Here is a 54,694-nt window from a genome sequence, read left to right on the forward strand (position 1 = left end):
CCTGCGCTTTGCGATCCGCGAAGGCGGCCGTACGGTCGGCGCCGGCGTGGTGGCCAAGATCATCAAGTGACGCCCTGACCCGGTTGGGCCATGGCCCAACCGGCTTTGTCAGGTCGTCATCCCCGCGTAGGCGGGGATCCACAAACAAGCCGCCAAGATGCTGGCAAAGCTCCAAAACTAAGTGTATGATTCGCGCCCGGCTTTCAGGTCGGGCGTGTTGTTGCAGTATCCGCCAGCGCCTCCTGGGAGGTCGCCGGTTACCGCGAAAAGAGGTGCAGGAAGCGCCTCGTGTTCGCCAGACAAGGAAATGTCGCGTGATAGCCAGAATTGGCACCCCCGCTATTGACGGGGCGGTTCACGCGTCTTATACTTTTCTGTCTGGGCGGGCCGGTTTACCGGGCCGCCTAGCTTTTCAGGATGAATCCCCACAGGCGGTCGCGGGTTCCAGCAGCGGCTAGCGGGGAAATAAACAGCAAGATCAATCAGGGGCAAGGCATCCCAGAGGCCGCGCCCGTCGCTCTTTTAACCAAGGAAACTCCGTCATGGCGGACCAAAAGATCCGGATCCGGCTCAAAGCGTACGATCATCGCCTGATCGACCGTTCGGCCAGCGAGATCGTAGAAACGGCCAAGCGGACCGGCGCGCAAGTGCGCGGCCCGATCCCGCTGCCGACCAAGATCGAGCGCTACACCATTCTGACCTCGCCGCACGTCGACAAAGACGCGCGTGACCAGTACGAGACCCGCACGCACAAGCGCGTGCTCGACATCGTCGACCCCAACGACAAGACCGTGGACGCGCTGATGAAGCTCGAACTGGCTGCCGGCGTCGACGTCCAGATCAAGCTGACCTGAGGCCACTGACATGACCGCGAAGAAATATTCGTTGGGTCTGGTCGGCCGCAAGGCTGGCATGACCCGGGTGTTCACCGAAGATGGCAAGTCCATCCCGGTCACCCTGATCGAAGCAACCCCGAACCGCATCACCCAGCTCAAGACCCCCGAAACCGACGGCTACAGCGCCGTGCAGGTGGTGGTGGGCACGCGCCGCGCCGCGCTGATCAACAAGCCGGCAGCCGGTCATCTGGCCAAGGCCAAGGTCGAAGGCGGTCGTGGCTTGTGGGAGCTGCGCGTGGAAGCCGACAAGCTGGGCGACTTCACCGTCGGCGGCGAAATCAAGGCCGACATCTTCGAAGTGGGCCAGAAGGTCGACGTCCAGGGCGTGACCAAGGGTAAGGGCTTCCAGGGCACCATCAAGCGCTGGAACTTCACCATGGGCGACGCTACCCACGGTAACTCGCTGTCGCACCGCCAGCCGGGTTCGCTCGGTCAGCGCCAGACGCCGGGTCGCGTGTTTCCGGGCAAGAAGATGTCCGGCCACATGGGTGCGGTGAACCAGAGCACGCAGAATCTGGAAGTCGTGAAAGTCGATGTCGAGCGCGGGCTGATCGCCATTCGTGGCGCGGTTCCGGGCGCCCCGGGCGGCGACGTGATCGTGCGTCCGTCGAGCAAGGGATAAGGGAGAACGATGATGGAACTTGCCATCACAGGCAGCGCCAACAAATTGTCGGTTTCCGACGAAGTGTTCGGCCGCGAATTCAGTGAAGACCTGGTCCACCAGGTCGTGGTCGCGTACCGCAATGCGGGGCGCGCCGGCACCAAGGCGCAGAAGACGCGCTCGGAAGTCAACGGCACCACCAAGAAGTCCAAGAAGCAGAAGGGTGGCGGTGCACGTCACGGCGCCCTGACCGCTCCGATCTTCGTGGGCGGCGGCGTGACCTTCGCGGCCAAGCCGCGCAGCTTCGAGCAGAAGGTCAACCGCAAGATGTACCGTGCGGCGATGAAGGCCATCCTGTCGGAACTCAACCGTCAGGGCCGTCTGATGGTCGTCGACTCGTTCGACGTCGATTCGGCCAAGACCGCCGGCCTGATCGCCAAGCTCAAGGGCCTGGAAGTCGGTCGCCGTCCGCTGATCGTCACCGAAGAGGCTTCGGAACATCTGTACCTGTCGGCCCGCAATCTTCCCTACGTGGAAGTGCGCGATGTGCAGGGCCTGGATCCGGCTTCGCTGGTCGGCGCCGATACCGTGGTGATCACCGCCGATGCGGTCAAGAAGATCGAGGAGTGGCTGGCATGAGCACCGCCGTCAAAATCAGCAACGAAAAAATCTTCAGCGTGCTGCGCGCTCCCCGGGTTTCCGAGAAGACCGCTCGCCTGCAGGAAGTCTCCAACCAATACGTCTTTGAAATCTCGAGCACCGCTACCAAGGCCGAAGTGAAGGCTGCGGTCGAGCAGTTGTTCGACGTCAAGGTCGAAGGCGTCAACGTGCTGAACGTCAAGGGCAAGAACAAGTCCTTCCGTAACCGCACCGGCAGCCGCGGCAGCTGGCGCAAGGCGTATGTGCGCCTGGCCGAAGGCCAGGCCATCGACGTAACCGCCAAGGCCTGAGGAACATCCCATGCCATTAATGAAATTCAAGCCCACTTCGCCCGGCCGCCGTTCCGCGGTCCGCGTCGTGACGCCCGACCTGCACAAGGGCGCGCCGCACGCACCGCTGCTCGAGCCGCAAAGCAAGAGCGGCGGCCGCAACCACCACGGCCGCATCACCACCCGTCACATCGGTGGTGGCCACAAGCAGCACTACCGTCTGATCGACTTCAAGCGCGACAAGGTCGGCATTCCCGCCCGTGTCGAGCGCATCGAATACGATCCGAACCGCACCGCCCACATCGCGCTGCTTTGCTATGTCGATGGCGAACGCCGTTACATCATCGCGCCGAAGGGCCTGAAGGCGGGCGACCAGGTCATCGCGGGCAGCGACGCCCCGATCCGCGCCGGCAACACGCTTCCGCTGCGCAACATTCCGGTCGGCACCACGATCCATGCCATCGAGATGAAGCCGGGCAAGGGCGCGCAGATCGCCCGTGCCGCCGGCGCCGGCGTGCAGCTGGTCGCACGCGAGCAGGGTTTCGCCACGCTGCGTCTTCGCTCCGGCGAAATGCGCAAGGTGCAGATCGAATGCTGCGCGACCATCGGCGAAGTCGGCAACACCGAGCACAGCCTCGAGAAGCTGGGTAAAGCCGGTGCCAAGCGTTGGCGCGGCATCAAGCCGACCGTTCGCGGCGCGGCCATGAACCCGGTCGATCACCCGCACGGCGGTGGCGAGGCCAAGGCCGGCCAGGGCAACCCGCATCCGGTCACCCCGTGGGGCGTACCGACCAAGGGTTACAAGACGCGCCATAACAAGCGCACCCAGCAATTCATCGTCCGCGATCGTAGGGGCTAATCGACCATGGCACGTTCACTCAAGAAGGGCCCATTCGTCGACCATCACCTCATCAAGAAGGTGGAGGCCGCCGGTGGCAGCAAGCGTCCGATCAAGACCTGGTCGCGTCGTTCGATGATTCTGCCGGAAATGGTGGGTTTCACCATCGCCGTGCACAACGGCAAGAACCATATCCCGGTGCTGGTCAACGAGAACATGGTCGGCCACAAACTCGGCGAATTCGCCGTCACCCGTACCTTCAAGGGTCACGGTGGCGACAAGAAAGCCGCGCCGGGCAAGCGTTAAGGAGATGACCATGGAAGCCAAAGCCATCCTGCGCACCGCGCGCATCTCCGCACAGAAAGCCCGCCTGGTCGCCGACCAGGTGCGCGGCCTGTCGGCCGAACGCGCCGTCAACCTGCTGAAGTTCTCGGACAAGAAAGCGGCGCACATGATCAAGAAAGTGGTTGAGTCGGCGATCGCCAATGCCGAGAACAACCAGGGCGCAGACGTCGACGAACTGAAGATCGTGACCATCATGGTCGACGAAGGTCCGTCGCTGAAGCGTTTCATGGCCCGGGCCAAGGGCCGCGGCACCCGTATCCTCAAGCGCACCAGCCACATCACTGTGGTTGTGGGCGCAGGCAAGTAAAGGCGGAAGGAAAAAACGATGGGTCATAAAGTTCATCCGATCGGGTTCCGCCTGGGCATCGCCAAGGACTGGAACTCCAAGTGGTTCGCCAAGAAGGGCCTGTATGCCGAGTACCTGGCTGCCGACCTCAAGGTGCGCGAAATGCTGCGCAAGAAGCTGGCGCAGGCAGGCATCTCCAAGATCCTGATCGAGCGTCCCAACAACACCGCACGCGTGACCATCCACACCGCCCGTCCGGGCGTGGTGATCGGCAAGCGCGGTGAGGACATCGAGAAGCTGCGCAAGGAAGTGAGCGACCTGATGGGCGTCCCGGCGCACATCAACGTCACCGAAGTGCGCAAGCCGGAACTGGACGCGCAGCTCGTTGCCGAGTCGATCGCCCAGCAGCTCGAGCGCCGCATCATGTTCCGCCGTGCGATGAAGCGCGCGGTCGGCAACGCGATCCGCCTTGGCGCCCTGGGCATCAAGGTCAACGTCGGTGGCCGCTTGAACGGCGCGGAAATCGCCCGTTCGGAGTGGTACCGCGAAGGTCGCGTGCCGCTGCACACGCTGCGCGCCGACATCGACTACGGTTTTGCCGAGGCGAAGACCACCTACGGCATCATCGGAATCAAGGTGTGGGTTTACAAGGGCGAAGTGTTCGACTTCTCCCAGATTGGCCAGGAAAAGCAGGACGAAGCGCGCCCCGAGCGCAGCGAACGTCCGTCGCGTCCGGCCCGTGACCGTGACGCGAGGTAATCGGCCATGTTGCAACCAAAACGTACCAAGTACCGCAAGCAGCACAAAGGCCGCAACGACGGCCTGAGCTGGAGCGGCAATCTCGTCAGTTTCGGCGAGTACGGCCTGAAGGCCACTGCGCACGGTCAGCTGACCGCGCGCCAGATCGAGGCCGCGCGCCGTTCCATCAGCCGTTACGTCAAGCGTGGCGGCAAGATGTGGATCCGCGTGTTCCCCGACAAGCCGATCACCAAGAAGCCCATCGAGGTCCGCATGGGCTCCGGTAAGGGCAACGTGGAATATTGGGTGGCTCAGATCCAGCCGGGCCGCATGATTTATGAAATCGAAGGCGTCACCGAGGAAATCGCACGCGAGGCTTTCCGCCTGGCGGCCGCCAAGTTGTCCGTGACCACCACTTTCGTTACCCGGACGGTGCGCTAATGGAACTCAAACAACTCCGCGAGAAGTCGGCCGACCAGCTGAACGAACACCTGACCGACCTGCGCAAGGAGCAGTTCTCCCTGCGCATGCAACAGGTCACCGGTCAGCTGCCCAAGACCCATGAAACCCGTCGGGTTCGCCGCGAGATCGCTCGCGTCAAGACCCTGCTCGGCAGCAAGAAGTAAGGACCGCCGTGATGAGCGACAACAAAGAGAAATCTCAGCGCACGGTCGAAGGCCGCGTCGTGAGCAACAAGATGGACAAGACCGTCACCGTGCTGGTGGAGCGTCAGGTCAAGCATGCGCTGTACGGCAAGTACATCCGCCGTTCGACCAAGCTGCATGCCCACGACGCCGACAACGCCTGCAACGAAGGCGACGTGGTCCGCGTGGTGGAGATCGCCCCGCTGTCCAAGACCAAGAACTGGCGCGTGGTGGAAATCGTCACCCGTGCGGCCGTCTAACAAGGAAACCTGAATCATGATCCAGATGCAGAGCTACCTTGACGCGGCCGACAACTCCGGCGCCAAGGAACTGATGTGTATCAAAGTGCTGGGCGGCTCCAAGCGCCGTTACGCGCACATTGGCGACATCATCAAAGTGACCGTGAAGGACGCCATCCCGCGCGGCAAGGTCAAGAAGGGCGAAGTCTACGACGCCGTCGTGGTGCGTACCCGCAAGGGCGTGCGCCGTGCGGACGGTTCGCTGATCCGTTTCGACGGCAACGCGGCCGTGCTGCTCAACAACAAGCAGGAACCGATCGGTACCCGCATCTTCGGGCCAGTAACCCGCGAGCTGCGTTCCGAGAAGTTCATGAAGATCGTTTCGCTCGCGCCTGAAGTGCTCTGAGCCGAGGACTTATATATGAACCGTATCAAGAAGGGCGACCAGGTGGTCGTCATCGCCGGCAAGGACAAGGGCAAGCGTGGTGACGTGGTGCGTGTGGACGGCGATCGCGTGATCGTCTCCAACGTCAACATCATCAAGCGCCACACCAAGCCGAATCCGCAGGCGGGCGTCGCCGGCGGCGTGGTCGAGCGTGAAGCTTCGATGCACATCTCCAATATCGCGCTGTTCAACCCGGCTTCCGGCAAGGGCGAGCGTATCGGTTTCAAGGTGCTGGAGGATGGACGCAAATTGCGTGTGTTCCGCTCCAGCGGTGAGGCGCTCGACGCCTAAGGAATGAAGTCATGACCACCCGTCTCGAAAAGTTCTACAAGGAACAGGTTGTTCCCAGCCTGACCGAGAAGTTCGGCTACGCCAATCCGATGGAAGTGCCGCGCATCACCAAGATCACCATCAACATGGGCGTGGGCGAAGCCGCGACCAACAAGAAGATCCTGGAGAACGCGGTCGCCGACCTGGCCAAGATCACCGGCCAGAAGCCGATCACCACCAAGTCGCGCGTTTCCGTGGCTTCGTTCAAGATCCGCGACGGCTGGCCGATCGGCTGCAAGGTGACCCTGCGCCGCGCGAAGATGTACGAATTCTTCGATCGCCTGGTCAACGTGTCGCTGCCGCGCGTGCGCGACTTCCGCGGCGTGTCGGGCCGTTCGTTCGACGGGCGCGGCAACTACAACATGGGCGTGAAGGAACAGATCATCTTCCCGGAAATCGACTTCGACCAGGTCGACGCTGTCCGCGGCATGGATATCGCCATCACCACCACCGCCAAGACCGACGCCGAAGCCAAGGCGTTGCTCGAAGCTTTCAAATTCCCGTTCCGCAACTGATTCGCCAAGGAAACCTGAGCATGGCAAAGACCTCAATGGTTAACCGCGACATCAAGCGGGCCAAACTGTCCAAGAAGTACGCCGCCAAGCGCGAAGCGCTGAAGAAGACCATCTCCAGCCCGACCGCTTCGTACGAAGAGAAAATGGAAGCCGTGACCAAGCTGCAGAAGCTGCCGCGCGATTCGTCGCCGAGCCGCGAGCGCAACCGTTGCGCGCTGTCCGGCCGTTCGCGCGGCGTCTACAGCAAGTTCGGCCTGGGCCGCAACATGCTGCGCAAGGCGACGATGAACGGCGACGTTCCCGGCTTGCGCAAGGCCAGCTGGTAAGAAAGCCGGGATTAGGGATTGGAGATTCGGGATTGGCGAAAGCGCTTTTCCCAATCCCGAATCTCCAATCCCTAATCCCAACCTAAGATTTTCGCGAAAGCGGATATCGGTGCTACTCAAAGGGTAATACGCAATGAGCATGACTGATCCCATCGCCGACATGCTGGTCCGCATCAAGAATGCGGCCGCTGTAGGCAAGCCGACGGTGAAGATGCCGTCTTCCAACATCAAGGTCGCCATCGCCGGCGTGCTGAAGGCCGAAGGCTATATCGCCGATTCGCGCGTCAACACCGTCGACAACAAGCCGCAGCTCGAGATCGTGCTGAAGTACTTCGAAGGCAAGCCGGTGATCGAGCGTCTGACGCGCGTGTCCCGTTCGGGCCTGCGCAAGTACAGCGGCAAGGCCGATCTGCCCAAGGTGCTGGACGGCCTGGGCGTCGCCATCATTTCCACCTCCAAGGGCATCATGACCGACTCGCAGGCGCGCCAGCAGGGCGTCGGCGGTGAAGTCCTGTGCTTCGTGGCTTAAGGGAGTAAACGTATGTCCCGTGTAGCCAAACAGCCGATCACCCTGCCGAAGGGCGTCGAGTTCAAGAACCAGGACGATACCCTGAGCGTCAAGGGCGCCAAGGGCAGCCTGTCTCTGGCCAAGCCGGCCGGCGTCGAGATCAAGCTCGAAGACGGCGTGCTGAACCTGTCCCCGGCCACCCCGGCCGACGACGCCATCACCGGCACCATCCGCGCGATCCTGGCCAACATGGTCAAGGGCGTGTCCGAAGGCTTCGAGCGCAAGCTCGAACTGGTGGGCGTGGGTTACCGCGCCGCCATGGCCGGCAAGGACCTGAACCTGTCGCTGGGCTTTTCGCACCCGGTGCTGTTCAAGACCCCGGAAGGCATCACCATTTCCACGCCCACCCAGACCGAAATCCTGGTGCAGGGTTCGGACAAGCAGCGCGTCGGTGAAGTGGCCGCCAAGATTCGCGGTTTCCGTCCGCCGGAGCCCTACAAGGGCAAGGGCGTGAAGTACTCCGACGAAGTCATCATTCGCAAGGAAGCCAAGAAGGCCTAAGGCCTATCCGCTTCCCAAGGATCAAGATCATGAGCATCAAGAACAACGCCCGTCTCCGCCGCGCCAAGAGCACCCGCGCCCACATCCGTGTGCTCGGCGTGCCGCGCCTGTCGGTGCTGCGCACCGGCCAGCACCTGTACGCGCAGCTGTTCAGCGCCGACGGTTCCAAGGTCATCGTCGCGGCCAACACGCTGCAGGCCGACGTCAAGGAAGGCCTGAAGAGCGGCAAGAACAGCGAAGCCGCCGCCCGCGTGGGCAAGGTCATCGCCGAACGTGCCGTTGCCGCCGGTATCCAGAAGATCGCCTTCGACCGTTCGGGCTACCGTTACCACGGCCGCATCAAGGCCCTGGCCGACGCCGCCCGCGAGGCCGGCCTGCAGTTCTGATTGACGCACGCATATTGAAACAGCTGGGGCCCGTCCCCACGCTTTGACCCGCCGACAGGGGATTCTGTCGGACGCACCGCGACTTTTGCGCGCGACTGCGGTCCACCGTTCCATTCCACAACCATAAGCGGCTCAGCCGTAATCACTTACTCATCAAAGGAATACGCAGATGGCTGAAGAACAACGTGCACCGCGGGGTCGTGATCGCGACCGCAACCGCGAAGAGAAAGTAGACGACGGCATGATCGAGAAGCTGGTCGCGGTCAACCGCGTCAGCAAGACGGTCAAGGGCGGTCGCCAGTTCACCTTCACCGCGCTGACGGTGGTGGGCGACGGCAACGGCAAGATCGGTTTCGGCTACGGCAAGGCCCGCGAAGTGCCGGTCGCCATCCAGAAGTCGATGGAGTACGCACGCAAGGGCATGCTCAATGTCGACCTGAACAACGGCACCCTGTGGCACCCGGTCAAGGCCGGCCACGGCGCGGCGCGTGTGTACATGCAGCCGGCCTCCGAAGGTACCGGCGTGATCGCCGGCGGCGCCATGCGCGCCGTGCTGGAAGCGGTGGGCGTGAAGAACGTGCTGGCCAAGGCCGTGGGTTCGCGCAACCCCATCAATCTGGTGCGCGCCACGCTGAAGGGCCTGGGCGACATGCAGTCGCCGACCCGCATCGCGGCCAAGCGCGGCAAGAAGATCGAGGAACTCAATTATGGCAAGTGAGTCCAACAAGACCGGTACGGTCAAGGTCCGCCTGGTGCGCGGCCTGCGTGGTTCCCAGAGCATCCACCGCTTGTCGGTGAAGGCGCTGGGCCTGAACAAGCTCAACGATGTGCGTGAACTGAAGGACAGCCCGCAGGTACGCGGCCTGATCAACAAGGTTCACTACCTCGTGCGCGTCGAGGAGTAATCGATATGCATCTCAATACTTTGAAGCCGGGCGAAGGCGCCCGCACCGAACCCAAGCGCGTCGGACGCGGCATCGGTTCGGGCCTGGGCAAGACCTGCGGCCGCGGCCACAAGGGTTCGTTCGCGCGTTCGGGCAAGGGCAAGATCAAGGCCAAGTTCGAAGGCGGCCAGATGCCCCTGATCAAGCGCCTGCCCAAGGTCGGCTTCCGGTCGAAGCTGAAGCTGGACTGCGCCGAAGTGCTGTCCTACCAGTTGGACAAGCTCGAAGCCGGCGAGATCGATTTCGCCGCGCTGCGTGCCGCCAAGCTGGTGCCGACCTCGGCCAAGCGCGCCAAGATCGTCAAGAAGGGCGAGCTGACCAAGAAGTTCGTGCTGAAGGGCATCGCTGCCACGGCCGGTGCCAAGGCGGCGATCGAAGCCGTCGGCGGCAGCGTGCAGGAGTAATCGACGAATGGCGCAAGGCAACGCAGGCGGCGTAGGCGGGTTGGGCAAGTTCACCGAACTGCGCCAGCGTCTGCTGTTCGTGGTCGGTGCGCTGATCGTCTACCGCATCGGTTGCTTCATTCCGGTTCCCGGCGTGAACCCCGATGCGATGCTGGCGATGATGCAGGCGCAGGGCGGCGGCATCGTGGACATGTTCAACATGTTCTCGGGCGGCGCCTTGCACCGCTTCAGCATCTTCGCGCTCAACGTGATGCCTTACATCTCGGCGTCCATCGTGTTCCAGCTGGCCGTGCACATCTTCCCGTCGCTGAAGGCGATGCAGAAGGAAGGCGAATCCGGCCGCCGCAAGATCACCCAGTATTCGCGCATGGGCGCGGTATTGCTGGCGGTGGTGCAGGGCGGCAGCATCGCGGTCGCATTGCAGAACCAGATTGCGCCGAACGGCATGCCGGTGGTGTACAACCCGGGCATGGGCTTCGTGCTGACCGCGGTGGTGGCATTGACGGCAGGCACCATCTTCCTGATGTGGGTGGGCGAGCAGGTGACCGAGCGCGGCGTCGGCAACGGCGTGTCGCTGATCATCTTCGCGGGCATCGTGGCCGGCTTGCCGGTGGCGGTGATCAATACGGTCGAGGCTTTCCGCAACGGCACCATCAGCGCCATCGCCTTGATCCTGATCGTCTTGACGGTAGCGGCATTCACCTACTTCGTCGTCTTCATGGAGCGGGGGCAGCGCCGCATCACGGTGAATTACGCCAGACGCCAGGGCGGCCGCAACGCGTACATGAACCAGACCTCGTTCCTGCCGCTCAAGCTCAACATGGCTGGCGTGATTCCGCCGATCTTCGCTTCCAGCATCCTGGCCTTCCCGGCCACGCTGGCGCTGTGGTCCGGCCAGTCCACCTCGACCGTGTGGCTGCAGCGCATCTCCCAGGCGCTGGCGCCGGGCGAGCCGCTGCACATGATCGTGTTCGCGGCGATGATCATCGGCTTCGCGTTCTTCTATACAGCGCTGGTGTTCAACTCGCAGGAAACAGCCGATAACCTGAAGAAGTCGGGCGCGCTGATTCCGGGCATCCGTCCGGGCAAGGCGACCGCCGACTACGTGGACGCGGTGTTGACCCGCCTGACCGCGGTCGGTTCGCTGTACCTGGTCGCAGTCTGCCTGTTGCCGGAAATCATGCGCACCCAGCTGGGCACCTCGTTCTACTTCGGCGGCACCTCGCTGCTGATCGTAGTGGTGGTGGTGATGGATTTCATCGCCCAGGTCCAGGCGCACCTGATGTCGCACCAGTACGAAAGCCTGTTGAAGAAGGCGAACCTGAAAGGCGGCTCGCGCGGCGGTTTGGCGCGGGGCTAGAAACAACACCAGCAGGCTCGCGGGGCGGACGCTCCGGGGCCGGCGACTTAGATGGGCGGCCCGTGCAGCGATCTCGTGCGCGGGTGAGAATCAGCCAGTTCCTGCGCAAGAGTAGCGCGGGACGGGAAGGGACGAAGGAAGGCGAAAGCCGGACATCGACCCGGATCAGGCCGGTTCCGGCGCCGGAGCATGGGCACACTCCCCATGCCGTGGTTCTGGCAGGCTTCGGTCTGCCAGGGCTTCCCAGAAACCCGAGATCTTGTTAAAATTCGTAGTTCACTCCGCCGGCTTGCACCGAATCCTCACGGATTTGCCTGCAATCGGGCCATCAAACACAGTTGGAGAGTCGCGTCATGGCGCGTATTGCAGGTGTCAACCTGCCTGCCCAGAAGCATGTCTGGGTCGGGTTGCAGAGCATTTACGGCATAGGCCGTACCCGGTCGAAGAAGGTCTGCGAAACCGCAGGCGTGGCTTCCACCACCAAGATCCGTGACCTGTCCGAGCCGGAAGTCGAGCGCCTGCGCGCCGAAATCGGCAAGTTCATCGTCGAAGGCGACCTCCGTCGCGAAGTGGGTATGGCGATCAAGCGCCTGATGGACCTGGGTTGCTACCGCGGCCTGCGCCATCGCCGTGGCTTGCCGCTGCGTGGCCAGCGCACCCGTACCAATGCACGCACCCGCAAGGGTCCGCGCAAAGCCATCAAGAAGTAAGGGGCGCGCATCATGGCCAAACCAGCAGCAGCAAAAGTGAAGAAGAAGATCAAGCGCGTCGTCACCGACGGCGTCGCCCACGTCCACGCTTCTTTCAACAACACCATCGTCACCATCACCGATCGCCAGGGCAATGCGCTGTCGTGGGCCACTTCGGGCGGCGCGGGTTTCCGCGGTTCCCGCAAGTCCACGCCGTTCGCAGCGCAGGTCGCCGCCGAAAAGGCCGGCCGCGCCGCACTGGACTACGGTCTGAAGTCGTTGGAAGTACGCATCAAGGGCCCCGGCCCGGGCCGCGAGTCCGCGGTGCGTTCGCTCAACAACGTTGGTTACAAAATCACCAACATCATCGACGTTACGCCTATCCCGCATAACGGTTGCCGCCCGCCCAAAAAGCGTCGCGTCTGAGGAGCTGAAGAGAAATGGCTCGTTATATTGGTCCTACCTGTAAGCTCGCCCGCCGCGAAGGCGTCGATCTTTCCCTTAAAAGCCCGGCGCGCGCGCTGGATTCCAAGTGCAAGCTGGAGCAGAAGCCCGGCCAGCACGGCGCTACCGCCCGCAAGGGCAAGCTGTCCGACTACGCCACCCAGCTGCGCGAAAAGCAGAAGGTCAAGCGTATCTACGGCCTGCTGGAGCGTCAGTTCCGCAACTACTACAAGAAGGCCTCGACCAAGAAGGGCAACACCGGCGAGAACCTGCTGCAGTTGTTGGAAACCCGTCTGGACAACGTCGTCTACCGCATGGGCTTCGCCATCACCCGTCCCTCGGCCCGCCAGCTGGTTTCGCACCGCGGCGTGCTGGTCAACGGCAAGTCGGTGAACCTGCCGTCCTACCAGGTCAAGGCCGGCGACGCGATCGAGCTTTCCGAAAAGGCGCAGAAGCAGTTGCGCGTCCAGGAATCGCTGACCGTGTCCGCACAGATGGACCTCAGCCCCTCGTGGGTTGAAGTGGACTCGAAGAAGTTCAGCGGCGTGTTCAAGGCCGTGCCGGATCGCGCAGATCTGCCTGCCGACATCAACGAAGCGCTGATCGTCGAGTTGTACTCGAAGTAATCCCATCACGAATCCCCGGATCAGCCGGGGATTTGCAGGAGACCAAGCAACATGACGGTTACCACACAGCAGGTGCTGCGCCCCCGCGGCCCGCAAATCGAACGCCTTGGCGACAATCGCGCCAAGGTCGTGATCGAGCCGCTGGAACGCGGCTACGGCCACACCCTGGGCAACGCGCTGCGTCGCGTGCTGCTCTCGTCCATTCCCGGCTTCGCGATCACCGAAGTCGAGATCGACGGCGTTCTGCACGAATACAGCACCATCGAAGGCCTGCAGGAAGACGTGCTTGAAGTCCTGTTGAACCTGAAAGACGTCGCCATCCGCATCCACACCGGCGACAGCTCCACCCTGACCCTGGCCAAGCAGGGCCCGGGCGTGGTCACCGCCGCGGACATCAAGACCGACCACAACGTCGAAATCCTCAACCCGGAACTGGTCATCTGCAACCTGACCAAGGACACGGCGATCAACATGCGCCTGAAGATCGAGCGCGGTTTCGGCTATCAGCCGGCCGCCGCCCGTCGCCGTCCGGACGAAGAGACCCGCGCCATCGGCCGTCTGATGCTGGACGCCTCGTTCTCGCCGGTCCGCCGCGTCGCCTATGCGGTGGAAGCCGCACGCGTCGAGCAGCGCACCGACCTGGACAAGCTGGTCCTGGAAATCGAAACCAACGGCACCATCGACGCCGAGGAAGCCGTGCGCACCGCCGCCGACATCCTCAGCGACCAGCTGTCGGTGTTCGGCGACTTCACCCACCGCGACCGCGGTGCGGCCAAGCCGGCCGCCAGCGGCGTGGATCCGGTGCTGTTGCGCCCGATCGACGACCTGGAGCTGACCGTGCGTTCGGCCAACTGCCTCAAGGCCGAGAGCATCTACTACATCGGCGACCTGATCCAGAAGACCGAAGTCGAACTGTTGAAGACCCCGAACCTCGGCAAGAAGTCGTTGACCGAGATCAAGGAAGTCCTCGCGCAGCGCGGCCTGTCCCTGGGCATGAAGCTGGAAAACTGGCCGCCGGCCGGCGTTTCCCAGCACGGCATGTTGGGCTGATCCGATAGCTGTAACGGGTCCCCGCAACAACTGCGGGGATCCGGTTGAAACCGCAACACAACGCCGACGCGCCCGAAGGTGCGCGGCGATGCCCGATCAGGACGAACGGGCCAGGGCCATCCGCAGTCCAAGCACCAACGCCATGAAGGCGACAGCGAACTCCAACAGCATCAACATTAACCAGGAATCAAGACCATGCGCCACCAGAAAGCCGGCCGCAAATTCAGCCGCACCAGCGCCCATCGCCAGGCGATGTTCAGCAACATGGCCGCTTCGTTGATCAAGCAGGGCCTGATCCGCACCACCCTGCCCAAGGCCAAGGAACTGCGCCGCGTCGCGGAACCGCTCATCACCCTGGCCAAGGTCGATGGCGTCGCCAATCGCCGCCTTGCTTTCGCGCGTCTGCGCGACAAGGAAGCGGTGGGTACGCTGTTCACCACCCTGGGCCCGCGCTACCAGTCGCGTCCGGGCGGCTACCTGCGCATCCTCAAGTGCGGCTTCCGCTCCGGCGACAATGCGCCGATGGCGTATGTCGAACTGCTGGACCGTCCGGAAGCGGCGGCACTGTCGGCTGAGTAATCCAAGCCTGCAGTAAGCGATACACAGACCCCGGCCTGGCCGGGGTTTTGTTTTTCTGGCCGCCGGCATGAGTTGGCCGGCCAGCCGGCACTTGTGGCATGTGCCGATACGAGTCCATGCGGAGATAATGGCGGCCATCGTTTCCGAGCAGGCTTGCCATGAATCCTTTCCGCTGGTCGTTCCGCGCCCAATTTCTGACCGGTTTCGCCGTCTGCATCGCCCTGTTGGGCTTCGCCTTCTATTCGCAGTACTACCTCGGCCTCAATCCCTGCCCGCTGTGCACCTTCCAGCGTGGCGCGTTCCTGCTGCTGGCGGTCGTATTCCTGATTGGCGGCTTGCATTCGCCGCGCGGTCCGCGTGGTCGCGGCGTCTACGGTGGGCTGGCGCTGGTGGCCTCGGCGCTGGGCCTGGCAGTGGCCGGACGCCACGTCTGGCTGCAGCACCTGCCCGCCGACAAGGTGCCGGCCTGCGGTCCGGACCTGGCGTACATGATGGAAGCGTTCCCTTTCGCCGACGTGCTGCGCAAGGTATTCACCGGTTCGGGCGAGTGCGCGGTGGTGGACTGGAGCTTCCTGGGTCTGTCGATGCCGGAATGGAGCCTGGCCTGGTTCCTGGCCTTGCTGGCCTGGGCGCTGTTCGCCGCATTCGGCCGGCGTAAGTTGCAAGCGTAACGACATTTTGACGCGGCGCATCAATCTGGCAACATGGTGATCCGCTGAGTGACAGCAGATCAAGTAGCCCCACTATGAGCAATACCGACCGCAATCTCCGTGCCGTGAATCTTCCCACCGACTGGGCGCCCGCTTCCTGGCGTTCGCGCACGGCGGTGCAGATGCCCACGTATCCGGACGCGGAGGCGTTGGAATCGGCGCTGGGCGAACTGCGCCAGTTGCCGCCGCTGGTGACCTCGTGGGAAATTTTCTCGCTGAAGAAGCAACTGGCAGAGGCGCAGGAAGGCAAGCGTTTCCTGTTGCAGGGCGGCGATTGCGCCGAGAGCTTCAGCGATTGCGAATCGGGCCTGATCTCCAACCGTCTGAAAGTGCTGCTGCAGATGAGCCTGGTGCTGGTGCACGGTCTGCGTCTGCCGGTGGTGCGCGTAGGCCGCTTCGCCGGCCAGTACGCCAAGCCGCGTTCGACCGACACCGAAACCCGTGACGGTGTGACCTTGCCGAGCTACCGCGGCGACCTGGTCAACCAGCCGGAATTCACCGCAGAAGCGCGCATCCCCGATCCGCGCCGCATGATCAAGGCGCACGCACGTTCGGCGATGACCATGAATTTCGTGCGCGCGCTGATCGATGGCGGCTTCGCCGACCTGCATCATCCCGAATACTGGAACCTCAACTGGGTGGGCTACTCGCCCAACGCCAACGAATACCAGCAGATGGCCACTTCCATCGGCGATGCGGTGCGTTTCATGGAAACGCTGGCCGGTTCGGAAGTGCACAACCTCAACCGCATCGATTTCTACACTTCGCACGAAGCCCTGCTGCTGCCGTACGAAGAAGCGCTGACCCGCGAAGTGCCGCGCCAGTGGGGCTGGTTCAACCTGAGCACGCACTACCCGTGGATCGGCATGCGCACCGCGGCGGTGGACGGCGCGCACGTGGAATACCTGCGCGGCGTTCGCAATCCGATCGCGTTGAAAGTCGGACCGTCGGTGAATCCCGACCAGCTGCTGCGCCTGATCGACATCCTCAATCCGGAAGACGAGCCGGGTCGCCTGACCTTCATCCATCGCATGGGCGCGGCGCAGATCGCCGAGAAGCTGCCGCCGCTGCTGGATGCGGTGCGCCGCGACGGCCGCCGCGTGCTGTGGGTGTGCGATCCGATGCACGGCAATACCGAAAGCACGTCCAACGGCTACAAGACGCGCCGCTTCGACAATATCCGCGGCGAAGTGGAGCAGTCGTTCGACCTGCACGCCGCCGCCGGCACCCGCCTGGGCGGCGTGCATCTGGAGCTCACCGGCGAAGACGTGACCGAATGTACCGGCGGCGCGCGCGAACTCACCGACGTGGATCTGGAACGCGCTTACCGCTCCACGGTGGATCCGCGCCTGAATTACGAGCAGTCGCTGGAGATCGCGATGTCGATCGTGCGCAAGCAGAACCAGCTGGCCGCACCCGCAGCGCGATAATTCGTCTGCGCGAATTTGCTGTTGCCCATCCTTAGACGGATGGGCTGATTGTGGTTGATCGACGCGTCTCTGATCGGCGCGTCGCTTCACCGCGCAGGTTTGCGCGCGACGGTCACGCTGGGCAGGTATTGCGGCGGCATGCGCGCACCGGTGAGTTGCTCGTAGGCATAGCCCAATTCGATGAGCCGCGGCTCGCTCCAGGCGGTGCCCATGAAAACGATCCCCAGCGGTAGCCCGTTGCTGCTGCCCATCGGAATGGTCAGGCTGGGATAGCCGGCCACGGCCGCAGCGCCATAACCGGCGCCGGGGAAGTGGTCGCCGGTCAGCGGATCGGTCACCCAGGCCGGGCCGGTGGCCGGAGCGATCAACGCATCCAGCTGCTGCGCCTTGAGCGCGGCGTCGATGCCTTCGGGGCCGGCAAGGCGGCGCGCGCGCGATCGGGCGCTGATGTATTCCATGTCGCCCAGTCCGCCCTTGGCGTTGGCCTGCTCGAACAATTCCTGCCCGAAGAACGGCATTTCCGAAGTGGGGTACTGCTGGTTGTAGCCGATCAACTGCGACAGGGTCTTGAGCGGCGCATCGTGCTTCTGCAGGTAGCGTTCCAGGCCGGCCTTGAATTCGTAGAGCAACAGTATGTTTTCGTCGTCCGACCATTGCCCGTCGGTCGGGATCTCGGCATCGACGACGGTCGCGCCCGCTTCGCGCATGGTCTTGATAGCCACTTCCATCGCCGCGGCGGCATCGGGATGGATCGACAGCTTGCTACGCATCACGCCGATGCGCGCGCCTTTCAGTCCATTGGCGTTCAAATGCGAGTGGTAGTCCAACGTGGTGTTCCAGGCGGTATTGGCGGTCGCAGGGTCGTCGTTGTCGCGGCCCGCCAGAACTGTCAGCAAATAGGCGGCGTCGGAGACGTTGCGGGTCATCGGGCCCGCAGTGTCCTGACTGAAGGAAATGGGGATGATGCCGTCGCGGCTCACCAGGCCGACGGTGGGCTTCAATCCCACCAGCCCGTTCATAGCAGCGGGGCAGATGATGCTGCCGTCGGTCTCGGTACCGATCGCGGCCACGGCAAGATTCGCCGATACCGCCACCGCGCTGCCGGAACTGGAGCCGCAGGGATTGCGGTCCAGGGCATAAGGATTGCGCGTCTGTCCGCCGCGGCCGCTCCAGCCGGAGGTGGAGCGGGTGGAACGGAAATTGGCCCATTCGCTGAGGTTGGTCTTGCCCAGGATCACGGCGCCGGCTTCGCGCAGCCTGCGTACCAGGAACGCGTCGTTGGCGGGGCGGAAGTCCTTCATCGCCAGCGAGCCGGCGGAGTTGGCCATGGGCGTGGCGCCGATGTTGTCCTTGAGCAGGATCGGAATGCCGTGCAATGGGCCGCGAACGGAGTTGGTCTTGCGTTCGACATCGCGCAGGGCCGCTTCCTTCAGCGCGTCCGGATTGATCTCGATCACCGCATTGAGCGTCGGCCCGGCCTTGTCGATGGCGGCGATGCGGTTCAGGTAGGCCTGGGTGAGGGCGCGGCTGTCCAGTTCGCCCTTCTGCATGCGGGTCTGCAGGTCGCTGATGTCGGCTTCGGCGAAGATGAAATCGGTAGGTTCTGTCGCCGAAGGGGAGGCGGCATCGGGCGCTTTGGGGCTGCAGGCGCCGAGGGCGAGCGTGATGGCCAGCAGAAGCGGTATGCGCCGCATTGAGTTTCGTCCTGCGAGAAGGGCGCAGGCAGGCTACTCAGCATCCGCGGAACGCGCAATCTCGATGTTGGCGGACGCACGCCGCTTGACCAGGTCGCGCGCCAGCACCGCCACCACGATGAGGTTGAGTACCAGCACCGCCCAGGTGTGCCAGCCGTGGTGGTGGTACAGCGCGTACACATCCAGCGGCAGATAGGCCGCCGTACCCACGCAGCCCAGCCAGGAAGCCCATGCCTTGGCCCGCCACAGACCCCAGGCCTCGACCAGGCGCCAGACGGCGTAAAGCGACACGACCGCCACCGCCAGATGCACGGCGCCGGGGTTGATGGCGTCGAGCAACGAAGGCAGGGTGCCGTGATCGGGATTGAGGTTGAATTTGGCGATCAGCGCGGCGATCACATTGCGCAGCGGCTGCGGCCCCAGCACTTCCAGGCTGGCGGCCGCAACCAGGGCCAGCAGGCCCTTCAGGCCCTCGAACAGGGCCAGCACATGCAAACCCGGATGCGCTTGCGGAGCCGGGTTGTAGGCGGTTTCCGTCACTACTGCGACGCGCTACTGGACAGGTCCGATCAGGCGGCGCGTGAGGCGCGCTTGCGGTCGCTTTCGCTGAGGAACTTCTTGCGCAGGCGGATTTCCTTCGGAGTGACTTCCACCAGCTCGTCGTCCTCGATGAAGTCCAGCGCCTGCTCCAGCGTGTACTTGATGGCCGGGGTCAGCTTGATCGCGTCGTCCTTGCCCGAAGCGCGCATGTTGGTCAGCGGCTTGGTCTTGATGGCGTTGACGGTCAGATCGTTGTCCTTTGAGTGGATGCCGATCAGCTGGCCTTCGTACACGTTGTCGCCTTCGGCGGCGAACAGCTTGCCGCGCTCTTCCAACGGACCGAGCGAGTAGGCCGGGGTGGCGCCGGCGGCATTGGCGATCATCACGCCGTTCTGGCGCTTGGCGATGGCGCCCTGTTCCTTGGGACCGTAGTGGTCGAACACGTGGAACAGCAGGCCCGAACCCTGGGTCAAGGTGCGGAACTCGTTCTGGAAACCGATCAGGCCGCGGGCCGGGATCATGTAGTCCAGACGTACGCGCCCCTTGCCGTCCGGCTCCATGTTCTTCAGCTGGCCCTTGCGGACGCCCAGCTTTTCCATGACGCCGCCCTGGTGCTGCTCTTCGATATCGACGACCAGCTGCTCCACCGGCTCCATCTGCTGTCCGTCGATTTCCTTGATGATGACTTCCGGGCGCGACACGGCCAGCTCGAAGCCTTCGCGGCGCATGGTTTCGATCAGCACCGACAGGTGCAGCTCGCCGCGGCCGGAGACCAGGAACTTGTCCGGGTCCGAACCTTCCTCGACCTTCAGCGCCACGTTGTGCAGGGTTTCGCGTTCCAGGCGTTCGCGGATCTGGCGGCTGGTGATGAACTTGCCGCCGCTGTGCTCCTTGCTGCCGGCGAACGGCGAGTTGTTGACCTGGAAGGTCATCGAGATGGTCGGCTCGTCGACGGTCAGCGCGGGCAGCGCTTCGGGCGTATCCAGCGCGCAGATGGTGTCGGAGATGCTGAGGTCGGCCACGCCGGAAATGGCGACGATGTCGCCCGCTTCGGCTTCCTCCACCTCGATGCGCTCCAGGCCCAGGAAGCCGAGCACCTGCAGCACCTTGCCCTGGCGCTTCTTGCCGTGGCGGTCGACCACGCTGACCGGCATGTTGGTGCGCACCTTGCCGCGCTGGATGCGGCCGACGCCGATCAGGCCGACGAAGTTGTTGTAGTCCAGCTGGCTGACGCGCATCTGGAACGGACCTTCGCGGTCCACGTCCGGCGGCGAGACATGCTTCATGATCGCTTCGTACAGCGGGGTCATGTCGCCTTCGCGGGCGGCGTCGTCCAGGCTGGCGTAGCCGTGCAGGGCCGAGGCATAGACGATGGGGAAGTCGAGCTGTTCGTTGGTCGCGCCCAGCTTGTCGAACAGGTCGAACACCTGGTCGATCACCCAGTCCGGACGCGCGCCCGGGCGGTCGATCTTGTTGACCACCACGATCGGCTTGAAGCCCATCGCGAAAGCCTTCTGGGTGACGAAACGGGTCTGCGGCATCGGGCCGTCCATCGCATCGACCAGGATCAGCACCGAATCGACCATCGACAGCACGCGCTCCACTTCGCCGCCGAAGTCGGCGTGTCCGGGGGTGTCGACGATGTTGATGCGGTTGCCCTGCCAGTTGATGGCGGTGTTCTTGGACAGGATCGTGATGCCACGTTCCTTTTCCTGGTCGTTGCTGTCCATCATCCGCTCGGTGGTGACCGTGCGTTCGCTGAACGTGCCCGACTGCTTGAGCAGGCAGTCTACGAGGGTGGTCTTGCCGTGGTCGACGTGGGCGACGATGGCGATATTGCGGAGGTTCTGAATGGACATGACGAAAGACGCGATTTTGGAGCCGCGCTCGGGGTAGGGAAGGAAGCCGCGTATTATAGCGGGTTGGGACTACGAACGTACTTTAACTCGCCCCTCTGCCAGAGGACTCAAGATGAACCGCTTGGCCCCTTCGGGATTCCCCCTAAAATCCCTGCTCGCCGTGGTTGCTTACCAGTCGTCCGGAGCGATTTTGCTGGGCTTCGCACTGTTCCTGTGGTTCACCCCCGGCCATCCGCTGGCGGCCGGGCCCCTGTCCGGTTTTGCCAAGCCCTTGTTGGTTGGGGCAGGGATAATGCTTGCCATTGGCTGCGTTTGGGCGATCCGAGTCGCCTGGCTCGCCACCAAATTCCTAATCCACCGCCTGAGACCTTCAAAATGACCCAACTCACCGCCACCTTCGACACCGCCCGCGGCCCCATCAAGATCGAGCTGTACCCCGACAAGGCCCCGCTGACGGTGGCCAATTTCGTGAACCTGGCCCAGCGCGGCTTCTACGACGGCCTCAGCTTCCACCGGGTCATTCCGGATTTCATGATCCAGGGCGGCTGCCCTGAAGGTTCCGGCCGCGGCGGCCCGGGCTACCGCTTCGAGGACGAAACCAATAATGGCGTGCGCCACGACCGTGGCGTGCTGTCCATGGCCAATGCCGGCCCCAACACCAACGGCAGCCAGTTCTTCATCACCCACGTGCCCACTCCGTGGCTGGACGGCAAGCACACCGTGTTCGGCAAGGTCCTCGAAGGCCTGGACGTGGTGGACAGCGTGGCCGGCGGCGATGCCATCAACTCGGTGAAGATCGAAGGCGATGCATCGGCCGTACTGGCCGCCAACGCCGACCGGGTGGCCGAGTGGAACCGTCACCTCAGCGCCTGAGGCGATCGGGCTGGCGTGGGAGGGGTTTTGGCCCCTCCCGCAACGGCAAGCCGGCCAGCGGTCCATGCTAAAATTTTGCGCCGCAATAAACGGTCCGCGGCAGCCAGTCCGTTCCCTCACCCCACGAGGTTTGCAATGCTCCAGTTAGCAGGACGCATGGGCCGCGCCAAGCCCAGCGCGATCATGGCGGTCGCAGAAAAGGCCAAGAAGCTCAAGGCCGCCGGTCGCGACATCATCAGTTTCTCCATCGGCGTTCCCAATTTCCTGCCCGGCGAACACGTCTACCAGGCTGCGCGCGATGCGCTGGCCAAGGACTCGGGACAGTACGGTTCCAACCGCGGCGCCGATGCGCTGCTGGACGCGTTCCTGAAACACATGGAAGACCTGGGCCTGACCGGCTACACCCGCGCCAATCTGTCCACCGGCATCGGCGCCAAGCATGTGCTCTACAACCTGGCCGAAGCGCTGCTGGACGAAGGCGATACCATCGCTTTCCCGGCGCCGTACTGGACCACCTACGTCGACATCGCCGAGATCGTCAACGCCAGGATCCTGGAGCTGCCGTGCCCGGCCAGCCAGGACTACAAGCTCACCGTCGCCCAGCTCGACGCCGCGCTGGCCACCAAGCCGAAGGTGTTCCTGTTCAACAACCCTTCCAATCCGACCGGCATGGTCTACACCAAGCAAGAGATCATCGCCCTGGCCGATGTGCTGGCGAAGTATCCGGATACCTGGATCATCACCGACGACATCTACAACCGCATGCTGTTCGACGGTTTGGAGTACTACAACTTCGTGCAGGCGCGCCCGGAACTGCGCACGCGCACGGTGTTCGTCGATTCGCTGTCCAAGACCTACGGCATGCCGGGCTGGCGGGTGGGCTTCATGGCAGGCCCCGAGGCCATCGCGCAAGCGGTGACCACGCTCAACTCCAACCACATCACCAACATTCCGGAAGTAACCACGGCCGCTGCCATCGCCGCGCTGTCAGGCCCGCAGGACGTGACCGAAGCAAAAAACCTGGAATTCCAGGGCAAGCGCGATCAGGTCATGGCCGCGCTCGCCGAAATACCGGGCGTGGTGTGCCCGCGTCCGCAGGGCGCGTTCTACGTGTTCCCGGACATCAGCGTTGCCTTCGGCAAGTCGCACAATGGTGCCGTCATCAACAACGACATCGACTTCTGCAATGCGCTGCTGGAAGCCAAGGGCGTGGCCTGCGTGCCGGGTTCGGCCTTCGGCGAGCCGCGCGCGCTGCGGATCAGCTATACCTGTCCGACGCCGCAGCTGGCGCCGGGCTTGCAGCGGATCCAGGAATTCTTCGCTGAATTGAAATAAAACTGGGAATGGGGAATCGGGAATGGAGAGTCGTAAAAACGAAAACTCCACGCCTGCTTCTTCAATTCCCTTTTCCCTATTCCCCATTCCCGGAGTTTCACCATGAAGACCCCCGTACGAGTTGCCGTCACCGGCGCCGCCGGCCAGATCGGTTACGCCTTGCTGTTCCGCATCGCCTCCGGCGAAATGCTGGGCAAGGACCAGCCGGTGATCCTGCAGTTGCTTGAGCTGCCGATCGACAAGGCCCAGGCCGCGCTGAAGGGCGTGATGATGGAGCTGGAAGACTGCGCGTTCCCGCTGCTGGCCGGCATGGTCGGCACCGACGATCCGGAAGTGGCGTTCAAGGACGCAGACGTGGCCCTGCTGGTCGGCGCGCGTCCGCGCGGCCCGGGCATGGAGCGCAAGGACCTGCTGCTGGAAAACGCCAAGATCTTCACCGCCCAGGGCGCGGCGTTGAACAAGGTCGCCAGCCGCAACGTCAAGGTGCTGGTGGTGGGCAACCCGGCCAACACCAATGCCTACATCGCCATGAAGTCGGCGCCGGACCTGCCGGCCAAGAACTTCACTGCGATGCTGCGCCTGGACCACAACCGCGCGCTGTCGCAGCTGGCCAACAAGGCCGGCGTGGCGGTGGGCGATATCGAGAAGCTGATCGTGTGGGGCAACCACAGCCCGACCATGTACCCGGACTACCGTTTCGCCACCGCCAATGGCGTTTCTCTCAAGGACAAGATCAACGACGCCGACTGGAACGCCAACGCGTTCATTCCGCAGGTGGGCAAGCGCGGCGCGGCGATCATCGAAGCGCGCGGCCTGTCCTCGGCCGCATCCGCAGCGAACGCGGCCATCGACCACATCCACGACTGGGTGCTGGGCAGCGGCGGCAAGTGGGTGACCATGGGCGTGCCGTCCGACGGCAGCTACGGCATTCCGGAAGGCGTGATGTACGGCGTGCCGGTGATCACCGCCAATGGGGAATACACCCGTGTAGAAGGCCTGGAAGTGGACGCCTTCAGCCGCGCCGCCATGGACAAGACCCTGGCCGAGCTGGAAGAAGAGCGTGCCGGCGTGGCGCATTTGCTGGGCTGATCTTCGCAATCAAGGAAACCTGCGACGCCGGGCTTGCCCGGCGTCGTTGTTTCTGACGCCCGTGAACTTTCCGCAGCCGATGGTGCGCCTCCCCCTTTGAAAAAGGGGGATTGAGGGGGATTTGCTTTTGCGTTTGACTTTGTTGTTGCTCCAATTAAGGGCAAGAGCAAATCCCCCGTAGCCCCCTTTTCCAAAGGGGGCGAAGCCAGAGCCAAGGCCAAGGCCCATGGTGGAGACTAAGACCATGGTAGGGCGGCTGCGCGCGCTTCGCGGGTCTATGCTCCGCGGAGTGAATACACCCAGGGCCGCCGACATGGGTTACGAAGAGACCTATCGCCGTTCGATCGAACAACCCGAGGCCTTCTGGGCCGAGGAAGCCAAGGCCGTCCATTGGCATAGGCCGCCGCAGCGCATCCTGGACTACTCCAATCCGCCGTTCCGTCAATGGTTCGTCGGCGGCGAAACCAACCTCTGCTACAACGCGGTCGATCGCCACTTAGCCGAACGCGCCGATCAGCTGGCATTGGTCGCCATCTCCACCGAAACCAACGTCACCCGCGAGATCACCTATGCCGAGTTGCATCGCGAGGTCAATGCGTTCGCGGCGATCCTGAAGAAACTCGATGTCGGCCGAGGCGACCGCGTAGTCATCTACATGCCCAATATGGCCGAGGCGGTGTTCGCCATGCTGGCCTGCGCGCGCATCGGCGCGGTGCATTCGGTGGTGTTCGGTGGGTTCGCCGCGCACAACCTGGCGCTGCGCATCGACGATGCGACGCCGAAACTGCTGATCGCCGCCGATGCCGGCATGCGCGGCGGCAAGGTGCTGCCGTACAAGGCGCTGGTGGACCAGGCTTGCGCGCAGTCGCAATCTCCGCCGCCCAAGGTGCTGATCGTCTCGCGCGGACTCGATCCGGCGCTGCCGAAGGTCGAAGGACGAGACATCGACTACGCCACGCTGCGCGCGGAAGTCGGCGACGCCGAGGTGCCGGTGGAATGGCTGGAATCCAACGAGCCCAGCTATCTGCTCTACACCTCAGGAACCACGGGCAAACCCAAGGGCGTGCAGCGCGATGTGGGCGGCTATGCGGTGGCGCTGGCTTTGTCGATGCGTACCGTGTTCGACGTCGCCCCGGGGCAGGCGATGTTCTCCACTTCCGACGTGGGCTGGGCCGTGGGTCATTCCTACAACGTGTACGGACCGTTGATCGGTGGGGCCACATCGCTGCTGTACGAAGGGTTGCCCTTCAGTCCCGACGCCGGCATCTGGTGGTCGCTGTGCGAGAAGTATGGCGTGCGCACCATGTTCTCTTCGCCTACGGCTATCCGCGTGCTGAAGAAGCACGATGCGTCCTTCATCCGCAATTGCGACCTCTCGAAACTGCAGTACCTGTTCCTGGCCGGCGAGCCGCTGGACGAGCCCACCGCGCACTGGATCCATGACGCGCTGGGCAAGCCGGTCATCGACAACTACTGGCAGACCGAAACCGGCTGGCCGGCGATCACCTTGTTGCCGGGCCTGGACATGAAGCCGGTCAAGTTCGGCTCGCCTGGGTTTCCGAATCTCGGTTACCGGATGAAAGTGATCGACGAGAACGACGGCGTCGAAGTGGCGGTCAACCGGAAAGGCGTGCTGGTGATCGAACCGCCGTTGCCGCCCGGGTGCATGACCACGATCTGGAACGACGATGCGCGCTTCGTAAGCAGCTATTTCAGCCACTTCAAGGAGCTGCTGTACAGCTCTCTGGATTGGGCGATCCGCGACGAAGACGGTTATACCTTCATCCTGGGGCGCACCGACGATGTGATCAACGTGGCCGGCCATCGGCTCGGCACGCGCGAGATAGAGGAATCGGTTTCCGGTTACGGCGGGGTCGCCGAGGCAGCGGTGATCGGTGTTCACGACGAACTGAAGGGACAGGTGCCGGTGGTGTTCGCCACTTTGCGGAAAAACACCGAAGAACCGCACGAGCGCGTCGCCGCCGCAGACGGCATGCGTCGCGCGGTGGAGCACAACCTGGGCGCAGTGGCGCGTCCGGCGCGCGTCTACATCGTCAATGCCTTGCCCAAGACGCGTTCTGGAAAGCTGCTGCGACGCTCGCTGCAGGCGCTGGCGCAGGGCACCGATCCGGGCGATCTGTCCACGCTGGATGACCCCAATGCGCTGGAAGAAATCAAGAAGGCGCTGCTGCGGGGGCCTGAAGTGGGCAGCTGAAACGGATGTGGCCCTTCCTTCCCCATAGGAAGGCATCATCGATTGTCGTAGGAGCGACGCAAGTCGCGAAGTTCGTAGCCCTGAAAATCGCGAGGCCGTTGAAGATCGGTGTTCCGTGCTTCGCGACTCGCGTCGCTCCTACAGAGGCGCTGGCTCTGCTGCCAAGCCGCGAGGACCACGTCCAGCAGCTATTCCTCCAACGACGGCGCCACCCCGGTGTAGCTCGCGCGTGGACGGATCAGCCTTCCCAGCGCCTGTTGCTCCAGCGCGTGCGCCAGCCAGCCGGCCAGGCGTCCGGCGGCGAACATCACCAGCGCCGGCGTGGCCGGCAATCCATGGATCTGGCAGATCGAGGCCAGCAGGAAGTCGATGTTGGGACGCTGGCCGCTGATTTCCTCGGCGACCGCGATGATTTCCTCCAGCCGCGACATCATCGGCGTGCCGGTCTGAGTTTCGCGGAGACGGGCGAGGATCTCGCCGGCGCGCGGATCGCCGTGCGGGTACAGCGCGTGGCCGAAGCCCGGCAGGTCGTCGCCGCGCTGCCAGCGCGTTTCGATGAATTCGCGCACCGACGGTGCCTCGCCCGCATCGGCGATCAGGGCGTGCGCGCGTGCGGTGGCGCCGCCGTGGCGCGGACCCGACAAAGCAGCCAGTCCGCTGCAGACTGTGGCATGCAAGTGCGCGCCCGTGGAAGCGACCACGCGCGCGGCGAACGCGGAAACGTTGAGTTCATGATCGGCGCAGACCACCAGCGCAGCGCGCACCAGTTCGGCGAAACTCTCGTTGCCCGGTTTCCAACTGTTCGCCAGCAATCGATGTACCGGCCCCGCGAACGGCGGCTGCGCGACCAGCAGCGCCGCGTTGTGCCGCAACAATGTGGCCGCGATTTCGTGACGCACTCGCGGCGCGGAGTTGAAGGAATGGCGTACTTCCAGCGCCAACAGAGGAATCGCCGACATCGCGCGTTCCAGCGGCGGCAAGCGTGCGTCGTTGGCGATCGCAGCCACGGTCGCGGGCCAGTGCGGGTCGATTTCCAGCGCGAAGGGGTCGTGCTCGCCGCAATCCCACAACAGGCGGGCGATGTCTTCCAGAGTGTCGCCGTCGCGGGCGGCGGCGATCGCGGACTTGCCGCGGTAGTAGGGGCCGTCAGGCCGGATCAGCGAGATCCGGGTCTCCAGCACCGGCAGGCCGCGGTCCAGGCTCTGTGCCGCGCCTCTGGCGGCACCGCGTCCGGCCTGCTTGCGTTTCGCCAGCCGCTCCACGTCCTGCCGCCGGTACAGGCGGCTGCGGTGGTCCGGGCCGGGGCGCGATTCCAGCAGGCCACGGCTGACATAGGCGTACAGCGTGGCCTGGCTGATGCCCAGGAGGAGGCAGGTGTCGCGGGCGGAGAGCAGGTCGGCGGCCATGGCGATATATTGATTGATTGGATCAAGATTGATCAATGCTCCGGATGGTGCCAGATTTGCGGCCCGACGAGGGGCGTACCATTCGCGCACCTCCGCCGCCCGGCCTGCCGCGCCGTGGCGGATCCATCACGAGGAGTCCTGCCGCATGAGCAACCCGTCCGCTGGCGCCCCCGTTTCTCAGGGAGTGAAGTTCCGCGCCGCGCTGGCCGCCGAATCGCCCCTGCAGGTGATCGGCGCCATCAACGCCAACCACGCGCTGCTGGCCAAGCGCGCCGGCTATCGCGCCATTTATCTTTCCGGCGGCGGGGTCGCGGCCGGTTCGCTGGGCCTGCCGGACCTGGGCATCAACACCCTGGAGGACGTGCTGGTGGACGTGCGCCGGATCACCGACGTGTGCGACCTGCCGTTGATGGTGGATATCGACACCGGTTTCGGCCCCAGTGCCTTCAACATCGAACGCACGGTGAAATCGCTGATCAAGGCCGGCGCGGCCGCTTGCCATATCGAAGACCAGGTGGGTGCCAAGCGTTGCGGCCACCGTCCGGGCAAGGAGATCGTGAGCGCCTCCGAAATGGTGGATCGGGTCAAGGCCGCCGCCGATGCCAAGACCGATCCCGACTTCTTCCTCATTGCACGCACCGATGCGATCCAGGTCGACGGCGTGGACGCGGCCATCGAACGCGCCATCGCCTGCGTGGAAGCCGGTGCCGACGGCATCTTCGCCGAAGCCGCTTACGACCTGCCCACCTACCAGCGCTTCGTCGAAGCGGTGAAGGCGCCGGTGCTGGCCAACATCACCGAGTTCGGCAAGACGCCGCTGTTCACCCGCGAGGAACTGGCTTCGGTGGGCGTGGCTATCCAGCTTTATCCGCTGTCGGCGTTCCGCGCCATGAACAAGGCCGCTGAAGCCGTGTACACCGCGATACGCCGCGATGGCCACCAGAAGAACGTGGTGGACATGATGCAGACGCGCGAGGAGTTGTACGAGCGCATCGGCTATCACCAATACGAGCAGAAGCTGGACGCATTGTTCGCTGCCAAGAAATAGCTTCGACCCTTCTCTCTGCGGGAGAAGGTGGCGCGAAGCGACGGATGAGGGTGCGGCGGAGTCCGTGCTGTTTGGACACCACGGACTCCGCCGTACCCTCACCCCAACCCCTCTCCCGGTGGGAGAGGGGCTTCAAAAAAAACCAGATCGAGGTATTGAAATGTCAGAAGCTGCCGTTCCCTTCAAGCCCAAGAAATCCGTCGCTCTATCCGGCACAGCAGCCGGCAACACCGCGCTGTGCACGGTCGGCCGCAGCGGCAACGATCTGCATTACCGCGGCTACGACATCCTGGATATCGCGCGCGCTTCGGAGTTCGAAGAAATCGCCTACCTGCTGGTGCACGGCAAGCTGCCCAACCGCGCCGAGCTGGCCGGCTACAAGGCCAAACTGAAATCGCTGCGCGGCGTGCCGGCCGCGGTGAAGGCTGCCTTGGAACAACTGCCTGCGTCCGCGCATCCTATGGACGTGATGCGCACCGGCGTTTCGGTGCTGGGCTGCGTGTCGCCGGAGAAGGACGACCACAACCATCCCGGCGCGCGCGATATCGCCGACAAGCTGATGGCTTCGCTGGGCCCGATGCTGCTGTACTGGTACCACTGGAGCCATAACGGCAAGCGCATCGATACCGATACCGACGACGACAGCATCGGCGGCCACTTCCTGCACCTGCTGCATGGCGAGAAGCCGCGCGATTCCTGGGTGAAAGCGATGCATACCTCGCTGATCCTGTACGCCGAACACGAGTTCAACGCTTCGACTTTCGCTTGCCGCGTTATCGCCGGCACCGGCAGCGACATGTACAGCGCCATCGCCGGCGGCATCGGCGCGTTGCGCGGGCCCAAGCACGGCGGCGCCAACGAGGTCGCATTCGAAGTGCAGAAGCGCTACGAATCGCCCGACGAGGCCGAGGCCGACATCAAAGCCCGCGTCGAACGCAAGGAAGTGGTCATCGGTTTCGGCCACCCGGTCTACACCACCGGCGATCCGCGCAACCAGGTGATCAAGGATGTGGCCCGCGAGCTGTCCGACGAGCAGGGCAGCCGCAAGATGTACGACATCGCCGAGCGCCTGGAAACGGTGATGTGGGACATCAAGAAGATGTTCCCCAATCTGGACTGGTTCAGCGCGGTCAGCTACCACATGATGGGCGTGCCCACCGCCATGTTCACCCCGCTGTTCGTGATCGCCCGCACCAGCGGCTGGAGCGCGCACGTGATCGAACAGCGCATCGACGGCAAGATCATCCGTCCGAGCGCGAATTACACCGGCCCGGAAGACCTCGCCTTCGTGCCGCTCGACAAGCGCTAAGCGACGCGCGGGCAGGGCCTTGTCCTGCCTGCGCGCAACCGAGTCCCAGCGCCAGCAACCCCACGGATCGCCAGCCATGAACACCCAGTACCGCAAACCCTTGCCCGGCACTTCGCTGGAATATTTCGATGCGCGCGCCGCAGTGGAGGCGATCCGGCCCGGCGCTTACGCCGCGCTGCCTTATACCTCGCGCGTACTGGCCGAAAATCTGGTGCGCCGCTGCGATCCGGCCACGCTGGTCGATTCGCTCAAGCAGCTGATAGAGCGCAAGCGCGATCTGGATTTCCCGTGGTTCCCGGCACGCGTGGTCTGCCACGACATCCTGGGCCAGACCGCGCTGGTGGATCTGGCCGGTTTGCGCGACGCCATCGCCGAGCAGGGCGGCGATCCGGCGCAGGTCAATCCGGTGGTGCCGGTGCAATTGATCGTCGACCATTCGCTGGCGGTGGAATGCGGCGGCTACGACCCGGATGCCTTCGCCAAGAACCGCGCCATCGAGGATCGCCGCAACGAAGACCGCTTCCATTTCATCGACTGGACCAAACACGCATTCAAGAACATGGAAGTGATTCCGCCGGGCAACGGGATCATGCATCAGATCAACCTGGAGAAGATGTCGCCGGTAGTGCAAGTGCGCGACGGCGTGGCTTTCCCCGATACCTGCGTAGGCACCGACAGCCACACGCCGCACGTGGATGCGCTGGGCGTGATCGCCATCGGCGTTGGCGGGCTGGAGGCGGAGAACGTGATGCTGGGCCGCGCTTCGTGGATGCGCCTGCCGGAAATCGTCGGCGTGCGGCTGACGGGCAGGCCGCAGCCCGGCATCACCGCCACCGACGTGGTGCTGGCGCTGACCGAATTCCTGCGCAAATCGAAAGTGGTCGGCGCCTGGTTGGAATTCCATGGCGAAGGCGCTGCGGCGCTGACCCTGGGCGACCGGGCGACCATCTCCAACATGGCGCCGGAATACGGCGCGACCGCGGCGATGTTCTCCATCGATTCCCAGACCATCGATTACCTGCGCCTGACCGGCCGCGAGGAACAACAGGTGAAGCTGGTGGAGCTGTACGCGCGCCACACCGGCTTGTGGTCCGACAGCTTGGAGCATGCGCAATACGAGCGCACGCTGCAGTTCGACCTGTCCAGCGTGGTACGCAACATGGCAGGTCCGTCGAATCCGCATGCGCGCGTGGCCACCAGCGATCTGGCCGCCAAGGGCATCGCCGGCGCGTGGGAAGAAACGCCGGGACTGATGCCCGACGGCGCGGTGATCATCGCCGCCATCACCAGCTGCACCAACACCAGCAATCCGCGCAACGTGATCGCCGCTGCGCTGCTGGCGCGCAATGCCAACCGCCTGGGGCTGCAGCGCAAGCCGTGGGTGAAATCCTCGCTTGCGCCGGGCTCCAAGGCCGTTGCGCTGTATCTGCAGGAAGGGGGTCTGCTGCCGGAGCTGGAAAAACTCGGCTTCGGCATCGTCGCCTTCGCCTGCACCACTTGCAACGGCATGTCCGGTGCGCTGGATCCTGCGATCCAGCAGGAAATCATCGATCGCGATCTTTATGCCACCGCGGTGCTTTCTGGCAACCGCAACTTCGATGGCCGCATCCATCCTTATGCCAAGCAGGCGTTCCTCGCCTCGCCGGCGCTGGTGGTGGCTTATGCGATCGCCGGCACCATCCGCTTCGATATCGAAAAGGATGTGCTTGGCGTGGTGGATGGGAAGGAAATCCGCCTGAAGGATCTGTGGCCAAGCGACGAAGAGATCGATGCGGCGGTCGCTGCGTCGGTGAAGCCGGAGCAGTTCCGCAGCGTGTACAACCCGATGTTCGCAGTGCGTGTGGAGCATGGCCCCAAAGTCGAACCGCTCTACGACTGGCGGCCGCAGAGCACCTACATCCGCCGCCCGCCGTACTGGGAAGGGGCACTGGCCGGCGAACGCACGCTGCGCGGCATGCGTCCGCTGGCGGTGCTGCCCGACAACATCACCACCGACCATCTGTCGCCCTCCAACGCGATCATGCCCGACAGCGCCGCCGGCGAGTACCTCGCGAAGATGGGCGTGCCGGAAGAGGACTTCAATTCTTACGCCACCCACCGCGGCGACCACCTGACGGCGCAGCGCGCGACCTTCGCCAATCCCAAGCTGTTCAATGAAATGGTGCGCAATGCAGACGGCAGCATCAGGCAGGGTTCTCTGGCGCGCGTCGAGCCGGAAGGGAAAGTCATGCGCATGTGGGAGGCCATCGAAACCTACATGCAGCGCAAGCAGCCGCTGATCGTCATCGCAGGCGCCGATTACGGCCAGGGCTCCTCGAGGGACTGGGCAGCCAAGGGCGTGCGTCTGGCCGGTGTGGAGGCGATCGCCGCCGAAGGTTTCGAGCGCATCCACCGCACCAACCTGATCGGCATGGGCGTGCTGCCGCTGGAGTTCAAACCGGGTACCGACCGCAACACGCTGGGCATCGACGGCACCGAGACTTTCGACGTGATCGGCGGACTCGCACCGCGTAGCGAGCTGACGCTGGCCGTCCATCGCCGCAATGGCGAGCGCGTAGAGGTCCCGGTTATCTGCCGACTGGACAGCGATGAGGAAGTATCGATCTACGAAGCCGGCGGCGTACTGCAACGCTTCGCGCAGGATTTTCTTGAATCCACAAAGGCAGCATGAACAACCCTTCTCCCGCTTGCGGGAGAAGGTACCCGAAGAGCCTGCCCCGTACTCGATACGGGGGCGGACGAGGGTTCGGCTCATCGCGAACCGCGCCCTCACCCTTGTCCCTCTCCCGTGAACGGGAGAGGGGTTAAAACGAATTCATTGAGCAGGTCGATTCCCATGCCGCATCCACCGCAAATCCGCATTCCCGCCACCTACATGCGCGGCGGCACCAGCAAGGGCGTGTTCTTCCGCCTGCAGGACCTGCCCGCGGTGGCGCAGGTTCCGGGCAAGGCGCGCGATGCGTTGCTGTTGCGGGTGATCGGCTCGCCCGATCCCTACGGCAAACACACCGACGGCATGGGCGGCGCCACGTCCAGCACCAGCAAGGTGGTGATCATCGCGCCGGCTTCGCAGCCCGATCACGACGTCGATTACTTGTACGGGCAGGTTCCGCTCAACGACAGCTTCATCGATTGGAGCGGCAACTGCGGCAACCTGTCTTCGGCGGTCGGTCCGTTCGCCATTTCCAATGGCTTTATCGATCCTGCGCGCGTTCCGCGCGACGGCATCTGCACCGTGCGCATCTGGCAGGCGAACATCGGCAAGACTATCATCGCGCATGTGCCGGTCAGCGATGGCCAGGTGCAGGAGACCGGGGATTTCGAACTGGACGGCGTGACTTTCCCCGCCGCCGAAATCCAGCTGGAGTTTCTCGATCCCGCCGATGAAGGCGATGGCGAAGGCGGCGGCGCCATGTTCCCCACCGGCAATCTTGTCGATGAACTCCAGGTGCCGGGCGTGGGTACGTTCAGGACCACCATGATCAATGCCGGCGTGCCCACGATTTTCGTCGATGCCACCGCACTGGGTTACGACGGCACCGAACTGCAGGGCGCGATCAACGAAGACAAGGCGGCGCTGGCCAAACTGGAAGCCATTCGCGCGCATGGTGCCGTGCGCATGGGGCTGATCGACGATGTCGCCCAGGCTGCGGCACGCCCGCTGACGCCGAAGATCGCCTTCGTCGCGCCGCCGAAGGACTACGTCTCTTCCAGCGGCAAGCCGGTGCATGCGGCCGACATCGACTTGCTGGCCCGCGCCATCTCCATGGGCAAACTGCACCACGCGATGATGGGCACCGCTTCGGTCGCCATCGCTTCGGCCGCGGCGGTGCCGGGCACGCTGGTCAACGCGGCCGCGGGCGGCGGCACTCGCGAAGTCATCGTCTTCGGACATCCCTCCGGCACCCTGCGCGTGGGCGCCGAAGCGAAACAGGCCGAGGGCCAGTGGACAGTGGCCAAAGCCATCATGAGCCGCAGCGCGCGAGTGCTGATGGAAGGCGCGGTGCGCGTACCAGGCGACGTCCTGTAGGGTCGAGCTTGCCCGGCTGCTGTTCGCTCCGCTGAGCCCCTCCCACCCAATCCCAAAGACAAGAGCAGCGGGCAAGCTCGGCCCTACAGGGTTGCGTGGCCGCATTTGTGACCCTCATAACGGACGTGCCGTCGCGGGTCTGCAACCCTCTACGCGGGGAATTTTCGTAATGACGAGGGCGCCGCTTGGCCGGGCGCAAGGGGAGTCGATGGACGCCGCAGAACTGTATTTCAAGACCGATGCCGGCAAGCAGGAGATCCTGGATCGCGGGCGCAAACTGCCCGCGGCGATGCGCTCGCTGCTGCTGATGGTCGACGGTCAGCGCGACCATGCGCAATTGCGCGAGCTGATGGCGGGCTTGCATGCGCCAGATAACGCGCTGGAACAACTGCTGGTCATGGGTCTGGTCAGGCGCCAGGAGCCGGCGTCGCCGACACGGGCAGTTACGGCGCCGCCGGCATCATCCCTATCGCCGCCAGCGCCGCCAGCCCCATTGCCGGGGGAAGTGAAGTTGCCTGCGGATTTCGGCCGCTACCGCAGCCTCTATGAAATCGTCACCGACACCGTGCGCAGGCACATCGGCCTGAAGGGTTATTTCCTGCAGCTCAAAATCGAGAAATGCGCCGACGTGGACGCACTGCTGGCGTTGCTGCCGGAAATCGCCACGGCGCTGACCAAGGCCAAGGACCATACCTTCGCCAGCGAATGGCTGGCGCGCACGCGCGCGGAAATACAGGCCTGAGCAGGGCATGGCTGCGCGCCATGCCCCGTCTTCGTCTTAAAGGCCTTCGGCCGCCATCGCGGCAGCGACGCTCTCATCGGCACGCATGCGGTCGAAGAAGCGTTCCAGGTTGTCCAGTCCCGAAAGGTCGACCTGCGTGGCCCTGGCCCAGCGCAAGGTAACGAACAGGTAGGGATCGGCGATGGAACGGGCGCCGGTCAACCAGTCCTTGCCGGCCAGCTGCGCGTCCAGACGCTCGAACAAGCCACGCAGTTTCCGGCGCGCGTTGTCCTTGCTCTTTTCGATCATCGCCTCGTCGCCCAGGAATCGCGTAGACCCGAATATCGGGTGGAATGCGGGATGCACATCGGCGTTGAGGAAAGCCAGCCAGCGGTTGATCTCGGCGCGGCTTTTCGGCGTGCCATCGCCGCCCAGGCCCGATTCGGGGAAAGCGTCCGCCAGGAAATTCAGGATCGCCGCGTTCTGGGTCAAGGTCCAGCCATCGACTTCCAGCACCGGCACGGCGCCGGCGGGATTGAGCGCCAGATACTCGGGCGTCTTCATGCCCGCCGCATCCATGACTTGCAAGTCGAACGGCTTGCCGATCCAGCGCAGCGCGATGTGGTCCGACAGCGAACAGGCGCCGGGTTTGGTGTACAGCTTCATGCGCGACATCTCCAAAGAAAACGGGCGGGGAATATTCCCAGCCCGTTCGCATATTGTCGATGCGGCGAAAGTTAAGCCTCCGTTGCGCAGCCTTTTCTACTACGACTTCGGTTTCAGCTTCTGCACGCGCAGGAAGGTGTGATCGCCGATGGTGGCCACCTGGTAGGCGTTGCGCCAGCTCGGGCTGGCGATGTTGTGCGCCATGAAGTGGCTGGCGCCTGGGACGATCTCCTTGCGCTGGCCGGGCGGCAAGGCCCAGTTGCGTTCGGCACCCAGGGCGACGTTGATCGATTTGGCCCACGCGTCCGAATTCTGCAGGCGTGTGCCGGGCGCCACCAGGGTGGGGGCGAACTGTTTGCGGGCGGTGACCACTTCGCACATCGAATCGCCCCACAGGCCGCTGTCCAGGCGGCGCAGGGCCACCTCGGCCACGGCCTGCTGGCCGCGCAGGGTCTGGTCGCGGGCTTCCAGGTAAACGGTGGTGCTGAGGCAGAGCGAGTCTGCGGCGGGCTGCGGCAACATGTGCGACAGCCAGAGAATCCAAGCCAACTTCATTGAAACGAACTCCTTGCTCCGTCTTGGCAGCGTCCGCGCGCCCTTCCTCAGGAAAGGAGCGTTGGGTAGACACGGCGTCAGGGCGTCATGGGGAGGCAGCTACTCCGACGAGCTGCCCGAGGCCGGCCAGAAGGTGCGATCAGGGCCGGGGTGGCTCGCCAGTTGGAACGGGGGCGGGCCGAAAAAGTTGGCGCAAGGTAAGGGCCCAACCCCCAACCCCGCCTGAACCCCGAAGCTTGACAATCGGGCTAAGTGCTTGATTGGAAATGGAGTCTTTACTCTGGAGCGGCTGGTGCAAAGCGCCGCCGGGGTAGGGCGGGCATCGCCCGCCGCTCTGGAATGCCGGTAAAAAACGGCGGGCAGTGCCCGCCCTACAGCGCTGCGGCCAGACGGCTGCCCTGGTCGATGGCGCGCTTGGCGTCCAGCTCGGCGGCCACGTCGGCGCCGCCTATCAGGTGGTGTTTCAGGCCGGCCGCCAGCAGGGAAGCCTGCAGGTCGCGGCGCGGCTCCTGCCCGGCGCAGACGACCACATGGTCCACGGACAGTACCCGCTCCGCGCCATCGACACGGATTTTCAGCCCATTGTCGTCCACGCCCAGGTATTCCACCCCGCCCAGCATCTGCACCTTCTTGGCTTTCAGGGTGGCCCGGTGCACCCAGCCGCTGGTCTTGCCCAGGCGCGCGCCCGGCTTGCCGGCCGAACGTTGCAGCAGCCAGACCTCGCGGGCAGGGGCTTCCGGATGCGGCTTGACCAGGCTGCCGCGCGATTCGAAGGTCGGATCCACGCCCCATTCGGCCATCCAGCGTTTCGGGTCCAGCGTGGAGGAATCGCCTTCATGCACCAGGTATTCGGCCACATCGAAGCCGATGCCGCCGGCCCCGATCAGCGCCGCGCTTGCGCCCACTTTCACCCGCCCGCTCAACACGTCCACGTAGCTCACCACCTTGGGATGGTCCGCACCGGGGAAGTCGACCTGGCGCGGCACGATGCCGGTGGCCATCACCACTTCATCGAACCCGGCAAGGGTTTCCGCCGATGCCATCGTGCCCAGCTTCACTTCCACGCCGGTTTCGGCCAACTTGTGGGTGAAGTAGCGGATGGTTTCGTGGAATTCTTCCTTGCCTGGGATCTTCTTGGCGTAGTTGAACTGCCCGCCGATCTCGGACGAAGCATCGAACAAGGTGACGCGATGTCCGCGTTCGGCCGCCACCGTCGCGCAGGCCAATCCCGCCGGTCCCGCGCCGACCACCGCCACGCGTTTGGGCGAAAAAGTCTTGGCGTAGTTCAATTCGGTTTCCGCGCAGGCGCGCGGGTTCAGCAGGCAACTGGCGCGCTTGTTCTCGAACACATGGTCCAGGCAGGCCTGGTTGCAGGCGATGCAGGTGTTGATGGATTGCGGCTTGCCCGCGCGCGACTTGTTGGCCCAGTGCGGATCGGCCAGCAGCGGGCGCGCCAGCGACACCATGTCGGCGACGCCATCGGCGAGGATGCGCTCGGCCACCTCGGGCATGTTGATGCGGTTGGTGGCGATCAGCGGCAACTTCACGTGCGGCCGCAGTTTGGCGGTGACTTCGACGAAAGCCGCGCGCGGCACCGAAGTGACGATGGTGGGAATGCGCGCTTCATGCCAGCCGATGCCGGAATTGATGATCGTGGCGCCCGCGGCTTCGATGGCCTTGGCTTGCGCCACGATCTCTTCCCACTGGTTGCCGTCTTCCACCAGGTCCAACAGCGAAAGCCGGTAGATGATGATGAAGTCCGGTCCGCAGGCCTCGCGCACGCGGCGCACGATTTCCACCGCAAAGCGCATGCGCTTCTCCGGCGTGCCGCCCCAGGCGTCGTTGCGTTTGTTGGTGCGCGGCGCGGTGAACTCGTTGATGAAATAGCCTTCCGAGCCCATCACCTCCACGCCGTCGTAGCCGGCCTCGCGCGCGCGGCGGGCGGCGTCGGCATAGGCGGTGATCTGGCGTTCGACGCCGCGCGAGGAAAGCTGGCGCGGGGTGAACGGATTGATCGGCGCTTTCAGCTTCGACGGCGCAACGGAAAAAGGGTGGTAGGCGTAGCGCCCGGCATGCAGCAGCTGCAGGCAGATCTTGCTGCCGTTGTCGTGCACGGCCTGGGTGACGAACTTGTGCGGGCGCACTTCCCAGGGCCAGGACAGTTTGCCGCCGAAGGGTTTCAACCAGCCGACCAGATTCGGCGAGAAGCCCCCGGTCACCATCAGGCCCACGCCGCCCTCGGCGCGTTCTGCGAAATAGGCCGCCAGTTTGGGGAAATCGCTGGCGCGGTCTTCCAGTCCGGTATGGATCGAGCCCATCAGCACCCGGTTGCGGATCTGGGTGAAGCCCAGGTCCAGCGGCGCGAACAGGTGCGGGTAATACTCGTTTGGAGCGGACTGGCCTGAAGCGGGCTGGGACGAACTGGTCGAAGGCGTCATGCAGCAGATACGTGTGCGTACGGAGGCATGCACGATGCCGGTTATCCCGGTTCCCGGCAAGGTGGGCGTGCGCACTTGAAGAGGCTGGGTCTTGCGCTTTGCTCAAGATCAAGAGCAAATCCCCCTCGATCCCCCTTTTTCAAAGGGGAGGCCGGAAAGAGTCGTTCAGCTCTATGGCGCAGCTTCGGTGATGATGTTGGCAGCCAGCACCCGTGGCCTGGGCGCGAACCGGCGCATCGTCACCGCGCACATCGGGCCGATGGAAAGCGCGAAGACCAGCGTTCCCCAGCCCGCATCGCCGCCCATCGACCAGCCCGCCAGCAGCACGGAGGCTTCGATCAGCGTCCGCACCAGGCCAATCGGCCATCCGGTGCGGCGATGCAGGCCGGTCATCAGGCCATCGCGCGGGCCGGGGCCGAAGTTCGCGCCTATGTACATGCCGGTCGCCAGCGCCAGGATCAGCAATCCGCTGGCGAAGGCGGGCACCTGTTGCCACAGCCCATGGAATTCCGGGAACACCCAGAGCCCGAACTGCGCGCTGGGGCCGATCAGCAGCACATTCAGCACCGTGCCCAATCCGGGTTTCTGGCGGATCGGAATCCACAGCAAAAGCACGGCCAGGCCGATAGCATTGGTCAATGCCCCGAACGACCAGCCGGTCTGTTCCGACAAACCCTGCGTCAATACGTCCCACGGCGCGATGCCCAGGCTGGCGCGCACCATCAGGCTGATCCCGATTCCATAGAGGAACAAGCCCAGGAGGAGTTGGGCGAAACGGCGTGCGAACAGGGGAGGCAAAGCCATGCGTGCGATTCCAGTGCGGAGAACGATTCTATCGGCCGCATGCAGCGCATGCCTGCGACGCTCAGTTCCAGCCGGCGGTGCGTTTCGCGCATGCCGGTGCCCGCGCCGTGCCGCTCAGACCGCGTGATTGTTGCGCAGACGCAGTAAGCCGGCGCCGAGGACGACGAACATCGCTCCGGACAGGCGGTTGAATTGCCGCGCACGCGCGGCACTGGCGAACCAGTGGCCCATGCCGCGTACCAGCCCGGCATAGCAAAGATGCGACACCACCGTGCAGGCCGCGAAGGTCAGCGTCAGCATCAGGAACTGGCGCATCGCCGGCACTTCGCTGCTCATGAACTGCGGAAGCAGCGCGGTGAAGAAGAGGATGCTCTTGGGATTGGTCGTTGCCACCAGCAGGCCCTGCAAGAACAATCGTGCAATCGGCTGCCCCCTCATCCCCACCGCATTGGGTGCCGCGTCGAAGACGCTGGCCCGACTGCGCCATTGACGTATGCCCAGATAGATCAGGTATACCGCGCCCGCCAGCTTGAGTGCGCCGAACAGCCACGCGGACGTCTTCAACAGCGCGCCCAGACCCAGCATCGCGGTCGCCGACACCAGAACGACTCCGGCCGCATTGCCGGCCGAACTGACGAGCGCCCGACGCATGCCCAGCGTCGCTGCATTGGATACCGCCAACAGAACGGCGGGGCCGGGACTGAACGCGGTGACCAGCGACAACATGCAAAACAACGACCACGCGGACAGGCTCATCCGCCGTCTCTCCGGTTATCGAAAGCAAGAGGTCTCATGCGCCTACCAGCCCGCCAGCACCAGCTTGCCTATGGTCGTTCCCGATTCCAACCGGCGATGCGTTTCGCGCAGGTTGGCGGCGTTGATGGCGCCGATGGTTTCGGTGTGCGTGGTGCGCAGTTCGCCTGCGTCTACCAGGCTCGCCACCCGATTGAGCAGGTGGTGCTGCTCGATCATGTCCCCGGTTTTGAAACGCGCGCGCGCGAACATCATTTCCCAATGGATGCCGATGCATTTGGCCTTGTAGGGATCGCCTATGTTCAACGGGGCGCTGGGTTCCACGATCAATCCAACGTGTCCCTGTGGCGCAAGGATCCCGCCGATCGCTTCCCAATAGGGGTTCGGGTCGACCAGATTCAGCACCACGTCGACCTGTTCATGGCCGAGTGCGCTTAATTGCGCGTGCAGCGGTTGCCGATGATCGATCACGTGATGGGCGCCCAGCGATTTGCACCAGTCGACGGTTTCTTTGCGCGAAGCCGTGGCGATTACGGTGAAGCCGGCACGCCGCGCCAATTGGATGGCGATGGAACCGACACCGCCGGCACCGGCGATGATCAGCAGCGAACGCGTGTTGTTTTCCATGTCGATGGAGAACGGCATGCGGTCGAACAGCAATTCCCATGCGGTGATGGCGGTCAGCGGCAATGCCGCGGCCTGGGCGAAGTCCAGGGTCGCCGGTTTGCGGCCGACGATGCGTTCGTCGACCAGATGGAACTGCGCATTGGTGCCCGGGCGGGTGATGTCGCCGGCGTAATAGACCTCGTCGCCGGGTTTGAACAGAGTGACGTTTTCGCCGACCGCTTCGACCACGCCTGCGGCGTCGTAACCCAGCACCTTCGGCTGCGCTTCCACTTGCGGCTTGGGCGAGCGGACCTTGGTGTCGACGGGATTGACCGAGACCGCTTCGACGCGGACCAGTACATCGTGGCCGGCAGCGACGGGTTTCGGCAGTTCGACGTCCTGCAGCGATTCGGGATCGCTGATCGGCAGGTAGCGGGTCAAGGCGATGGCTTTCATATGGGGGCTCCAGTTTCGGCGTGGGGGTTTCAGACCGGGGTCGGGTTGCGTTCGGAGAACTGGCCGCGCCAGTACGGGTAGTAAGGATAGGGCGGGGTGAGCGCGCTGGCGGCATCCAGCTTGGCCACTTGTTCGGCCGACAGATTCCAGCCGACCGCACCCAGGTTCTGACGAAGTTGCTCTTCGTTGCGAGCGCCGACCAGCACGGTGGAAACGGTGGGACGTTGCAGCAGCCAGTTCAAGGCGATTTGCGGAATGGTCTTGCCGGTTTCTTCGGCCACTTCATCCATCGCATCGATGATGCGGTAAAGACGTTCTTCATCGACGGGCGGCGCGAAATCGGCGGTGTCGTGCAAACGGCTGTTTTCCGGCAGCGGCTGTCCGCGACGGATCTTGCCGGTCAGGCGCCCCCAGCCCAGCGGGCTCCACACCACCGCGCCCACTCCCTGGTCCTGGCCCAGCGGCATCAGTTCCCATTCGTAGTCGCGGCCTATCAGCGAGTAATAGGTCTGGTTGGCGACGTAGCGCGAATAACCGCGCTGGTCGGCGATGGCCTGCGACTTCATCAGATGCCAGCCGGAGAAGTTGGATACGCCCAGGTAGCGCACCTTGCCCGCACGCACCAGACCATCCAGGGTCGAGAGGGTTTCCTCGACCGGTGTCATCGCATCGAAGGCGTGCAGTTGCAGCAGATCGATGTAGTCGGTGCCCAGGCGTTGCAGGGCCTTGTCCACGGCTTGCAGCAGATGGAAGCGCGAGCTGCCGGCGTCGTTCGGACCCTCGCCCGCGCGCAAGCCGGTCTTGGTGGAAAGAATCACTCGATCGCGCCGGCCTTTGATCGCCGCGCCCAGGATGGACTCGGACGCGCCGTCCGAATACACATCGGCGGTGTCGAAGAAATTGAGGCCTGCTTCCAGGCTGATGTCGATCAATCGCCTGGCTTGCGCGTCGTCGGTATTTCCCCAGGCGCTGAACAACGGCCCCTTGCCACCGAAGGTGCCTGCGCCGAAGCCCAGTACCGGGACCTTGAAGCCTGAGTTGCCGAGAAAACGGGTTTCCATGGAGTGCTCCTTCAAAAAAGAAAATCAAACGTTCAGGCGCATTCGGTCTGTTCGACCATCGCCACGCAATCGCGCTTGCGCTCCAGCGCGATGGCCCACAAGGCCACCAGGAATGCGGAGAACGGCACCAGCGCCGCGACCCATGGCAGTGCGGTCAGGCCGGGGCCATGCACGATCACCACGCCGCCCAGCCAGGCGCCGAAAGCGTTGCCCAGGTTGAAGGCGCCGATGTTCAGACTGGAAGCCAGGCTTTGCGCGCCCGTCGCTTTCTGCAGCACCCACAGCTGCAAGGGAGAAACGGTGGCGAATGCGGCCGCGCCCAGCAGGCCGACGAACACCACCATCGCCCATTGGCTGTGCAGGACGAAGGTCATCAAACCCATCACCGCGGCCAAGGCGATCAAAGTGCCCAGCAGCGCTGGCAACAGACGGCGGTCGGCGAATTTTCCGCCCAGCAGATTGCCCACGATCATGCCCACGCCGAACACCAGCAGGATCGGCGATACGGCCGCTTCGGCGAAGCCGGCGATTTCGGTGAGCAAAGGCTGGATATAGGTGTAGACGGTGAACATGCCGCCGAAGCCGAGCACGGTCATCAGCAGGCCCAGCAGCACCTGCGGGCGCGCCACCGCCTTGATTTCCTCGCGGAAGGCCATCGGTGCGTCGCCGCCGCGATCCTTGGGCACCAGCGCGGCGATGACCACGGTGGCGATCACGCCGATCGCGGCGACCGCCCAGAAGGTCGAGCGCCAGCCGTAGTGCAGGCCCAGCCAGGCGCCCGCGGGCACGCCCAGCAGCGTGGCCACTGTCAGGCCGGTGAACATGATGGAAATCGCCGAGGCCTTGCGGTCTTCGGCGACCAGACCGGTCGCCACCACCGCGCCGACGCCGAAGAAGGTGCCGTGGGCCAGCGAGGTGACCACGCGGGCGATCATCAGCACGGTGTAGTTGGGCGCCAGTGCGCAGGCCAGGTTGCCCAGGGTGAAGATCACCATCAGCGCCACCAGCACCGCCTTGCGCGGCATGCGGCTGGTGGCGGCGGTCAGCAGCGGCGCGCCGACGAACACGCCCAGGGCGTATCCGGAAATCAGCAGGCCGGCCGCGGCGATGGACACGTGCAGGTCGCTGGCGACCTGCATCAGCAGGCCCATGATCACGAATTCGGTCGTGCCGATGCCGAAGGCGCCGGCGGTCAGCGCGTACAGGGCGATGGGGAATCGCTTGGAGGAGGGGGAGATGGTGACGTTCAAGGCAGCACTCAGATTTCGACTGGGCGCCAGCTTGGGACTTTCGCTGAATATGAAAAACAGCGAATATGGCTAATAACTCTCAATGAATTATTGATAATGGATCGGGTAGGCGACCTCACCCTGTTTTTGCGCGTGCTGGACCTGGGTTCGATCACGGCTGCGGCCCATAGCCTGGATCTGTCGGTGGCGGTCGCCAGCCAGCGGCTGAAACGGCTGGAGCGCGATCTGGGCGTGCGTTTGCTGCACCGGACCACGCGCCGCCTGCATCCCACCCCGGAAGGCGCGGCGCTGGCGCAGCAAGGGCGGGTGCTGGTGGAGGACCTGGAATCGCTGGGTACCGGCCTGCGCGAAACCGCCACCGAGATCGCCGGCACGCTGCGGGTGACGCTGTCGGCTTCCTTCGGACGTCAATATGTGTCGCCGCTGCTGCCCGGGTTCCTGGCGCTGCATCCCAAACTGCGGATCAGCGTGCATCTCAGCGACCAGGTGGTGGATCTGGTCAGTGAGGGATTCGATCTGGCGATACGTATCGGCGCACTCGAGGACTCCAGTCTGGTGGCGCGCCATGTGGCCCCCAACCGGCGCGTGCTGTGCGCGTCGCCGGCATACCTGAAGCGCCGGGGCAATCCGCGCTTGCCCAAGGATCTGGCGGAGCACGACTGCCTGCTGCTGTTCGGCAGCAATGGCCGCCAGGACGTCTGGCGCCTGCACGACGCACAGGGCGAAGAACACGCGGTACGCGTGCAGGGACGGTTCGAAAGCAATTACGGCGAGTTGCTGCGCGACGCTTCGGTCGCGGGCGAAGGCATCGCCATCCATTCCCTGTGGCATATCGCCGACGATCTGCGCGCCGGCCGCTTGCGCGTGGTGTTGCCGGATTGCCGCCTGGCCACCACCGCGATCAGTGCGGTCATGCCGCAGCGCAGGCTGGTGCCGCCGCGGGTCGGAGCGTTCGTGGACTTTCTGGTTTCGCAGTTCGGCGACGCGCCGTGGGAACGCGGACTGAAAGTCTGAAAGCAGGTCTTTCAGGCCTTAATCGAAAGAAAATGCATCCATGGCCATGCCGCCCATCTGCACCGCGTGATGCAGCCGCGCGGCGCGCGCGTCCGTGCCGCCAGCACCTAGCGCTATGTACAGCGGGTAGAGATGTTCGGTGGTGGGATGATTGCGACGGGCTTGCGGTAGCGCTTCCCAGTCGAGCGCGCCCTGCAGGTCTTTCGCCAGCAATTTCTCGCTGAGCGCATCGGTGAACGCCTGCACCCAGGGATAAGCCGGCGCGTCCTCATGCCGCCAGTCCAGCTCACGCAGATTGTGCGAATAGCCTCCGGAGCCGATGACCAGTACGCCTTGCTCGCGCAGTGGGGCCAGGGCCAAGCCCAGCTGGTAGTGCCAGACGGAAGACCGGGACGGATTCACCGACAGCGCCACCACGGGAATGTCCGCCTGCGGATACATGCGTCCAAGCGGCACCCAGGTGCCGTGATCGATGCCGGTGCGCTCGTCCACGCGCGCCTCGAATCCGGCTGCGGCCAGCTGGCCGGCGATTTCCCCGGCCAAGGCTGGCGCGCCCTGGACCGGATATCGGATGTCGTACAGCGGCTTGGGGAAGCCGCCGAAGTCGTGGATGGTCTCCGGCGCCAGGTTGGAAGTCACAGTCGGTTCGCTTGCCAGGAAGTGCGCCGAGGCGACGACCACGGCGCGCGGACGCGGCAGCGATTTCCCCAGTCCGTCGAGAAAACGGGCGGTGGGCGAATCCTCCAGCGCCATCATCGGCGAGCCGTGGGACAGGAACAGCGAGGGCAGGCGAGTGGTTTCCATGGCCACAGGATCGGGGCGTACGGGCCTCGCGCCAAGGGCCACGGCCAAGCCGGTGTGTTGCAGCCATGAATGCGCCGGAGGGTCGCTTCGCGCCACGTACACGCGCACCGACGGAGCTGTCTGGAACAATGCCTGCGGCCACACCCGGATACCGCTCATGACCCCGCACGAACTCCGCTCCGCCGTGCGCCCGCATCCCGACCAGGCCATGGTCGATATCGCCGACTACGTGGTGGACTACCGGATCGATTCGGAGCATGCCTACGACACCGCGCGCTACATGCTGCTGGACTCGCTGGCCTGCGCGATGCTGGCGGTGAAGTTCCCGGATTGCGTGAAGCACCTGGGCCCCGTGGTTCCCGGTGCGACGATGCGAGACGGTGTGCCCATTCCAGGCACCGGCCATGAACTCGATCCCGTGCAAGCCGCTTTCGCCATCGGCACGCAGATCCGTTGGCTGGACTTCAACGACACCTGGCTGGCGGCCGAGTGGGGCCATCCGTCCGACAATCTGGGCGCCCTGCTGGCGGTGGCCGATTACCTCAGCCGCAGGGCCGGTCGCGAAGGGGGCAAGCCGCTGACCGTGCGCGATGTGTTGACCGCCGCGATCAAGGCCCATGAAATCCAGGGCGTCTATGCCCTGCTGAACTCGTTCAACCGGGTCGGCCTGGACCATGTGGTTCTGGTCAGGCTCGCCTCCACTGCCGTGGCCACCCGGATGCTGGGCGGCGGCAAGGAACAGATCGTCAACGCGGTTTCGCATAGCTGGATCGACAATGGCGCGCTACGCACCTACCGCCACGCCCCCAATACCGGGCCCCGCAAAAGCTGGGCTGCGGGCGACGCCTGTCGCCGCGCGGTCATCCACGCGCTCAATGCCGTGAACGGCGAGACCGGCTACCCCAGTGCCCTGAGTGCGAAGACGTGGGGCTTCTACGACGTCGCCTTCAAGGGCGGAGAATTCCGGTTCGAGCGTCCGTTCGGCAGCTATGTCATGGAAAACGTGCTGTTCAAGATCAGCTTTCCGGCCGAATTCCACGCCCAGACCGCGGTCGAGTGCGCCATGACCCTGCATCCGCAGGTCAAAGGGCGGATCGGCCAGATCGAGAGGATCGTGCTGGAAACCCAGGAAGCGGGTCTGCGCATCATCGACAAGACCGGCCCGCTGGCCAATTACGCCGACCGCGACCACTGCCTGCAGTACATGGTGGCCGTGCCCCTGATCTTCGGCCGCCTGAGCGCAGACGACTACACCGACGCCGTCGCCGCCGACCCGCGTATCGACACCCTGCGCGGGTTGATGGAAGTCCGGGAGGACCCGCGGTTCACCCGGGACTACTTCGACCCCGACAAGCGCTATATCGGCAACTCCGTACAGGTGTTCTTCAAGGACGGCGGCTGCACGGACCGGATTTCTATGGATTTCCCCATTGGCCACCGCAGGCGCCGCGCCGAAGGGATTCCGTTGCTGATGGCCAAGTGCGAGGCGGCGCTGCGTGCCAACCTGGCGACCGTGCAAGTCGACCGGATCATGGCCCTGGCAGCCGATCCCTCCCGGTTCGATACCCTGCCGGTCGATATATTCATGAACATGTACCGGACTTAGAGTTATGAGATAGTGCGTCGGTTGGCCTGACTAACTTGTTATGGTACCGTTAACACAGCCTTCACGTGGGCACGCATAATCTGCATGAGATGGCGTGCAGACATGGCCGTCTGAACAACCAAGAATAAAGCTGGACCGTTTAACGAAGTACACCGGTTTCTCTTACAACTGATTTTTTTAAGGAGCTGCAAATGAACAAGAAACTTCTCTGTGCCGCAATGCTGGCCGGTCTGAGCTGGGCGCAGGCCGCTTCCGCTCAGGAGTTCGATGACCGCTGGTACCTCACCGGTTCGGCCGGTTACAACGTGCAGGACGACGACCGTCGCACCGAAAACACCCCGTTCGTCACCCTGGGTCTGGGCAAGTTCATCAGCCCGAACTGGTCCCTGGACGGTGAGCTGAACTATCAGAACCCGAACTTCGATGGCGGCGTTGCCGGCGCCAACGACGACTTGAACTGGAGCCAGTACGGCGTATCGCTCGACCTGCGTCGCCACTTCATCTCCGAAGGCCGCGGCTGGAATCCCTACATCGTCGGCGGCCTGGGCTACCAGCGTTCGGAAGAAGAGTTCGATGCCTTCCCGAACCCGGATTCCCCGGGCGAACGTAAGGACGGCAATCTGGCCGCCAAGCTCGGCGCGGGTATCCAGACTTCGTTCGACAAGCGCATCGCGGTGCGTGCCGAACTGGCCATGCGTTTCGACTTCGACGACAGCAGCGTCGCAGCCGAGGGCGGCCCGGATTGGGGCGGCTACCCGCACCAGCAGGAAGAGAGCTACTTCGGCGACATCCTGGCTTCGGTCGGTGTCGTGATTCCGCTCGGCCCGGCGCCGACGGCTGCGGTTGCGCCTGCTCCGGAAGTTGCTCCGAACTGCGCGGACCTGGATGACGACGGCGACGGCGTCAACAACTGCAACGACAAGTGCCCGGGTTCGCAGGCTGGCCAGACCATCGGTCCGGACGGCTGCCCGGTGGCGGTGGCGATCGACCTGAAGGGCGTGAACTTCAACTTCGACAAGTCGACCCTGCGTCCGGACGCGGTTGCGATCCTGAGCGAAGCCACCGAAATCCTGAAGCGTTACCCGGATCTGCGCGTTGAAGTGGCCGGCCATACCGACCAGTGCGGTAAGGACGCCTACAACCAGAGCCTGTCCGAGCGTCGCGCCAAGGCTGTGTACGACTACCTGACCACGAACGGCGTGGACGCCGGCCGTCTGGTGGGTCCGATCGGCTACGGCGAAAGCCGTCCGCTGGAAGACCTGGGCCAGGCCTTCCCGGCTTGCAAGAGCGAGAAGAACCGCCGCACCGAGCTGAACGTCCAGAACTGATCGGACGCAGGTTCAAGCAGCACCAGAAGCCCGGCCTCGCGCCGGGCTTCTTTTTTGCGTGTGCGAAAAGCGTCGCGTGATCCCTCCGCGATGTTTCTTCAGGATGGTTGCGCGACATGCCGCAACTTTGCCGCAGGCCGTGGACGAAAGCAGCGCACCGCAAATCGCGGGCTACCTGAGACTTTCCTTGATATTGGCTGCCGCGCTTCCTACACTCAGGCCCAATCCAACGCCCGGGTTCCCCAATGCGCCGCTTCGCCGTCTCCAGCCTGCTTGCCTTCGCCGCGATTCCAGGCGCCAATGCGCTGCCCAATTGCACAGGCACTTCCGTATCGCCGCCGTTGTCTTCGACGGCTTTGCTTGCGCCCGTCGCCCCGGAGCTGGCCACCAACACCACGCCCCTGGGCGCGCCCAGCGGCGTCCTGGCGCATGCCTACGACGAAGCCCAGTCGGTCGACCGCGTGCTGTTCCGGTTGCGCGTGCAGGCTTGCCAGAACGTTGCGATGGCGATGCCCGCGCAGAGCGTGGCCAACCCCAACGACCCGGCGGCCTACAAACCGAAGACGGCCTTCGACAACACGCCCTGGCGTTTCGACATGACCCAGAACGGCAAGCGCATGACCGCCGATGAATTCGATGCCTGGATGAAGTCGCGCGGCGTGCGCGTGGTCAAGGGCGCGCCGGCGGCGGCAACGGCCGTACCGGTCGCGGCTCCGGCTGCCGAGCCGGTAAAGAAGAAGTAATCTGGCCCTGCGCCGCGTTCGGCGAGGCGCGCGCTCCGTAATCCGTGGTTTCCGTCGACACGACCAAGCCGGCCCCTGCACCGAGGCATGGGCTTGCACGCACTTTGTCCAAGCTGGGAGTCTGCTCGCGTACCGAGGCCGCTGCCTGGATCGCAGCCGGACGCGTGTCGGTGGATGGGCGGACCGTCGGCAACCCCGAATACCCGGTGGTCCGTGGCGTTCATCGCATCGCCGTGGATGGCAAGGAAATCGGGCAGGGCTTGCGTCATTACCTTGCGCTCAACAAACCGCGCGGGCTGGTGACCACAGCCAAGGATGAGCGTGGCCGCGACACGGTTTACCGATGCTTCGATGGCGCTGGCCTGGGCTGGATCGCACCGGTCGGCCGTCTGGACAAGGCCAGCGAAGGGTTGCTGCTGTTCACCAACGACCCCGAGTGGGCCGCGTCCATCACCGATCCGGAAACCGGACCGGACAAGACCTACCACGTGCAGGTCGACCGCATTCCCGATGCCGCCTTGCTCGTGCGTCTGTCGGCGGGCGTGGTGGTGGAAGGAGAACCTCTCTGTGCGAAGTCCGCGCGGATGTTGCGCCATGGGGACAAGAACGCCTGGCTGGAGATCGTGCTGGACGAAGGCCGCAACCGGCAGATCCGCCGCTTGCTGGCCGAATCCGATATCGGCGTGTTGCGTTTGATCCGCACCGCGATAGGCGGGCTGGCGCTGGGAGAGTTGCCGAAAGGACAGTGGCGCCGCCTGTCGGCGGAAGAGGCCGCCACGCTATCGCCTGCCTCGTCATTGCCGTAGGAGCGACGTAAGTCGCGACTTACGTCGCTCCTACGGCAAATTTTATGCCTATCAGCTCTTGATGACGCCCAGCTCGCGCCCGATCAGGGTGAAGGCACCGATCGCGCGGTCGAGGTGTTCGCGCGAATGCGCTGCGCTCATCTGTGTGCGGATGCGGGCCTGGCCCTTGGCGACGACCGGGAAGAAGAATCCGATCGCGTAGATGCCTTCCTCCAGCAGCCGCTCGGCGAAGCGCTGCGCCAGCGGCGCGTCGTACAGCATCACCGGGCTGATGGGATGCACGCCCGGGCGGATGTCGAAACCCGCAGCGGTCATTTTTTCGCGGAAATAGCGGGTGTTTTCCGCCAGTTTCTCGCGCAGCTCGCCCGCCGAAGAAAGCATGTCGAAGGCCTTGATGCCGGCGGCGACCACATGCGGCGGAAGCGAGTTGGAAAACAGATAGGGGCGCGAACGCTGGCGCAACAGCTCGATGACTTCCTTCCTGGCGGTGGTGAACCCGCCCAGCGCCCCGCCCATCGCCTTGCCCAGCGTACCGGTGACGATGTCGATGCGGTCCAGCACGCCCTTGACCTCGGCCGAACCGCGACCGGTCGCGCCCAGAAAACCGGTGGCGTGGCATTCGTCGATATGCACCAGCGCGCCGTATTTCTTCGCCAACGCCGTGATTTCGTCCAGCGGCGCGATGAAACCGTCCATGGAGAACACGCCGTCGGTGGTGATCAGTTTGGTCTTGCAGCCAGCGGCTTCGGCGGCCTGCAACTGCGCTTCCAGGTCGGCCATGTCGCAGTTGGCGTAGCGGAAACGCTTGGCCTTGCACAGACGCACGCCATCGATGATCGAAGCGTGGTTGAGCGCGTCGGAGATCACCGCATCGTTTTCGCCCAGCAGTGGTTCGAACAGGCCGCCGTTGGCGTCGAAGCAGGCAGCGTAGAGGATGGTGTCCTCGGTGCCGAAGAATTCGGCGATCTTCGCTTCCAACTGCTTGTGCAGATCCTGGGTGCCGCAGATGAAGCGCACGCTGGCCATGCCGAAGCCGTGCGTATCCAGCGCGTCCTTTGCCGCCTGGATGATGTCCGGGTGGTCGGCCAGTCCCAGGTAGTTGTTGGCGCAGAAATTCAGCACTTTGCGGCCGTCGGCCAGCTCGATCTCGGCGGACTGGGGGCTGGTGATGACGCGTTCGGCCTTGAACAGGCCTTGAGCACGGATGGCGTCCAGTTCGGCGATGTAGTGCTGAGTGAGAGCGGGGGACTGGGTCTGCGAGTCGGACATGGCGTCTTGCGCTTCGAAAAAGAGCGCCAGTTTAACAATTCGTCGCATACGCCTGCCTCCGAGAATGGTGGCGTCATGCCGATCAGACATAAGGGGCATGCCTTAATTCATTTCTCCTGGGCAATGTGCATGCGCAGCATCTGCATTCCAGCCAAAAGGCCTATTCAGGAAAGTCCGCCGTGGGAACAGGAATGCAGCGAAGCAAGGCGAAAGTCCAAGGGGCGTGGTGGGCGGGCGCCTTGGCATGCGCCTTGGCCGTTCCCGCTTCGGCACAAGAAAAGCTCACCGTGGAGCAGTTGCAGCAGCGCCTGGAAGCACTGGAGCGCCGCCTGAACGGCGCGCCGGTGGATACGGCCGAGGACGCGTCGGCCGGCGAGCCGGGGCTGGCCGGCCTGGACCAGCGTCTGCGCATCCTGGAGCGCAAGCTGGAACTGCAGCAGGAAGAGCAGGTAGCCAAGGCCAAGGAAGCGCCGGTGATCGCGGTCAACGACAAGGGTGCTTCCTTCAAGTCGGCCAATGGCGACTACGAAGTGAAGATCCGCGGCTTGCTGCAGGGCGACGGCCGCTTCTTCCTGGATGGGGTGCCGGCGGGCAACAACGATACTTTCCTGTTGCGCACCGCGCGGCCGATCATCGAAGGTTCGCTCGGCAAGCTGGTGGGCTTCCGCTTCACGCCGGAATTCGCCGGCGACAGCGCCAGCATCGTCGATGCCTATGTGGACCTTCGTTTCGATCCCGCTTACACCGTGCGCGCGGGCAAGTTCACTTCGCCGGTGGGACTGGAGCGGCTGCAGTCTTCGTCCGCGTTGTCCGAGGTGGAGCGCGCGCTGCCCAGTGAGTTGGCGCCCAATCGCGACATAGGCATCCAGCTGCAGGGCGATTTGGCCGAAGGCCGCTTCGGCTACGCGATCGGCGTGTTCAACGGCACCGTCGACGGCCGCGATGCGGTCACCACCAATCCCGACAACGAGTTCGAGTACGCGGGGCGAGTGTTCTTCGAGCCGTTCAAGAACGACGCCAACGCGCTGTCCGGCCTGGGATTCGGCATCGGCGCCAGCGTCGGCGACAAACAGGGCGGCGGCGCCAATTTCCTGCCGCGTTACCGCACGCCCGGCCAGGTGCAATTCTTCAACTATCGTGCCGCGGCGTTGGCCGACGGACAGCACAGCCGTATTTCCCCGCAGGGCTACTACTATCGAAATGCATTCGGATTGCTTGCCGAGTACATTGTCTCCAAGCAGGAGGTCAGCATAGGCGGCGTCCGCGAAGAATTGTCGAACAAAGCCTGGCAGGCGACCGCCAGCTACGTGCTCACCGGCGAGGACGCCAGCTACCGCGGCGTGGTCAAACCCTCGCATCCATTCAGTCCGGGCAAGGACGGATGGGGCGCTTTCGAACTGGTCGGCCGTTACGGCGTGCTGGAGATCGACGAAGACGCCTTCCCGTTGTTCGCCGACCCGGCGGTGTCCGCCAGCGAAGCTTCCTCCTGGACGGTAGGTTTGAACTGGTATCTCAACAGCAACCTCAAGCTGGTATTGAACTACCTGCATACGAGTCTGGAAGGCGGCGCCGCGGGCGGCGCCGACCGCGAAGACGAGAAAGCCGTATTCACGCGCCTGCAAGTAGCCTTCTGAAAAAACCGGAGCCATTCCCATGAAAATCGCCCCGATTCCATCGTCTCTCCGGGCCTTGCTGCTCGCCTTCGGTCTGACCATCGCTGCGGGCGCCTTGGCCAAGGACGTGAAGCTGCTCAATGTCTCCTACGATCCCACCCGCGAGCTTTACCGCGATTTCAACGCCGCTTTCGCCAAGGACTGGTTGCAGAAGAAAGGGCAGAAGGTGGAAATAGAAACTTCGCATGGCGGTTCCGGCAAGCAGGCGCGCGCGGTGATCGACGGGCTTGAGGCCGACGTAGTAACGCTGGCACTGGCCTACGACGTGGATTCCATTGCACAGCGCGCCAAGTTGTTCCCGGCCAGCTGGCAGAAGCGCCTGCCCGAAAACAGCTCGCCGTACACTTCCACCATCGTATTCCTGGTGCGCAAGGGCAACCCGAAGAAGATCAAGGACTGGCCCGACTTGCTGCGGCCCGGCGTCGCGGTGATCACGCCCAACCCCAAGACTTCCGGAGGCGCGCGCTGGAACTATCTCGCCGCATGGGCCTACGGTTTGAAGATTTTCAAGGGAGACGAAGCCAAGACCCGCAACATGGTGCGCGCGCTGTTCCGCAACGTGCCGGTGCTGGATACCGGCGCGCGCGGATCCACCACTACTTTCGTGCAGAACGGAATAGGCGACGTGCTGCTGGCGTGGGAAAACGAAGCATTCCTGTCCATCGAGGAACTGGGCCCGGACAAGTTCGAGATCGTCGTGCCCAAACTGTCGATCCTGGCCGAACCGCCGGTGGCGCTGGTGGACAAGAACGTGGACAAGCATGGAACCCGCGAAGTGGCGCAGGCGTATCTGCAGTACCTGTATTCGCCGGAAGGGCAGAAGATCGCCGCCAAGCACTACTATCGTCCGCGCTATCCTCAATATGCCGACCCGGCCGACGTCGCGCGCTTCCCGAAAGTCGAGCTGGTGACCATCGACCAGGTATTCGGCTCATGGGCCCAGGCGCAGGCCAAGCATTTCGCCGAGGGCGGCGTGTTCGACCAGATCCAGTCGGAGAAATAATTGGCAGCGACCGCACCCTTGCCGTCCGCCAGGCGGGCACGACGCAATCGCGTGGTGCCCGGTTTTGGTTTGAGCCTGGGCGTCACCTTGGCTTGGCTTTCGTTGATCGTGCTGATTCCGCTGGCCGGTCTGCTGCTGAAGGCTGGTGGCCTGGGCTGGCAGGGCCTATGGCAGATCTGGACCGAACCGCGCGTGCTGGCTGCGTTGAAATTGAGCTTCGGTACCGCACTGGTCGCGGCGGCATTCAACGCGGTGATGGGCACGCTGGTGGCCTGGGTACTGGTGCGCTACCGCTTTCCCGGCAAGCGCGTGTTCGATGCGATGATCGACCTGCCATTCGCCTTGCCCACCGCCGTGGCCGGCATCGCGCTGACTTCGCTGTACGGACCCAATGGCTGGGTGGGGCGTTGGTTCGAAAGCGTCGGCATCAAAATCGCCTACACGCCGCTGGGCATTACCCTGGCGCTGGTGTTCATCGGCCTGCCGTTCGTGGTGCGGGTAGTCCAACCGGTGCTGTCCGAAGTGGAGCGCGAACTGGAGGAGGCCGCCGCGACGCTGGGCGCCAACCGCTGGCAGGCGGTGCGGCGGGTGATCCTACCGGCGCTGTGGCCGGCGATCGTGACCGGCTTCGGCTTGGCCTTCGCGCGCGGCGTCGGCGAATACGGCTCGGTGATCTTCATCGCCGGCAACCTGCCGGGCCTGACCGAAATCGCTCCGTTGCTGATCACTTTCAGACTGGACGAATACCAATACGCCGACGCCGCGGCCATCGCCCTGGCGATGCTGCTGCTGTCGCTGCTGATGCTGCTGGCGATCAATGCGCTGCAGGCGAAGCTCTCACGGCGCGGACGTTAAGATGAGCGAAGCCACGACCGCCGTCATCGCCCTGCCGTCCGAGAACTCCTTGGTGACCCCCG

General features: G+C 64.1%; 63 protein-coding genes (1 of these 63 cut by a window edge). 49 read left to right on the plus strand and 14 right to left on the minus strand.

Annotation, left to right across the window (positions count from 1 at the left end):
• From CSC73_RS14775 to CSC73_RS14920, 30 genes are all read left to right on the plus strand, one after another.
• Positions 1-70: EF-Tu C-terminal domain-related protein (locus tag CSC73_RS14775; RefSeq protein ID WP_078536286.1), on the plus strand; the 70-nt coding region annotated here is incomplete at its 5' end.
• 472 nt (positions 71-542) lie between these two features.
• The gene (rpsJ, locus tag CSC73_RS14780) at positions 543-854 is read left to right on the plus strand and encodes a 30S ribosomal protein S10 (RefSeq protein WP_036212661.1); all 312 of its coding nucleotides are present in this window, start codon (positions 543-545) and stop codon (positions 852-854) included.
• Between the two features lie 10 nt (positions 855-864).
• Complete coding sequence (gene rplC, locus CSC73_RS14785) at positions 865-1,518, plus strand: 50S ribosomal protein L3 (protein WP_163841697.1); 654 nt, start codon at positions 865-867, stop codon at positions 1,516-1,518.
• Positions 1,519-1,530: 12 nt separating this feature from the next.
• The gene (gene rplD, locus CSC73_RS14790; protein ID WP_163841700.1) at positions 1,531-2,136 is read left to right on the plus strand and encodes a 50S ribosomal protein L4; all 606 of its coding nucleotides are present in this window, start codon (positions 1,531-1,533) and stop codon (positions 2,134-2,136) included.
• Positions 2,133-2,447 carry a 50S ribosomal protein L23 gene (gene rplW, locus CSC73_RS14795; protein WP_093289948.1) on the plus strand — a complete coding sequence of 105 codons (315 nt, stop codon included), beginning with the start codon at positions 2,133-2,135 and terminating at the stop codon, positions 2,445-2,447. Before rplD ends, rplW begins: the two co-directional genes overlap by 4 nt.
• A 10-nt stretch (positions 2,448-2,457) precedes the next feature.
• The gene (gene rplB, locus CSC73_RS14800; protein WP_093289949.1) at positions 2,458-3,285 is read left to right on the plus strand and encodes a 50S ribosomal protein L2; all 828 of its coding nucleotides are present in this window, start codon (positions 2,458-2,460) and stop codon (positions 3,283-3,285) included.
• 6 nt (positions 3,286-3,291) lie between these two features.
• Entirely contained in the window at positions 3,292-3,570 is a 279-nt protein-coding gene (gene rpsS / locus CSC73_RS14805) for a 30S ribosomal protein S19 (protein ID WP_093289950.1), read from the plus strand.
• A gap of 10 nt (positions 3,571-3,580) precedes the next feature.
• Positions 3,581-3,916, plus strand: a complete 336-nt coding sequence (gene rplV / locus CSC73_RS14810; RefSeq protein ID WP_093289951.1) for a 50S ribosomal protein L22 — start codon at positions 3,581-3,583, stop codon at positions 3,914-3,916.
• Between the two features lie 18 nt (positions 3,917-3,934).
• Entirely contained in the window at positions 3,935-4,654 is a 720-nt protein-coding gene (rpsC, locus tag CSC73_RS14815) for a 30S ribosomal protein S3 (RefSeq protein ID WP_093289952.1), read from the plus strand.
• Between the two features lie 6 nt (positions 4,655-4,660).
• Positions 4,661-5,074 (plus strand): 50S ribosomal protein L16, encoded by a 414-nt coding sequence (gene rplP / locus CSC73_RS14820; RefSeq protein ID WP_093289953.1) that lies wholly within the window; start codon positions 4,661-4,663, stop codon positions 5,072-5,074.
• Entirely contained in the window at positions 5,074-5,259 is a 186-nt protein-coding gene (gene rpmC, locus CSC73_RS14825) for a 50S ribosomal protein L29 (protein WP_162315256.1), read from the plus strand. Before rplP ends, rpmC begins: the two co-directional genes overlap by 1 nt.
• Before the next feature lie 11 nt (positions 5,260-5,270).
• On the plus strand, positions 5,271-5,537 hold the full coding sequence (gene rpsQ / locus CSC73_RS14830; protein WP_163841703.1) for a 30S ribosomal protein S17: 267 nt from the start codon (positions 5,271-5,273) through the stop codon (positions 5,535-5,537).
• A 16-nt stretch (positions 5,538-5,553) separates the two neighbouring features.
• Positions 5,554-5,922, plus strand: a complete 369-nt coding sequence (gene rplN / locus CSC73_RS14835) for a 50S ribosomal protein L14 (RefSeq protein WP_019186153.1) — start codon at positions 5,554-5,556, stop codon at positions 5,920-5,922.
• A 15-nt stretch (positions 5,923-5,937) separates the two neighbouring features.
• Positions 5,938-6,252: a 50S ribosomal protein L24 gene (gene rplX / locus CSC73_RS14840; protein WP_093289956.1), complete on the plus strand. Its 315-nt coding sequence runs from the start codon at positions 5,938-5,940 to the stop codon at positions 6,250-6,252.
• A gap of 11 nt (positions 6,253-6,263) precedes the next feature.
• Positions 6,264-6,806, plus strand: coding sequence for a 50S ribosomal protein L5 (rplE, locus tag CSC73_RS14845; RefSeq protein WP_093289957.1), 543 nt, complete (start codon positions 6,264-6,266; stop codon positions 6,804-6,806).
• 20 nt (positions 6,807-6,826) lie between these two features.
• Positions 6,827-7,132 carry a 30S ribosomal protein S14 gene (rpsN, locus tag CSC73_RS14850; protein WP_093289958.1) on the plus strand — a complete coding sequence of 102 codons (306 nt, stop codon included), beginning with the start codon at positions 6,827-6,829 and terminating at the stop codon, positions 7,130-7,132.
• Positions 7,133-7,265: 133 nt separating this feature from the next.
• A complete protein-coding gene (rpsH, locus tag CSC73_RS14855) occupies positions 7,266-7,661 on the plus strand; it encodes a 30S ribosomal protein S8 (protein WP_163841706.1) in 396 nt (131 codons plus the stop codon).
• Positions 7,662-7,673: 12 nt separating this feature from the next.
• Positions 7,674-8,201, plus strand: a complete 528-nt coding sequence (gene rplF / locus CSC73_RS14860) for a 50S ribosomal protein L6 (protein ID WP_163841708.1) — start codon at positions 7,674-7,676, stop codon at positions 8,199-8,201.
• 29 nt (positions 8,202-8,230) lie between these two features.
• The gene (gene rplR, locus CSC73_RS14865) at positions 8,231-8,587 is read left to right on the plus strand and encodes a 50S ribosomal protein L18 (protein ID WP_163841711.1); all 357 of its coding nucleotides are present in this window, start codon (positions 8,231-8,233) and stop codon (positions 8,585-8,587) included.
• Positions 8,588-8,756: 169 nt separating this feature from the next.
• Positions 8,757-9,305 carry a 30S ribosomal protein S5 gene (gene rpsE / locus CSC73_RS14870; protein ID WP_093289962.1) on the plus strand — a complete coding sequence of 183 codons (549 nt, stop codon included), beginning with the start codon at positions 8,757-8,759 and terminating at the stop codon, positions 9,303-9,305.
• On the plus strand, positions 9,295-9,492 hold the full coding sequence (rpmD, locus tag CSC73_RS14875; protein ID WP_163841715.1) for a 50S ribosomal protein L30: 198 nt from the start codon (positions 9,295-9,297) through the stop codon (positions 9,490-9,492). Before rpsE ends, rpmD begins: the two co-directional genes overlap by 11 nt.
• A gap of 5 nt (positions 9,493-9,497) precedes the next feature.
• Positions 9,498-9,935 carry a 50S ribosomal protein L15 gene (rplO, locus tag CSC73_RS14880; RefSeq protein ID WP_425502330.1) on the plus strand — a complete coding sequence of 146 codons (438 nt, stop codon included), beginning with the start codon at positions 9,498-9,500 and terminating at the stop codon, positions 9,933-9,935.
• A 7-nt stretch (positions 9,936-9,942) separates the two neighbouring features.
• Positions 9,943-11,295, plus strand: a complete 1,353-nt coding sequence (gene secY, locus CSC73_RS14885; protein WP_163841718.1) for a preprotein translocase subunit SecY — start codon at positions 9,943-9,945, stop codon at positions 11,293-11,295.
• A 353-nt stretch (positions 11,296-11,648) separates the two neighbouring features.
• Positions 11,649-12,005: a 30S ribosomal protein S13 gene (gene rpsM / locus CSC73_RS14890; RefSeq protein ID WP_163841721.1), complete on the plus strand. Its 357-nt coding sequence runs from the start codon at positions 11,649-11,651 to the stop codon at positions 12,003-12,005.
• 12 nt (positions 12,006-12,017) lie between these two features.
• Positions 12,018-12,410: a 30S ribosomal protein S11 gene (gene rpsK, locus CSC73_RS14895; RefSeq protein WP_093289967.1), complete on the plus strand. Its 393-nt coding sequence runs from the start codon at positions 12,018-12,020 to the stop codon at positions 12,408-12,410.
• A gap of 14 nt (positions 12,411-12,424) precedes the next feature.
• A complete protein-coding gene (gene rpsD, locus CSC73_RS14900) occupies positions 12,425-13,054 on the plus strand; it encodes a 30S ribosomal protein S4 (RefSeq protein WP_093289968.1) in 630 nt (209 codons plus the stop codon).
• A 51-nt stretch (positions 13,055-13,105) separates the two neighbouring features.
• Entirely contained in the window at positions 13,106-14,104 is a 999-nt protein-coding gene (locus CSC73_RS14905) for a DNA-directed RNA polymerase subunit alpha (RefSeq protein WP_093289969.1), read from the plus strand.
• 195 nt (positions 14,105-14,299) lie between these two features.
• Positions 14,300-14,683 carry a 50S ribosomal protein L17 gene (rplQ, locus tag CSC73_RS14910; RefSeq protein WP_093289970.1) on the plus strand — a complete coding sequence of 128 codons (384 nt, stop codon included), beginning with the start codon at positions 14,300-14,302 and terminating at the stop codon, positions 14,681-14,683.
• A 158-nt stretch (positions 14,684-14,841) separates the two neighbouring features.
• Positions 14,842-15,354, plus strand: a complete 513-nt coding sequence (locus CSC73_RS14915) for a disulfide bond formation protein B (protein WP_163841723.1) — start codon at positions 14,842-14,844, stop codon at positions 15,352-15,354.
• Between the two features lie 74 nt (positions 15,355-15,428).
• A complete protein-coding gene (locus tag CSC73_RS14920; protein ID WP_163841725.1) occupies positions 15,429-16,823 on the plus strand; it encodes a class II 3-deoxy-7-phosphoheptulonate synthase in 1,395 nt (464 codons plus the stop codon).
• 86 nt (positions 16,824-16,909) lie between these two features.
• Here CSC73_RS14920 and CSC73_RS14925 read toward each other — a convergent pair whose 3' ends face one another.
• The 3 genes from CSC73_RS14925 to typA are packed head-to-tail and all read right to left on the minus strand — an operon-like array spanning position 16,910 to position 20,916.
• Positions 16,910-18,517, minus strand: coding sequence for an amidase (locus tag CSC73_RS14925; protein ID WP_163841726.1), 1,608 nt, complete (start codon positions 18,515-18,517; stop codon positions 16,910-16,912).
• A 33-nt stretch (positions 18,518-18,550) separates the two neighbouring features.
• Positions 18,551-19,057, minus strand: coding sequence for a DUF2127 domain-containing protein (locus CSC73_RS14930; RefSeq protein WP_163841727.1), 507 nt, complete (start codon positions 19,055-19,057; stop codon positions 18,551-18,553).
• A gap of 29 nt (positions 19,058-19,086) precedes the next feature.
• Entirely contained in the window at positions 19,087-20,916 is a 1,830-nt protein-coding gene (typA, locus tag CSC73_RS14935) for a translational GTPase TypA (protein ID WP_163841728.1), read from the minus strand.
• 112 nt (positions 20,917-21,028) lie between these two features.
• On the opposite strand from typA, the gene CSC73_RS14940 reads away from it, so the two are divergent.
• The 5 genes from CSC73_RS14940 (at position 21,029) to prpE (ending at position 26,428) form a co-directional block, all read left to right on the plus strand.
• A complete protein-coding gene (locus CSC73_RS14940) occupies positions 21,029-21,295 on the plus strand; it encodes a hypothetical protein (RefSeq protein ID WP_163841729.1) in 267 nt (88 codons plus the stop codon).
• Positions 21,292-21,789 carry a peptidylprolyl isomerase gene (locus CSC73_RS14945; protein WP_163841731.1) on the plus strand — a complete coding sequence of 166 codons (498 nt, stop codon included), beginning with the start codon at positions 21,292-21,294 and terminating at the stop codon, positions 21,787-21,789. The genes CSC73_RS14940 and CSC73_RS14945 overlap by 4 nt, the downstream gene beginning before the upstream one ends.
• A gap of 135 nt (positions 21,790-21,924) precedes the next feature.
• Complete coding sequence (locus tag CSC73_RS14950) at positions 21,925-23,124, plus strand: aminotransferase class I/II-fold pyridoxal phosphate-dependent enzyme (RefSeq protein WP_163841733.1); 1,200 nt, start codon at positions 21,925-21,927, stop codon at positions 23,122-23,124.
• A 102-nt stretch (positions 23,125-23,226) separates the two neighbouring features.
• On the plus strand, positions 23,227-24,213 hold the full coding sequence (locus CSC73_RS14955) for a malate dehydrogenase (RefSeq protein WP_163841735.1): 987 nt from the start codon (positions 23,227-23,229) through the stop codon (positions 24,211-24,213).
• A gap of 313 nt (positions 24,214-24,526) precedes the next feature.
• The gene (gene prpE, locus CSC73_RS14960; RefSeq protein WP_163841893.1) at positions 24,527-26,428 is read left to right on the plus strand and encodes a propionate--CoA ligase; all 1,902 of its coding nucleotides are present in this window, start codon (positions 24,527-24,529) and stop codon (positions 26,426-26,428) included.
• A gap of 188 nt (positions 26,429-26,616) precedes the next feature.
• Here prpE and CSC73_RS14965 read toward each other — a convergent pair whose 3' ends face one another.
• Positions 26,617-27,834, minus strand: a complete 1,218-nt coding sequence (locus CSC73_RS14965; RefSeq protein WP_246197535.1) for a citrate synthase family protein — start codon at positions 27,832-27,834, stop codon at positions 26,617-26,619.
• Between the two features lie 145 nt (positions 27,835-27,979).
• On the opposite strand from CSC73_RS14965, the gene prpB reads away from it, so the two are divergent.
• The 5 genes from prpB (at position 27,980) to CSC73_RS14990 (ending at position 34,963) form a co-directional block, all read left to right on the plus strand.
• Entirely contained in the window at positions 27,980-28,882 is a 903-nt protein-coding gene (prpB, locus tag CSC73_RS14970; protein WP_163841737.1) for a methylisocitrate lyase, read from the plus strand.
• Between the two features lie 160 nt (positions 28,883-29,042).
• Entirely contained in the window at positions 29,043-30,191 is a 1,149-nt protein-coding gene (gene prpC, locus CSC73_RS14975) for a bifunctional 2-methylcitrate synthase/citrate synthase (RefSeq protein ID WP_163841739.1), read from the plus strand.
• A gap of 76 nt (positions 30,192-30,267) precedes the next feature.
• The gene (gene acnD / locus CSC73_RS14980; RefSeq protein ID WP_163841741.1) at positions 30,268-32,862 is read left to right on the plus strand and encodes a Fe/S-dependent 2-methylisocitrate dehydratase AcnD; all 2,595 of its coding nucleotides are present in this window, start codon (positions 30,268-30,270) and stop codon (positions 32,860-32,862) included.
• 165 nt (positions 32,863-33,027) lie between these two features.
• Positions 33,028-34,221: a 2-methylaconitate cis-trans isomerase PrpF gene (gene prpF / locus CSC73_RS14985; RefSeq protein ID WP_163841743.1), complete on the plus strand. Its 1,194-nt coding sequence runs from the start codon at positions 33,028-33,030 to the stop codon at positions 34,219-34,221.
• Positions 34,222-34,429: 208 nt separating this feature from the next.
• Entirely contained in the window at positions 34,430-34,963 is a 534-nt protein-coding gene (locus CSC73_RS14990) for a DUF2950 domain-containing protein (RefSeq protein WP_163841745.1), read from the plus strand.
• A 36-nt stretch (positions 34,964-34,999) separates the two neighbouring features.
• On the opposite strand, the gene CSC73_RS14995 is transcribed toward CSC73_RS14990, so the two are convergent.
• The 8 genes from CSC73_RS14995 to CSC73_RS15030 form a co-directional block, all read right to left on the minus strand.
• Entirely contained in the window at positions 35,000-35,608 is a 609-nt protein-coding gene (locus CSC73_RS14995; protein WP_163841747.1) for a glutathione S-transferase family protein, read from the minus strand.
• Positions 35,609-35,707: 99 nt separating this feature from the next.
• Complete coding sequence (locus CSC73_RS15000) at positions 35,708-36,163, minus strand: cell wall hydrolase (RefSeq protein ID WP_093289985.1); 456 nt, start codon at positions 36,161-36,163, stop codon at positions 35,708-35,710.
• A gap of 371 nt (positions 36,164-36,534) precedes the next feature.
• Positions 36,535-38,601 (minus strand): NADPH-dependent 2,4-dienoyl-CoA reductase, encoded by a 2,067-nt coding sequence (locus tag CSC73_RS15005; protein WP_163841750.1) that lies wholly within the window; start codon positions 38,599-38,601, stop codon positions 36,535-36,537.
• Between the two features lie 171 nt (positions 38,602-38,772).
• Positions 38,773-39,399 carry a membrane protein YczE gene (gene yczE / locus CSC73_RS15010; protein ID WP_425502332.1) on the minus strand — a complete coding sequence of 209 codons (627 nt, stop codon included), beginning with the start codon at positions 39,397-39,399 and terminating at the stop codon, positions 38,773-38,775.
• Between the two features lie 120 nt (positions 39,400-39,519).
• Complete coding sequence (locus CSC73_RS15015; protein ID WP_163841753.1) at positions 39,520-40,161, minus strand: LysE family translocator; 642 nt, start codon at positions 40,159-40,161, stop codon at positions 39,520-39,522.
• A 42-nt stretch (positions 40,162-40,203) separates the two neighbouring features.
• Positions 40,204-41,220, minus strand: coding sequence for a zinc-binding alcohol dehydrogenase family protein (locus tag CSC73_RS15020; RefSeq protein WP_163841756.1), 1,017 nt, complete (start codon positions 41,218-41,220; stop codon positions 40,204-40,206).
• 29 nt (positions 41,221-41,249) lie between these two features.
• Complete coding sequence (locus CSC73_RS15025; RefSeq protein ID WP_163841759.1) at positions 41,250-42,281, minus strand: aldo/keto reductase; 1,032 nt, start codon at positions 42,279-42,281, stop codon at positions 41,250-41,252.
• 32 nt (positions 42,282-42,313) lie between these two features.
• On the minus strand, positions 42,314-43,531 hold the full coding sequence (locus tag CSC73_RS15030; protein ID WP_246197536.1) for an MFS transporter: 1,218 nt from the start codon (positions 43,529-43,531) through the stop codon (positions 42,314-42,316).
• 96 nt (positions 43,532-43,627) lie between these two features.
• Between CSC73_RS15030 and CSC73_RS15035 the strand changes: the two genes are divergently transcribed.
• Positions 43,628-44,545 (plus strand): LysR family transcriptional regulator, encoded by a 918-nt coding sequence (locus CSC73_RS15035; RefSeq protein WP_163841762.1) that lies wholly within the window; start codon positions 43,628-43,630, stop codon positions 44,543-44,545.
• 18 nt (positions 44,546-44,563) lie between these two features.
• On the opposite strand, the gene CSC73_RS15040 is transcribed toward CSC73_RS15035, so the two are convergent.
• Entirely contained in the window at positions 44,564-45,349 is a 786-nt protein-coding gene (locus CSC73_RS15040) for a dioxygenase family protein (protein ID WP_163841765.1), read from the minus strand.
• A 157-nt stretch (positions 45,350-45,506) separates the two neighbouring features.
• On the opposite strand from CSC73_RS15040, the gene CSC73_RS15045 reads away from it, so the two are divergent.
• The 4 genes from CSC73_RS15045 to CSC73_RS15060 all read left to right on the plus strand — a co-directional run bounded on the left by CSC73_RS15045 (position 45,507) and on the right by CSC73_RS15060 (position 49,832).
• Complete coding sequence (locus CSC73_RS15045) at positions 45,507-46,955, plus strand: bifunctional 2-methylcitrate dehydratase/aconitate hydratase (protein WP_163841768.1); 1,449 nt, start codon at positions 45,507-45,509, stop codon at positions 46,953-46,955.
• 191 nt (positions 46,956-47,146) lie between these two features.
• Positions 47,147-48,283, plus strand: a complete 1,137-nt coding sequence (locus CSC73_RS15050; RefSeq protein WP_163841771.1) for an OmpA family protein — start codon at positions 47,147-47,149, stop codon at positions 48,281-48,283.
• Positions 48,284-48,528: 245 nt separating this feature from the next.
• Entirely contained in the window at positions 48,529-49,026 is a 498-nt protein-coding gene (locus tag CSC73_RS15055; RefSeq protein ID WP_163841774.1) for a hypothetical protein, read from the plus strand.
• A 44-nt stretch (positions 49,027-49,070) separates the two neighbouring features.
• Positions 49,071-49,832, plus strand: a complete 762-nt coding sequence (locus tag CSC73_RS15060) for a pseudouridine synthase (protein WP_163841777.1) — start codon at positions 49,071-49,073, stop codon at positions 49,830-49,832.
• A 51-nt stretch (positions 49,833-49,883) separates the two neighbouring features.
• Here the strand turns inward: CSC73_RS15060 and kbl are convergent, their stop codons facing one another.
• Positions 49,884-51,101 carry a glycine C-acetyltransferase gene (kbl, locus tag CSC73_RS15065; protein WP_163841779.1) on the minus strand — a complete coding sequence of 406 codons (1,218 nt, stop codon included), beginning with the start codon at positions 51,099-51,101 and terminating at the stop codon, positions 49,884-49,886.
• Between the two features lie 191 nt (positions 51,102-51,292).
• On the opposite strand from kbl, the gene CSC73_RS15070 reads away from it, so the two are divergent.
• The 4 genes in view from CSC73_RS15070 to cysW are tightly spaced (at most 19 nt apart) and all read left to right on the plus strand, a layout consistent with a single transcriptional unit that may run on beyond the window.
• Positions 51,293-52,735: an OprO/OprP family phosphate-selective porin gene (locus CSC73_RS15070; RefSeq protein ID WP_163841782.1), complete on the plus strand. Its 1,443-nt coding sequence runs from the start codon at positions 51,293-51,295 to the stop codon at positions 52,733-52,735.
• 19 nt (positions 52,736-52,754) lie between these two features.
• Entirely contained in the window at positions 52,755-53,777 is a 1,023-nt protein-coding gene (locus tag CSC73_RS15075; RefSeq protein ID WP_163841785.1) for a sulfate ABC transporter substrate-binding protein, read from the plus strand.
• Complete coding sequence (gene cysT / locus CSC73_RS15080; protein ID WP_246197537.1) at positions 53,778-54,632, plus strand: sulfate ABC transporter permease subunit CysT; 855 nt, start codon at positions 53,778-53,780, stop codon at positions 54,630-54,632.
• 1 nt (position 54,633) lies between these two features.
• On the plus strand, positions 54,634-54,694 hold the 5' end (the start) of the coding sequence (cysW, locus tag CSC73_RS15085; RefSeq protein WP_163841788.1) for a sulfate ABC transporter permease subunit CysW. The gene runs 908 nt beyond the window's last position; the window shows 61 of its 969 coding nt (coding positions 1-61); the start codon lies at positions 54,634-54,636; the stop codon falls past the right edge of the window.

The sequence above is a fragment of the Pseudoxanthomonas sacheonensis genome (genome assembly GCF_010093305.1).
GTDB classification, from domain to species: Bacteria; Pseudomonadota; Gammaproteobacteria; order Xanthomonadales; family Xanthomonadaceae; genus Pseudoxanthomonas_A; species Pseudoxanthomonas_A sacheonensis.

What these genes read in the sequence shown, in the direction of transcription:
- rpsJ (WP_036212661.1), top strand. Translation starts at nt 543, where the DNA reads ATGGCGGACCAAAAGATCCGGATCCGGCTCAAAGCGTACGATCATCGC.
- rplC (WP_163841697.1), top strand. Translation starts at nt 865, where the DNA reads ATGACCGCGAAGAAATATTCGTTGGGTCTGGTCGGCCGCAAGGCTGGC.
- rplD (WP_163841700.1), top strand. Translation starts at nt 1,531, where the DNA reads ATGGAACTTGCCATCACAGGCAGCGCCAACAAATTGTCGGTTTCCGAC.
- rplW (WP_093289948.1), top strand. Translation starts at nt 2,133, where the DNA reads ATGAGCACCGCCGTCAAAATCAGCAACGAAAAAATCTTCAGCGTGCTG.
- rplB (WP_093289949.1), top strand. Translation starts at nt 2,458, where the DNA reads ATGCCATTAATGAAATTCAAGCCCACTTCGCCCGGCCGCCGTTCCGCG.
- rpsS (WP_093289950.1), top strand. Translation starts at nt 3,292, where the DNA reads ATGGCACGTTCACTCAAGAAGGGCCCATTCGTCGACCATCACCTCATC.
- rplV (WP_093289951.1), top strand. Translation starts at nt 3,581, where the DNA reads ATGGAAGCCAAAGCCATCCTGCGCACCGCGCGCATCTCCGCACAGAAA.
- rpsC (WP_093289952.1), top strand. Translation starts at nt 3,935, where the DNA reads ATGGGTCATAAAGTTCATCCGATCGGGTTCCGCCTGGGCATCGCCAAG.
- rplP (WP_093289953.1), top strand. Translation starts at nt 4,661, where the DNA reads ATGTTGCAACCAAAACGTACCAAGTACCGCAAGCAGCACAAAGGCCGC.
- rpmC (WP_162315256.1), top strand. Translation starts at nt 5,074, where the DNA reads ATGGAACTCAAACAACTCCGCGAGAAGTCGGCCGACCAGCTGAACGAA.
- rpsQ (WP_163841703.1), top strand. Translation starts at nt 5,271, where the DNA reads ATGAGCGACAACAAAGAGAAATCTCAGCGCACGGTCGAAGGCCGCGTC.
- rplN (WP_019186153.1), top strand. Translation starts at nt 5,554, where the DNA reads ATGATCCAGATGCAGAGCTACCTTGACGCGGCCGACAACTCCGGCGCC.
- rplX (WP_093289956.1), top strand. Translation starts at nt 5,938, where the DNA reads ATGAACCGTATCAAGAAGGGCGACCAGGTGGTCGTCATCGCCGGCAAG.
- rplE (WP_093289957.1), top strand. Translation starts at nt 6,264, where the DNA reads ATGACCACCCGTCTCGAAAAGTTCTACAAGGAACAGGTTGTTCCCAGC.
- rpsN (WP_093289958.1), top strand. Translation starts at nt 6,827, where the DNA reads ATGGCAAAGACCTCAATGGTTAACCGCGACATCAAGCGGGCCAAACTG.
- rpsH (WP_163841706.1), top strand. Translation starts at nt 7,266, where the DNA reads ATGAGCATGACTGATCCCATCGCCGACATGCTGGTCCGCATCAAGAAT.
- rplF (WP_163841708.1), top strand. Translation starts at nt 7,674, where the DNA reads ATGTCCCGTGTAGCCAAACAGCCGATCACCCTGCCGAAGGGCGTCGAG.
- rplR (WP_163841711.1), top strand. Translation starts at nt 8,231, where the DNA reads ATGAGCATCAAGAACAACGCCCGTCTCCGCCGCGCCAAGAGCACCCGC.
- rpsE (WP_093289962.1), top strand. Translation starts at nt 8,757, where the DNA reads ATGGCTGAAGAACAACGTGCACCGCGGGGTCGTGATCGCGACCGCAAC.
- rpmD (WP_163841715.1), top strand. Translation starts at nt 9,295, where the DNA reads ATGGCAAGTGAGTCCAACAAGACCGGTACGGTCAAGGTCCGCCTGGTG.
- rplO (WP_425502330.1), top strand. Translation starts at nt 9,498, where the DNA reads ATGCATCTCAATACTTTGAAGCCGGGCGAAGGCGCCCGCACCGAACCC.
- secY (WP_163841718.1), top strand. Translation starts at nt 9,943, where the DNA reads ATGGCGCAAGGCAACGCAGGCGGCGTAGGCGGGTTGGGCAAGTTCACC.
- rpsM (WP_163841721.1), top strand. Translation starts at nt 11,649, where the DNA reads ATGGCGCGTATTGCAGGTGTCAACCTGCCTGCCCAGAAGCATGTCTGG.
- rpsK (WP_093289967.1), top strand. Translation starts at nt 12,018, where the DNA reads ATGGCCAAACCAGCAGCAGCAAAAGTGAAGAAGAAGATCAAGCGCGTC.
- rpsD (WP_093289968.1), top strand. Translation starts at nt 12,425, where the DNA reads ATGGCTCGTTATATTGGTCCTACCTGTAAGCTCGCCCGCCGCGAAGGC.
- CSC73_RS14905 (WP_093289969.1), top strand. Translation starts at nt 13,106, where the DNA reads ATGACGGTTACCACACAGCAGGTGCTGCGCCCCCGCGGCCCGCAAATC.
- rplQ (WP_093289970.1), top strand. Translation starts at nt 14,300, where the DNA reads ATGCGCCACCAGAAAGCCGGCCGCAAATTCAGCCGCACCAGCGCCCAT.
- CSC73_RS14915 (WP_163841723.1), top strand. Translation starts at nt 14,842, where the DNA reads ATGAATCCTTTCCGCTGGTCGTTCCGCGCCCAATTTCTGACCGGTTTC.
- CSC73_RS14920 (WP_163841725.1), top strand. Translation starts at nt 15,429, where the DNA reads ATGAGCAATACCGACCGCAATCTCCGTGCCGTGAATCTTCCCACCGAC.
- CSC73_RS14925 (WP_163841726.1), bottom strand. Translation starts at nt 18,517, where the DNA reads ATGCGGCGCATACCGCTTCTGCTGGCCATCACGCTCGCCCTCGGCGCC.
- typA (WP_163841728.1), bottom strand. Translation starts at nt 20,916, where the DNA reads ATGTCCATTCAGAACCTCCGCAATATCGCCATCGTCGCCCACGTCGAC.
- CSC73_RS14940 (WP_163841729.1), top strand. Translation starts at nt 21,029, where the DNA reads ATGAACCGCTTGGCCCCTTCGGGATTCCCCCTAAAATCCCTGCTCGCC.
- CSC73_RS14945 (WP_163841731.1), top strand. Translation starts at nt 21,292, where the DNA reads ATGACCCAACTCACCGCCACCTTCGACACCGCCCGCGGCCCCATCAAG.
- CSC73_RS14950 (WP_163841733.1), top strand. Translation starts at nt 21,925, where the DNA reads ATGCTCCAGTTAGCAGGACGCATGGGCCGCGCCAAGCCCAGCGCGATC.
- CSC73_RS14955 (WP_163841735.1), top strand. Translation starts at nt 23,227, where the DNA reads ATGAAGACCCCCGTACGAGTTGCCGTCACCGGCGCCGCCGGCCAGATC.
- prpE (WP_163841893.1), top strand. Translation starts at nt 24,527, where the DNA reads ATGGGTTACGAAGAGACCTATCGCCGTTCGATCGAACAACCCGAGGCC.
- CSC73_RS14965 (WP_246197535.1), bottom strand. Translation starts at nt 27,834, where the DNA reads ATGGCCGCCGACCTGCTCTCCGCCCGCGACACCTGCCTCCTCCTGGGC.
- prpB (WP_163841737.1), top strand. Translation starts at nt 27,980, where the DNA reads ATGAGCAACCCGTCCGCTGGCGCCCCCGTTTCTCAGGGAGTGAAGTTC.
- prpC (WP_163841739.1), top strand. Translation starts at nt 29,043, where the DNA reads ATGTCAGAAGCTGCCGTTCCCTTCAAGCCCAAGAAATCCGTCGCTCTA.
- acnD (WP_163841741.1), top strand. Translation starts at nt 30,268, where the DNA reads ATGAACACCCAGTACCGCAAACCCTTGCCCGGCACTTCGCTGGAATAT.
- prpF (WP_163841743.1), top strand. Translation starts at nt 33,028, where the DNA reads ATGCCGCATCCACCGCAAATCCGCATTCCCGCCACCTACATGCGCGGC.
- CSC73_RS14990 (WP_163841745.1), top strand. Translation starts at nt 34,430, where the DNA reads ATGGACGCCGCAGAACTGTATTTCAAGACCGATGCCGGCAAGCAGGAG.
- CSC73_RS14995 (WP_163841747.1), bottom strand. Translation starts at nt 35,608, where the DNA reads ATGAAGCTGTACACCAAACCCGGCGCCTGTTCGCTGTCGGACCACATC.
- CSC73_RS15000 (WP_093289985.1), bottom strand. Translation starts at nt 36,163, where the DNA reads ATGAAGTTGGCTTGGATTCTCTGGCTGTCGCACATGTTGCCGCAGCCC.
- CSC73_RS15005 (WP_163841750.1), bottom strand. Translation starts at nt 38,601, where the DNA reads ATGACGCCTTCGACCAGTTCGTCCCAGCCCGCTTCAGGCCAGTCCGCT.
- CSC73_RS15015 (WP_163841753.1), bottom strand. Translation starts at nt 40,161, where the DNA reads ATGAGCCTGTCCGCGTGGTCGTTGTTTTGCATGTTGTCGCTGGTCACC.
- CSC73_RS15020 (WP_163841756.1), bottom strand. Translation starts at nt 41,220, where the DNA reads ATGAAAGCCATCGCCTTGACCCGCTACCTGCCGATCAGCGATCCCGAA.
- CSC73_RS15025 (WP_163841759.1), bottom strand. Translation starts at nt 42,281, where the DNA reads ATGGAAACCCGTTTTCTCGGCAACTCAGGCTTCAAGGTCCCGGTACTG.
- CSC73_RS15035 (WP_163841762.1), top strand. Translation starts at nt 43,628, where the DNA reads ATGGATCGGGTAGGCGACCTCACCCTGTTTTTGCGCGTGCTGGACCTG.
- CSC73_RS15040 (WP_163841765.1), bottom strand. Translation starts at nt 45,349, where the DNA reads ATGGAAACCACTCGCCTGCCCTCGCTGTTCCTGTCCCACGGCTCGCCG.
- CSC73_RS15045 (WP_163841768.1), top strand. Translation starts at nt 45,507, where the DNA reads ATGACCCCGCACGAACTCCGCTCCGCCGTGCGCCCGCATCCCGACCAG.
- CSC73_RS15050 (WP_163841771.1), top strand. Translation starts at nt 47,147, where the DNA reads ATGAACAAGAAACTTCTCTGTGCCGCAATGCTGGCCGGTCTGAGCTGG.
- CSC73_RS15055 (WP_163841774.1), top strand. Translation starts at nt 48,529, where the DNA reads ATGCGCCGCTTCGCCGTCTCCAGCCTGCTTGCCTTCGCCGCGATTCCA.
- kbl (WP_163841779.1), bottom strand. Translation starts at nt 51,101, where the DNA reads ATGTCCGACTCGCAGACCCAGTCCCCCGCTCTCACTCAGCACTACATC.
- CSC73_RS15070 (WP_163841782.1), top strand. Translation starts at nt 51,293, where the DNA reads ATGCAGCGAAGCAAGGCGAAAGTCCAAGGGGCGTGGTGGGCGGGCGCC.
- CSC73_RS15075 (WP_163841785.1), top strand. Translation starts at nt 52,755, where the DNA reads ATGAAAATCGCCCCGATTCCATCGTCTCTCCGGGCCTTGCTGCTCGCC.